Genomic DNA, 57,671 nt, shown 5'->3' on the forward strand with positions numbered 1-57,671 from the left:
CTTGAATCCATCATTCATACCGGCGGCGTAAAATTGCACGTCGCGGTTTCCTGCGGAATCCCGATCTGTTCCGGCAAGATTTTCGAACGAGCTGATCTCAATGTCGTCCGGCAGTTTGCGGGAAGCGTCGGGGCTGGCGCTATTGGTTCCGCACACCAGAGTCAGCCGGTTTGTTTCAAAACGGAACGTGCAGGTTTCCTGCTTCAGAATCGACAGGCTCCGCGCGTAGCGTGCCATTCGAACCGTTGAACGGGTTGCATCGGTCATTTGCGCGGACTTAAAAGTTCCCTTGAACTTCGGAACCACCACTCCGGCAGCGATCAGAATAATCACCACCACCAGCATCACTTCAATCAACGTGAAACCATTGCCGATTGATGATTGCCGATTGATGATTGTCGAATTGCGCATCATGGTTTTCAGGCGATCTCCAATCTGAAATCATCAATCGAAAATCTAAAATTCTTCACTCCCAGTTATTGAACTCTTTGCCTTCCGGCGATTTGCAGGAGAGATCGAAACCGGTGCCGTGCGAGCCGGGTTTGGCGTAAACGAACGGTTGCTTCCAAGGGTCGTTGAGCTCGCTGGGTTTGATGTACGGGCCGTTGCCGTCTTTTTGGACGGTCAGGTCGGTCAGACTGTCCGGCAGGCGCAGGTTATCCATTTCATAACTCTGCACCGCGGCTTCGATGGCTTTCAGGTTTGCTCTGGCGGCAACGTCGTTAGCCTTACCGACTTTGCCGGTAATTTTCGGAACGGCGATACCAACAATGATGCCGATAATGACGATCACGAGCATGATTTCGATCAGGGTGAACCCGCTCTTTGATTTCCGATTGGCGATTGCTGATTTTAGATTTCTCATTCTGCCTCCTTCTGAATTCAACATTCCTTGTTCGATATTCGATATTTTTTAAACACCTAAGCCGCTGGTCAAATTGAACACCGCCATCAGCATACTGATGGCAACAAATCCGATAATGATGGCGATGCCGAGAATCAGCAACGGTTCCATCACCGTGGTCAGAACCTTAATACTGAAATCAAGTTCACTGTCGTAACGCCGCGCGATGTTTTTGAGCGCGCCGGGCAGGTCGCCGGTTTCTTCGCCGACGGCCAGCATGTCGGTGAGCAGTTCCGGGAAAATTTTTCCGGCGGCCAGCGGACCGGCAATGCTGGAACCATCGGTGACGCGGGTGCGGGCGGCGGCAATTTCTTTGGCGATCACATCGTTGCCGACGGTTTCTTCGGCAATCGTCAGCGCTTTCAGAATCGGTACGCCGTTGCGAATGAGCGTTTCCAGTGTCCGGGCAAAATGGGCGAACGCATTGGCGTTGATGATCTGGCGGATGACCGGCCATTTGAGCTGGCGCGTATGCCACCAGAACCGGCCTGCCGGAGTGATGATCCATTTGCGCAGCGAAATTATTCCGGCGGCCGACAGGATCAAAATCAGCCAGCCGTATTTAATGAGCCCGTTACTGAACGCCATTAAGATACGGGTGGGCAGGGGCAGGGTGCCGCCCAGTTCGTCAAAGATCGGTGCAAAGCGCGGGACAATGAAAACCATCAGACCAACCACTGAGATAAGGCCGATGGTCAGCACGATGGCCGGATAGATCATCGCGGTGATGACTTTGCCCCGCGCTTCCTGTACCCGCTCATAGTGATGACAAAGTCCTTCAAGCGCTTCGGCCAGTGCACCGGAAGCTTCGCCGGCGCGCACCATGCTGATGTAAAGTTGCGGAAAGGTTTCGGGATAGATGCGGAGCGCATCGGAGAGGGCACTGCCCTGAACCACTTCGTCGCGCAGGCGGCGGATAATCTGCGCTTTGCCGTCTTCACCTTTGCGTTGCGCCAGCGTATGGAGCGCCCGGCCGAGGGTCATGCCGGACGAGAGCAGATCGGCCATTTCGCGCGAGAAAAGCAGCATATCGCGGGCGCCCATTTTGGTTTTTTTGCTGAGACCGGTTTCAAACGTAAACCGCTTTTTGATCGGGCTGGAGGCAGATTTTGAGGCCGTCTGGTCGAGTGAAAGCGGGGTGTGGCCTGCCTGTTGAAGCATCATCAGGGCGGCACGGCGGTCTGCGGCCTCCAAGGTACCGTCCACCCGTTTACCGTCGGCGCTGCGTGCGATATATTTGAAAGCAGGCATAAAACAATTTGTAATTTGCAGTTAGAAAACGGCAGGATACTAACCGCAATTCAGGGATAAAAGGAGTTTTTTCATGCGTGTTGTCACACTTTTAACAATCGGTCTGTTTCTGTTTACCGCTGGATGCTCCAAAGCGCCGCAGGAAAAGGCGATTACACTCGTAAATGCCGCCGCAATTGATGCGCCGCTGCTGGAGCGGATTCGGACGTTTGCTGAACAGGAACTGCACGTTCCTGTCCGGACTTTGGAAAAACCGAAACTGGCTGGAAAAAAAAGTTTTCAGGCTTTGGAGAGCAAGATGAAGCGTCTAAAGACAGATGCCGATGTTGTTCTGATTGTACTAACCGGCTTTAATGCGGAGCCGCAACATCTGGCCGTTTATCCCGCCAGCGGAATTGCCGTCATTAACACCCAGCCGCTTTATACGAATGATACCGAAAAATTTGCCCGCCGACTGGAACGTCAGGTGATGCGTGCGGTCGCTTTCAGCTTCGGCCTGACCCCGACGCCGGATCCGTTTTGCGTCACCCGCGACTACGGATCGCTCGAAGACCTCGATACCATGGGGCGAAATTTTTCTCCGCCATGGCAGGGCCGCTTTGCCGAAGAAGCGGTAGAGCGCGGACTTGTCCTGAAAGACACCGCCGCTTCGGTGAATTTCCAACGGCTGGAAAAACCGGCCGGACAATGAACATTCAAATGGTTTCGACTTGACCGGTTTTGTTTAAACAGGCAATCATGAAGCACTTATTGAGATTTTAGAGTTTTTGAATCAAAACAGGAATTAACCCTATGTTAAACCGTCTGATGGGTCTTTTCTCCAGCGACATCGGCATCGACCTTGGAACTGCCAACACCCTCGTATATGTCCGCGACCGCGGCATTGTGTTGCGTGAGCCGTCTGTGGTAGCCGTGCAGGCCGGCACCAACCGTGTTCTTGCTGTTGGAGATGAAGCCAAGCGCATGCTGGGCCGCACACCGGGCAGCATTGTCGCTATCCGTCCGATGAAGGGCGGTGTCATTGCCGATTTTGAAATTACCGAAGCGATGCTGCGGTATTTCATCCAGAAGGTACATAATCGCCGCCGTATGGTGCGTCCACGTGTGGTCGTGGCCGTTCCGAGCGGCATCACAGAAGTTGAAAAACGCGCTGTCAAGGACTCCGCAGTCCATGCCGGCGCACGGGATGTGTTTTTAATTGAAGAACCGATGGCTGCTGCGATCGGTGTGGGACTGCCGGTTCAGGAACCGGCCGGCAATATGATTGTCGATATCGGCGGTGGAACAACCGAAGTGGCGTTGATTTCACTGGCCGGCATTGTCTTCAGTCGCAGCGTGCGTATCGGGGGGGACGACATGGATGAGGCGATCATCCAGTATCTGAAACGGGAATATAATCTGCTCATTGGTGAACGAACCGCAGAAGACATCAAGATTTCAATCGGTTCGGCTATGCTGATTGGCGAAGAGACAACAATGGAAGTAAAAGGCCGCGATCAAGTTGCCGGTCTGCCGAAAACGCTGATCATCAGCTCTGAAGAAGTCCGTAGCGCACTCAAGGATCCGGTTTCCGGTATCGTTGAGGCAGTGCGCGTGACGCTGGATCGCTGCCCGCCGGAACTGTCCGCCGATCTGGTGGATCGCGGTATGGTGCTGGCTGGCGGGGGCGCATTGTTGCGCGGGCTGGATAAACTCATTGCCGATAACACCGGTCTGCCGGTGCATATCGCTGATGATCCGCTCAGTGCAGTCGCTGAGGGTACCGGCGTGGTTCTTCACGAAATCAACTTCCTGCGGAAGCTCTCTGAAGCCCGTGCGCGGTAAGCGTTTGGGTTCCGTTTCTTTTCGTCCCTCCGGGTTCTGAATGAATGACCGGAACGGGTCTATGTTTGTAACGAGAAGTTTTTATAAGTGGGCGGCGGCAGTGATTGCACTGGTGCTGCTCTTAAATTTACCCGGCGGCTGTACCGCCCGGTTCAAAGGCGTTTTTAAAGACGCGACTTCACCCTTTCAGCATTTTTTCATCAAGACCGCGCAAAGTCTGAAAGAGGGTGCTGATGCTGTTCGCGGTTTCGGCGGTATGCTAGAACAGAACAGCCGTCTGTCTGAAGAAGTAGTCTATTTGCAGGCCAGACTGGTTGAACTGGAAAATCTGGAGCAGGCCAACCGTCACTTGCAAGACCAGCTGGATTTCTACAACCGCCAGAAGCGCGCACTCATTCCCTGCCGGGTAACTGCCCGCACAATCAGCGGCTGGTGGCAAAGTATACGGCTGGATAAAGGTAGGGCGCAGGGCGTTGAAGCCAATCGGGCTGTAATTTCACCGGACGGACTCGTTGGCAGAACGGCTGAAGTTTCCGGCTATACGGCCGACGTACTGCTGCTTTCAGATCCGGCCTGCAAAGTTTCCGCCCGCGTGAGTCGAACCGGTTCGTTCGGATTAGTAACCGGTCACGGCGTAAACGCACAAGGCTATCCGGTTGCCCGCATGCAATTCATTCATAAGGACGCACCGGTACAGGCGGGCGATGCGGTGGTGACATCGGGCCTTGGTGGCGTTTTCCCGAAAGACATCCTGATCGGCTACATCGAAAGTGTCAGCATGGAAGAAACCGGACTTTACCAATACGCGGATATTATTCCTAAAGCGGTGACCGAACTGATGGACGTGGTATTCGTCGCTTCCAAGGAAGAAAATACGGAGTCTGAAGAATGAGCCGGCGCTTTATCACACTGGTGCTTGCAATCGGCGCACTGATTCAGACCGTTCTGCCGCAGTGGGGTGCGTTTGGATCGTTGGAACTGCCGGTTCTGACCGGCATGATGATCTGCATTGCCTTGCACGCTGACCGTGCACAAATGCTGTACGCCGCCGTAGTGGCCGGATTGCTACACGATTCGTTTTGCCCGGCACCGCTGGGGCTGTCGATTCCTTATTTCATCGGGCTGGCGGCCGGAATCAACTGGATCCGCGACGAAATATTCGGCGACGAGCCAGCCACCTACGCAATACTTGGTGCGATCGCCGCAATTTTTGAAACCGTTTATTACGCGCTGGTTTTCTCGCTGAGCGGACTTCGTCCGGTTTCCGGCGGCTGGCTGGCGTTGCGGCTGGCTGGCGGGCTGATAACCGGCATCGTGGTTGTTCCGCTGATTGCTTTGTCTGTTGTTCAAATGCGGTCGTTAACTTCCCGTAACCGGAGACGCTTTATCTGATGCGCATTCGCCGTACAGACCGTTTTTTTGCGCCGCGCATCTATCTGCTGCTGGGCGGCATGCTCATCGCGTTTCTGGTGCTTTGGGTTTCACTTTGGCGTCTGCAGGTGGCAAAGGTTACACAGTTTGAAAGCCGTCAGAAAATTCAAAGCCTGCGGCGTGTACGACTGCCGGGCATCCGCGGAAAAATTTATGATCGCAACGGCCTCTGTTTGGCCGACAACCGTCCGGTCTATTCCATCGCGCTGTTTCTTGAAGATGTCCGCCGCGCCGGGTCGTGGTCCAATACCATCGATGGCGCCATGGAAGTGATTGGCACTGTGGCTCAGGTTACCGGCCTGACGCCGGCAATCGACCGGAACAGTATTTGGAAGCACATCCGCCTGCGCCTGCCGCTTCCGCTTGTGCTCTGGAGTGATATCGGCCCGAAGACAATCTCCCGTCTGGCAGAAATGGGGCATGACATTCCGGGCGTTGATATTTACACACAGGCCACCCGCGTTTATCCATACAGTCCGTACACTTCGCATCTGCTCGGTTATGTCGGCCGCGCCGATCCGGACACGATGAATGAAGAAGAGAGCTATTCTTATTATCTGCCCGACATGAGCGGTCGTTCCGGCCTTGAAAAACTTTTTGATCCCTTCCTGCGCGGCGAAGCAGGCGGCATGCTGGTGCAAATTGACGTGTCCGGTTACCGGCACGGTGAGCTGGCACATCGAGCACCGACTCCCGGCGGCGATTTGCGTCTGACGCTGGATGTGGAAGTGCAAATGCTGGCGCACAAGGCGCTCGGCGAACATCGCGGTGCCGTGGTGGTGCTGGATCCGAACAACGGCGATGTTCTGGCTATGCTCAGCGCACCGGGGTTTGATGCCAACCGGTTTGTGCCGTACATCAGCGCAGCGGACTGGCAGACGCTGAATGGCGATAAAGCCAAACCGTTACTGAACCGCGCAGTCGCCGGTGTTTATCCGCCGGGCAGCACCTTTAAACCGCTGGTCGCACTGACGGCCGCCACACTTAATCCGGCAACCGTGCATACGGTTTATGACAGCCCGGCAATTTTCCGTATTGGAAGCCGTGTGGTACACACCACCGGTCACGGCGAAGTTGACATGCGCGAGGCACTTAAATTTTCCGCCAACGTTTACTTTTTCAAGACCGCTCTGGCCTGCGGCCCGGATCCGATTATTCAGCAGGCGCTGGCGGTTGGACTCGGAAAAAAAACCGGAGTCGAAGTAGATTTTGAATCCAGCGGTGTCATACCGGATGAGAAATGGCAGAAAGACAACCGGGTCGGCTGGTCGGACGGCGACACCTGCAACCTTGCCATCGGGCAGGGATATGTGGCTGTCACGCCGATCCAAATGGCGATGGTTACAGCGACGATTGCGAACGGCGGTTATCTCTACCGTCCACGGCTGGTACAAGCTTATCGCGAGCCCGCTTCGGACTCCTATATTTCCAATCCCGGTCACCGCATTGGGAAAATGGACTGGTCGGAAACTGCCTTGCGTACAGTTCGGATCGGTATGCGCGATGTGATTATGGAACCGGATGGAACCGGTCGGCGCGCCGCAGTTGAAGGATTTGAATTTGCCGGGAAAACCGGAACCGCGGAATACGGTGTCAAAGGGGAGGGTGCAAAACACACCTGGATGATTGCTTTCGCACCGTACGATAATCCGCAGTACGCCGTGGCAATGCTCGTCGAAGACGGCGACTCCGGCGGTGCTACCGTCGGGCCGTGTATGAAAGTGCTCATGGAAGGTCTTTTCCTGAAAATGAAGCGGGAAGGGCGGGTGTCGTCATGACCGGACGTCTTTACCGCTTCGACTGGTTTATATTCAGTGCCATCACAGTACTGCTCGTACTCAGTTGTGTTTTTATCTATAGCGCGGATTATCGCAATGATCATGCCGTCGGCGGTTTGATGGGGCGCCAGATCGTCTGGGTTCTGGTCGGCTTGGGCTGTTACGCCGCCGCGGCCGCCTTTGACTACCGGAAACTGAACAGTCTGCACTGGTGGATTTATCTGGCGGGCGTTCTTTCACTGGTACTGGTTCTGTTTCTCGGAATGTCAGTCTATGGGGCGCATCGATGGTTCAGCTTCGGCAGTATGACGGTTCAACCTTCGGAATTTGCCAAGCTGGCCGTCATTTTTACATTGGCGGCCTGGCTCGGTGATCCGGCAACCGACGCAGAACGGTTTAAAACATTCCTGATGGCGTTTTTGCTGGCAGGCATCCCGTTTCTGCTGATCGCGGTGGAGCCGGATCTCGGCAGTGCAATGGTTATATTGCCGATTGTCCTATTGCTTCTTTTCTGTGCCGGGGTTCCTTTGCGTCCGCTGTTGACTCTGATTGGAGCGGGGGGCGTCGCACTGCTTATACTTGTTATCTGGCTGCTGTTCTTTCCGGACAGCTGTCCATTGCTCACGGACTATCAGAAAAGCCGCATTCTGGTTTACTTGAATGTAAATCAGGATCCGCTGGGCACCGGCTGGAACAAATTGCAGTCGCAAATTGCAGTCGGTTCCGGCGGGCTGTTTGGAAAAGGTTATTTAAAAGGAACTCAGAACATTCTCGGCTTTCTGCCGAGAACCGTTGCCCCGACCGATTTCATTTACTCGGTGGTGGCGGAAGAAACAGGATTTGCCGGCAGTTCATTGCTGCTGGTTTTGTATACGACGGTGGTGGTGCGCTGCATGCACACCGCGGTAATTGCCCGGGACACATTCGGGCGGTTGCTGTCGGCGGGAATCGGCGTACTTATTTTTTCACATGTTTTTGTAAATATCGCGATGACCATAGGCCTCATGCCGATTACCGGCGTGCCGCTTCCGCTAATGAGTTATGGCGGAACGTTCATGGTAAGTATCATGACGGCACTCGGATTGGTGCAGAGTGTTTACCTGCGGCGTCGCATTTAATTAAAGAAAGGAGCATTCATGCTCAGTATCAATGCAATTAAGGAAAAGCTGATGATCGGAGGACGTAAGAAAAAAGAAATCCTGATCAACATCGAGCCGCTCGAAACCCGTGTGGTTGTGCTGGACGAAGGCCGTCTCGACAACTTTCATATCGAACGGGCTGAAGAAAACCGGCTGGTCGGCAGCATTTTCAAAGGAAAAATTCAAAATCTGGAAGACGGGCTTCAAGCCGCCTTCGTGGATATCGGCATGCAAAAAAATGCCTTTATCCACTACTGGGATATGATTCCGGAAGATGCCGCACGGCTGGAAGAGCAGGAAGGAAACCGCAACAGCACCCGCCGCCGCCGGAAATTTTCTCCCGGCGAAATGTCCAAAAAATTTCCGATTGGATCGGAAATTGTCGTACAGGTCACCAAAGATGCGATCGGCACCAAAGGTCCGCGCGTTACCGCCAACCTTAGTGTTCCAGGCCGTTATCTGGTAATGATGCCTGGTACCGGTCTTAAGGGCATCTCTAAAAAAATCGGCGATGCCAAAGAACGCGTTCGGCTTAAGAAAATACTGGCGCGGCTCCCGATTCCAGAAACGATCGGCATCATTGTCCGTACAGCCGGTTCAGGCACACGGAAAACAAGCTTTGTTCGTGATGCCCGCACGCTGATTGAAATTTGGAAAGAGATCGACTTTGGCGTACGCGAAACACCGGCACCGTGCATCCTTTATCAGGAGCCCAATCTTGCTGAGCGTGTCGTGCGCGATTACCTCACCGAAGATATCGACCGCGTTTTTGTGGACGATCGCGACGCGTACGAAATGATCCGGAAAATGATCGCCAAATATTCCCGCCGGTCACGTAACTGGGTGCAACTCTACGGCGGCGAAGAACCCATCTTTGATTATTTTGATGTCGAAAAACAAATCGAGTCGGTATTCCGCCGAAAGGTTTGGCTTAAGTCCGGCGCATATCTGGTTTTTGACGAAACAGAAGCTCTTGTTGCCATTGACGTCAACACCGGGCGCCATAAAGGTGGAAAGAGCGCCGAAGAGTCCATTCTGTCCGTCAACACCGAAGCCGCCGAAGAAGTAGCTCGTCAGCTTCGTTTACGCAACGTCGGAGGACTGGTTGTCATCGACTTAATCGACATGAAGAGCAAACGTGATCAAAATTCAGTTTACAAGACTCTTAAGGATGCATTGCGTGAAGACCGCGCCCGCACCAACGTACTGCCAATCTCTCAACTCGGTCTGCTTGAAATGACCCGCCAGCGCGTTGAGGAAAGCGTTTACACTTCCACCTATGTTGAGTGTGATTATTGTGCAGGCCGCGGACGTGTCAAATCGGCTCTCACCATGAGCGTTGCACTCCAGCGCCGCCTGTCGGCTGCATTGCGCAAAGACCGGAAGGGGACGCATTCGATGAAGATCACCGTCAACCCGGCTGTGCTGGATCGTCTGCGCCGCGAGGACGAACAGACTCTCATCGAAATGGAAAAAAAGTTTCAGGGACACCTGACGTTTGTCTCCGATCCGCACCTGCACATGGAGGCGTTTACCATTACCAACGAGCAGACTCATCAAGTGGTCTATTCCAGCAGCGAAAGCGATAAATAGGAATCATCACAGCTCATAAAACAAGAAGACGAAAGGGCGCCCTGCGGGGCGCTCTTTTTTATCGCGTTCAATCTCACCCCATCCCATCTACGACAATCGCAACCAATATTGCAGGGTGTGCTAATTTACAGCTTCATTATCGATGATCGTTGGGGTGAGGCTTGATCATTAAGTTTCCTACCAAATACGTGTGATGCTTCAGCTCCGCTGCACCCGCAGTGAACTGGTGCCGCTGTTGATAACTGCGCACTAGGAGTCACTTATCGACAGGAAACCCGCAAAACACAACATCTTGTGCACCCCTACATTATACATGAGACATAACATATATTATGCGACGTTATGCAAATTAAATAAAGATGGTGGATTTGGTTGGAAATTCACGGATCAATGATGGGCCCATGGTTTCCCGCTCCGGTTTTTTAATCGAGAACTCACTGCGGGTTAATTGTTGGGCAGGCAGACAATCTCTGACACCAAGGCCGTATTATTCACAACTTGGTTTCATGATACGCTTAAACATATACGGATCAGTGGTTGGCGTCAGCGAATCCGGCGCGGTCAAATGGCCAGCAGACAAAGAATGCGGGACCAAGAATCTGTCTGCGATTTACCGCTCCAAAATAACGACCATCGAGACTGTTGAGCGTGTTGTCACCGAAGAACAGGTATTCGTCGTTTCCCAGTTTCATAGAATCGCCGAGCTTCCTTATCTTTGCATCACCGCCACCAAACTGATAGCCGTTGTACTTGGGGTTATTAAACAGTTTATCGAAACGCGGATCCGTTGGCTTTTCACCATTGATGAGCAGATATTTCGGCGCGATGGAAATGGTTTCGCCAGGCAGTCCAACCATGCGCTTGATGTAATACGCATCCTTACGAACCTGCGGGTGGGTCAGTTCACGGGTATCAAAAACCGCGATATCCCCCCTCTTCGGCCGAACAAAATTATATTTGATTCGATTGACCAGAATGTAGTCGCCACTTTTGATGATTCCGTCAAACAGGATTTCCCCTTCTTTGATATATCTGTTGGCGACCGACTGGAGGAAGTGTTTTTCTTGTTCGTGCCACAAATTTATCGGTACTTTATGCGGGAGATTATTAATGAAAAAAATGGCTTCCGACTGACTTTTAGTAGCCTGAAGATCGAATTTGGTTCCATTATTAATTGTGCGCACGAAACCACTTGTTTTTGCTGGCACAACAGAGTGCTTTTCTCCAAAGAGCACCATGTTCGCAATGGTTGCTAGCGGATTATTCGCCTTAATTGCCGGTTCAGCTTGCACAGTAATTCCGTAAAGCGTCGGTTGCATGGAGCCGGTCGGGATTTTAAACGGCTGAAGGAAGTAGGCGCGGATCGCCATGGCGGCGGCGATAGCAACAAAGAGAACTTCAACGTTCTCGCGTACCTTGGGGTGCTTTTTCGGCGGGGCCACATTTTCGCAGGCTTTGATGACTGCCGTTCCAGCAACTTCCATCAACTCCCCTTCCCCGCTTTTGCGGGCGGCGCGGGCGACCTGTTCGCCGGTACGCAACTGTTTCAGCAGTTTAGGGTCGGCAATGTCCTCATGCATATGCCGGACATGCTTAGCATAGTGCAGAACATCCTTGAGTTCTTTGCGCGCTTGGCGGGTTTTGAAAAAATTCATTTTATTCCTGCTTGGTTTTGAGTACGGCGATGAACGCTTCCTGCGGAATATTCACCTTACCAATGCTCTTCATTTTTTTCTTACCCTCTTTTTGGCGATCAAGCAGTTTGCGTTTACGGGAAATGTCGCCGCCGTAACATTTGGCCGTCACATCTTTGCGGTAAGCCTGAATGGTTTCGCGAGCGATAATCTTTCCGCCGAGCGCCGCCTGAATGGCAACAGAGAAAGCCTGTTTTGGAATCACATCTTTAAGCGATGCACACATTTGCCGTCCGCGAGGAACCGCCTTGGAACGATGAACGATGGACGAAAAAGCATCGACCGGTTCGCTGTGAATAAGGATATCCATTTTGACAAGGTCGGACAGACGGTAGTCGGCGTACTCATAATCCATGGATGCGTAACCTCGGCTGATGCTCTTGAGACGGTCGTAAAAATCAATCAGCACTTCATTAAGCGGCAGGTCGCAGGTGAGCATAACACGCGTCGCATCAATTGAGTCAGTATGCGTAATCTCGCCGCGTTTTTCCATCACCAGTTGCATCATGTCGCCAAGGCAGACTGTCGGCGTAATGATGGTGGCTTTAATAAACGGCTCTTCCATGGTTTCAATCACAGTCGGATCCGGCAGGTAAGTCGGGTTGTCGATTTCGATCACCTCGCCATTTTTCTTTTTGATGCGGTAAACGACATTCGGATAAGACGCAATGATGTCGAGGTCAAACTCACGGCGCAGGCGCTCCTGCACAATCTCCATGTGGAGCAGACCAAGAAACCCGCAGCGAAAGCCGAAGCCGAGCGCCACCGATGATTCAGACTGATAAGAAAATGCGGCGTCGTTTAAGCGCAGTTTATCCAGACCTTTACCAAGCTTTTCGTAGTCGCTGGTTTCGATCGGATAAATACCGGCGAACACCATCGGATGAATTTCCTTAAACCCCGGCAAGGCATCCGGGGCCGGATTGCGAGCGGTGGTCATGGTGTCGCCAATCTGAATTTCAGACGAGTCCTTGATATTGGCAATCACGTAACCGACGGTGCCTTCAGTCAGTTCCTTGCGGACTTCCGGATCCGGCGTGAAGACGCCGACCTCTTTAATTTCGTATTCGCGGCCGGTACTCATCATGCGCACTTTTTCGCCAGCTTTAAGGTGTCCGCTGAACAGACGCATATAAACAACCACACCGCGAAAAGCGTCATACTTGGAATCGAAAACCAGACCGCGTACCGCGCTGTCTTTTGACGGTCTGGGTGACGGGATGCGCTCCACCACGGCTTCAAGCAGTTCTGCGACGCCCTTCCCCGACTTTGCACTCACCTGCAGACAGTTCGTCGCATCAATAGCGAGAAGCTCCTCGATTTGACGCGCCACCAGTTCCGGTTGGGCATTGGGCAGTTCAACTTTATTCAGAACCGGCACAACGGTCAGATTGTGTTCAGCGGCCAGAAAAGCGTTCGAGACCGTTTGTGCTTCAACACCCTGTGCCGCATCAACGACCAGAATTGCGCCTTCACAGGCTTGCAGACTGCGAGAAACCTCGTAGGAAAAATCGACATGTCCGGGCGTGTCGATCAGGTTGAAGAGGTATTCTTTACCGTCTTTTGCGACGTATTTCATCGAAACCGGATGCGCCTTAATGGTGATGCCGCGTTCGCGCTCCAGATCCATCGCGTCAAGAACCTGCTCCTTCATCTTACGGGCTTCAATCGCTCCCGTCAGCTGCAGGATGCGATCGGCCAGTGTGGATTTTCCGTGGTCAATATGGGCGATGATGGAAAAATTTCGGATGCGGGAAAGATCAGTCATTTTAGATTTTCTATTGGAGATTTCAGATTTTTGAACAATAGGCCGCTTCGGCATTTGCGCGCATTTGCGCGACAGCTGTTTTCAGATCGGGTGCTTTAAAAAGTGATGTACCGGCCACAAACAGATTGGCACCGTGTGCCGCCGCCGGTTTTACGGTTTCAAGATCGATGCCGCCGTCGATGGAAATCAGCATGTCTGGGAAACGGCGGCGGATTTCAGCCACTTTACTTTCAGCCGCCGCGATATATTTCTGTCCGCCGAATCCGGGATTAACCGACATAATGAGTACTTCATCCACCAGTCCCTTTTCCAAGCAGTGGAAAATAGAATCTACCGCTGTCGGCGGATTTACCGTGATGCCGCTTTTGCAGCCGAGGCCGCGAATTTTATTGAGCGTATCGTCGATATCGCAGTCGGCTTCAATATGAATCAGAATGGTATCCGCTCCGGCTCCGGCAAACGCCTTGATATGGTTTTGCGGCTGAATCAGCATCAGATGCACATCCATGGGTAAATCCGTCACACGATCTGCCATGGTAACGACAGCTGGTCCCATACTGATATTGGGCACAAAAACGCCGTCCATGATATCCATGTGAATCTGGTCAGCCCCTGCCCTTTCGCACTGACGAATGGCAGTCTCCAGATTCCCCATATCGGCGGCCAGAATCGACGGCATAATTTCAATCTTCGGCATATTTTCCCCTGAAAAAATGTGAGGAGGGAAGCTACCGAACCCATTCCAAAAAAGCAAGAAGAGCGGGCTTTATTTGCCGATGCCGGATTGCGCTTGTCCGACTCGATACTTTCTGTCCCAATAATGCCACTGTGAACGATCAACTGATTAAAGGATATTTCAAGGGGCTTGACGTTGCTTTTACCTATGCGGTGACAACGAATGCGGTGAACGGAATTGTACTTCGGCACAATTGCGATCCCGCAGCCGCCCACATTCTGGGTCGGGCGGTCACCGGCGCGCTGCTGAGCGCGGCAATTCTGCCCGAAGGTCAGCGCATCAATGTCTGCTGGAAATATCGCGGTGTTCTGCGCACGATTATTGTCGATGCCGGGCAGGACGGTACGGTACGCGGATTCATTGCACCGCCGCAGTTGGATCTGGAAGAAGACAACATGGACAAATTGTACGGCGATCTTGGCGATTTGCAGGTGGTCACATCGCAAACCGGAAAGATTCTGAATTCAGGCACTGCGCCGGTTCCACTGCACGATGTCGCCAAAGATCTCGCCTATTATCACTGCATCAGCGATCAAGTCGAAACCGGACTCAACGTGATGATCGGGTTTAACGCTGATCCGGAAAATCCCGTTCGGTTTTGTCAGGGCTGGATGATTCAGGCGTTGCCGGAAACCGATGTAGAACGGTTCGACCGGCTTCGCCGCCGAATGGAGAGTCCGGCATTTCGCGAATTGCTTTCACGCGAGGCCGATTGTGAAGTACTGGCCTGCCTGCTTACCGCTGAAGAAGCCGATTTTTCCGGTCTGCACAGGAATGTCGGCCCGGCCCCGAAGTTTATCTGTCCGTGCAACCGCGATAAAATGGAGGCCGTTGTCCGCACCTTGCCAATTCCGGAACGGATGGAACTGGTACAGAAAAAAGAAGACGTAGTAATCCTCTGCCAGTTCTGCAACAAGCGCTATGAATTGACGATTGACGACTGCATCACCGCCTGGAATTTAAAATCGGACGCCGGCACACCATGAAACAGGAACACGCACCGCATGAATTCACAGAACTGCAGGTTCGCGCCGGTCTGCGAACTAACATTTTGGCCGCCAGCTTTGGCATGGTCTGGTTCATCATCATACAGGGGCTGCCGCTGATCATGCTGCTGGAAGCGCTCGGCGCGAGCGGTGTGATGATCGGTATGATTTCGATGCTAAATCAGATTGCCATGCTGATTCAGATACCGGCTTCGCTGCTGGCCGACAAATTAATTCACCGTAAGCGGTTCTGGTTTGTCACGGTCACACTGGCACGGCTGATCTGGCTGCTGCCCGCCGCCATGCTCCTGCTTTGGAAAGGCAGTTATCATGTGATTATTGTCTGCACATTGGCGATTGTCGGATTAAGCGCCATGCTCATTCAGAGTAGCGCGTCGTCATGGTGGAGCTGGATGGCCGACCTGATTCCCGGTCATCTGCGCAGCCGGTTCTGGAACGTCCGCCAAGGAGTATGCACAACCATCATGCTGACTGTGCTTGGTCTGGCTGGCTGGTTTCTTGACTTGTTTCCGAAAGGAAACTTCACCGGCTTTGGTATTTTGCTTCTGCTGGGAACCGTCTTTGGTGTGCTGGAGGGCATTATCCACCTCCGCGTACCGGAACCGTCCGCCACTCCGGCACCCGCCGGAATCAGCTTGATGGAACGGCTGATCCGCCCGCTGCGTGACAGAAATTTCCGCTACTTTACCTTCGTCATGTGTATTTGGTTTTTCGGGCTGGGTTTGATCGGTCCGTTTACCATGGTCTATCTGAAGCAGGACTTCGGAGCACTTTACAGCCACCTTTCCACACTCCAAATGGCCGGACTGCTCGGTTCTATCGGCGCCAGTTTTTTTGCCGGGCGGCTGATTCAGCGCGCCGGTATCCGCACGTTCGGTATCGTCATGATGCTGCTGGCACCGCTCTTCAGCACAGTTTGGTTCTTCATGGATCATTCATCTTTCACGATGACCGTTCCGTTTATTGGAACCCTCACCTGCCCGCGCTTTGTTTTTCTGATGATCTGGACTTCACTGGGCGCCGGCAGCGTCTTTGCCGGTGTCGGCATTTACCAGCTCAACATGCTCACATCAATCGTTCCGCGTGACGGACGAACCATTGCCATGGCAATGCACTGGGTTTTAATTGGAGCCGTATCCGCCGTTGCTCCGCTGCTTGCCGGTCAGATTAAGGACATATTGGAATTGCATCCTGTGCACGTATCCCTTTACCACAGCACAGCATTTTCTTATGTGCATCTTCTGCTTATCCTGCATGCGGCTTTGATCTGGCTGCTGGCGCTGCCGCTGGCAAAAAAACTGAAGAGTGTGCCGACCGATATGACGGTGGTAAAAACGCTTTCACATATTTTTATTTCCAACCCGCTGCGCATGGCCCGCGAAATCTACGGCTTTAACGGTGTCATTATTTCCTCGGTTGAAAAAACAAAAGACATGGTCGTTCAGTCCGCCGGTCTGGCGATGGATGCCGTGGTTCAATCGGCCGAATCGGCCAAAGATGCCGTACAAAAACTCCTGCGCAACGACAAAGACAACGGCACCGGGAAACCGGCTAAATAGGAATCCCGCTCCTGCGGCGCAAAGTGTCCAATACGGACAGCGGAACGCATTGATCACCAAAACCGCGCCCGAGCGTAATATCCGGAGTGAGCGTTCCGTGAAAATCAGAACCGCCGGTGGCCACCAGATCATATTCTTCGCAAATGCGTTGGAATAATGTGATCTGGTGCGGCCTGTGAGTTGGATGCCAGACTTCCAATCCGCCAAGGCCTTGCTCTTTCAGCTTTTTAACGAGGCGTCGCAAACCCCGTGATGCAAGTTTCATCTGTCCGGGATGGGCAATCACCGCTACGCCGCCCGCCTTACAGATTAATTCCACACATGCTTCCGGAGTCAGACGGCGGCGTTCCGCGTAGGCGGCCTTGCCCTTGCCGAGCAGCTGCTGAAAAATTTTATCCTTGTGTTTAAAATGTCCCTTTTCGATCAGCGCGGCGGCGAAATGCGGCCGACCGACCACGTCATCACCGGCGTGTTTACGCACATCGTCATGAGTAAGGTCGTAGCCAAGGCGATTTAGTTTTTCCAAAATCTGAGAGTTTCGTTCCGAGCGCCCTTCCCGTACCCATTGGAGCGCGGCCTGCAATTCTTCATGGGATGGATCAAACAGATAGCCGAGAATGTGAAGGGTGATTTCTCCGAACTCCGCGCTCAATTCAATGCCTGGAACAGTTTGAACGGATGAGTTTCTGCCAGCCGCCATAAAGCGCGGCAAGCCGTCGGTGGTGTCATGATCCGTTAACGACAGTGCGGACAGGCCACCTTTTTCGGCGAGCGCCACCAGCTCTTCGGGAGAGTTTGTTCCGTCGGAAAAAATCGAATGGCTATGAAGGTCGATCATTATTCTTAATTTCTAATTAGTCAGATGCGCCAGTTTTCGGTACGTTCGGGCGGATTTTAACTGAATCAAAACGAATTGAACGACCAAAAGGAGTAAAAGATGGATGTGAAACTGATTGCCAACACGATTCGCGGACTTTCAATGGACGGCGTACAGGCCGCTAATTCGGGGCACCCCGGTATGCCGATGGGCATGGCCGATGTCGCCGCCGTGCTCTGGACGCAGTTCCTCAAGCACAACCCGCACAACCCGCAATGGGCCGACCGCGACCGCTTTGTTCTTTCCGCCGGCCACGGCTCGATGCTGATCTATAGCCTGCTCCACCTTTCCGGTTACAACCTGCCGCTCGAAGAGCTGAAAAAATTCCGTCAATGGGGAAGCAAAACGCCGGGGCATCCGGAATACGGTCACACCGTCGGCGTTGAAACGACTACCGGCCCGCTCGGCCAGGGTTGCGGCAACGCGGTTGGGATGGCGATCGCCGAGCAGATGCTCGCCAAAAAGTTTAACAGCAAAGACCATAAGCTGGTCGACCATTACACTTACGTAATCGCCAGCGAAGGCGAGTTCATGGAAGGCATCTCGCACGAAGTGTTCTCGATGGCCGGTAATCTCGGTCTTGGCAAATTGATTTTGTTTTACGATCAGAACTTTATCAGCATCGAAGGCGACACGCATATCACCTATACCGACGATGTGAAGAAACGCATGCAGGCTTATGGCTGGCACGTTCAGGAAATCAACGGTCATAACACCGACGAAATCGTCGCCGCCACCAAGGCCGCTCAGGCACAGACGAAAAAGCCGTCGGTTATCATCTGCAATACAACCATCGGTTTCGGTTCACCGAACAAGGCTGGTTCGCACGACTGCCACGGAGCGCCGCTCGGCGAAGAAGAAGTAAAACTCGCCAAAACTAATCTTGGCATCTCCGCTGAAAAATTCTTCGTACCGGAAGAAGTGCGCGCCGCCTTCGCTGCCGTTGCAAAGAAAAACGCTGCGATCGAAGCCGAATGGAGCGCAACCTATTCCGCCTTCGAACAGGCCAAGCCGAAAAAGGCCAGAGAATGGGCCGCCTGCCTCAGCGGTGAACTGCCGGCCAACCTCGCTAAAAAAATTGCCGACTTTGAAGCCGGAACATCCATCGCCACCCGCGCGGCTTCCGGCAAAGTACTGCAGGATCTCGCCAAAGCAATTCCGTATCTCGTCGGCGGTTCGGCCGACCTTGCACCGAGCAATAACACCTACTTGAAAGATCTCGGCGACATCAGCAAGAAAAACTTCAAAGGCCGCAATTTCCATTTTGGTGTCCGCGAACTGGGCATGGGTGCCGTCATGAACGGCATTCAAGTGCACGGCGGTTTTCGTATCTACGGTGCCACCTTCCTGGTATTTGCCGACTATGTCCGCCCGACCACCCGCGTCGCCGCGCTGATGAATCTGCCGGTCATTTATGTCTATACGCATGACAGTTTCTACGTCGGCGAAGACGGGCCGACTCATCAGCCGATTGAAACGCTGATGAGTCTGCGTATCACGCCGAATATGACGGTTCTCCGTCCGTCTGACGCGACCGAAACCAAATGTGCGTGGATTGCGGCACTCGAGAATAAAACCGGCCCGACCGCTCTGCTGTTGACCCGTCAAAATCTGCCGATCTTCGACCGTAAAGAACTTGCGCCGGCCTGCAACCTGAAAAAAGGCGCATACGTGATTTGGGAAAGCGCTAAGAGCAATCACGATATTCTGATCATGGCGAGTGGTTCGGAAGTTTCTATCGCAATCGACGCTGGAAAGAAAATCGCCGCTGAAGGTAAAGCGGTGCGCGTAGTCAGCTTCCCAAGTTGGGAACTGTTTGAAAAACAGGATGCCACCTATAAGGCCTCCGTTCTTCCCGCTGAATGCGCCTGCCGTCTTTCCGTCGAAGCCGGAGCGACGCATGGCTGGGAAAAATATGTCGGCGCAACTGGCCGCATGATCGGCATCAATCATTTCGGCGCTTCCGCTCCGGCGGGAACACTGGCGAAAGAGTTCGGAATCACTGCCGACAACATCTACAAAACCGCCAAAGAAATGCTGGCGTAGTGCCTGCCCTTACAGGATCAAAAAGCTCACCCGGCGGGTGAGCTTTTTTGTTTTTGAACTGGGGAAAAAACAACCTTGCCGTTAAAGTCACCCTCGTGAGGAGGGTAATTGTATGGAACGGGCTGTTGCAGATTTTTCAGAACACGCGAAAGAAATTCCCGAAGAGCTTCGGCACGTACTTGTTTCGCTGGGTCGAGGATTGGGAACCGTAGCGGTTTATGGAGACGGACATCCCTCAGTGGAACAAATCATCGATAAAACATTTGAGGATCTGCAAGACGCTCTGACAAACCGGAGATTGATTACAATCGGTACTTTCAACGGCACTCTGACGGTTGATGAGGAGCCGGTTCTTACCCGGGACGTACCGGTACGCACTCTCGAAAAACGACTGGTCGCCATGCGAGTCTCCCATCTAGTGCTCACAAAGGGACTCACCCGGAATGAACTGAAAAAACTTTTGACGGTACTTTGCTCGCCCAACGACAAACAGTTGAAAGAAACTTTTTCGGGATCCGGGTTTGATCATGTCAGAATGGAAGATGTGAAATATGTCGCGTTGCGTGACGGCGAACAGAAAGCGGGCAAGGGAAGCGGCGGGGAAAACAGCCGGGGATCCGATGCAGGCGATGGCAATGCAGCCCAGGTGAAAGTCAGTCAGATTGTCGCCTTTCTTAAAGGTGAAGCCTCCGGCGACGCTGCCGGTGAAGTAAAAAAAATACTCTCCGATCCAGAACGGCTCGGACAAATGATTATGGAAGCAGCGGCGGTTCGGCAGGTAATGGATTCCGCCTGTGATGGAGAATCTCTGGCGGACATTGTAATCGGCTGCTTACGACGCACCTACAGTGGATTGCGTAAGGAAGCGGAGTTTCAAACTACACACGGGAAAGCCAATCTGACCAAGGCCATGATGCTGCTTGAGAAAAATGTGCTGGATAAAATCCATGCGGCACTCGGCGCGCAGCATCCGGAAATCGATCGGCGCATATTTGATGCAATTCGTGAGATGGAAGAGGAACAGCAGTTCGAAATGCTCACTGCCCATTATTTCGATCAGCGCCGCAAGCTGGAAAAAGTTGAAGAAAATCTCATACAAAACATTCAGCGGCAGGGCGCTGAAAAAGCCCGAAAGCAAATAGGCGATTTGGATATTCCTCTTAAAGACTGGCAGCGGCTGATGGTCAAGGCGGGTGTTGAAACTGCACCGAACAACGGCAGCATGAATGGCGCAGGCAGCGGGATTGATATAAGCGCATTGGCAGTTGTACTTGAAATGATCGAGGGGCTGATGCAGCTCGACGGCGCGGATATGACGCAAATCAAAACCGCTGTGACAGCGACGCGCAACGGACTTAATACCTACGCCGACCGAATTGAGCTCCGTATCCATGAACTTGAAGGGCAGATTGAACCGGGTGCCCGATCCGCCCAGACAGTGGAAGATCATGCCGGCCACCTGAGCCGTGAAAAACTGATGGAAGAAGTTTCTAAACTGACCCTTTCCCTGCTTCAGCCGTTGACGGTAGTGAACGCATCGATTGAAGCCTCAATGCGCCACGCCGAAAAAGAAGTTCAGATCGACCTTCTGGATCTGGCATATGAAAGCGGGAAACGGATGCAATCGCTCACCAGACGTCTGATGACACTGGTTGGATACCCGGTTCTTGGAAAATAAATCCGTTATCGTTTCAAACGACGGCGAATAAATATTGTCCCTGCGGCCACGACAAACAGAGCAGCCAGCACCGGAAAAATAAATCCGTGTTTCTTTTCCACCACAGGTTCGATCACAACAACTTCCGGAACAGGTTCAATAACGACCGGTGGCGGAGGAGGAATTCGCGCGAAGCCTTTTTCAATCAGCTCAGCGGCCTTGGCATCGCGCACTTTTTTATCCTCACTGCCTAAAACCACGGCAATCACGCGCTGGCCGTTGCGCAAAGCGGTGGCGGCGATGGAAAAACCGGCGTTAGAAAAGTAGCCGGTCTTGAGACCGTCACAGCCCGGAACCACACCAAGAAGTTTGTTTGAGCTCGTCAGTTGCACCGGATTATTTTCACGGAAACTACGGGTGGAGATTGAAGTATATTTCAGCGTCTCGGGGTGCACGATCAGCAGGGCTTTGGACAGTAAAGCCATGTCCAGCGCAGAGCTCATATCCTCCTGCCCCGGTCCGGGCGGAAGACCGTGTACGCTATGGAAAGTTGTATTGCGCAAACCAAGTTCGCTAGCCTTCGTATTCATCCGTGCGATATGGGCCTCACGGCTGCCGGAAGCGCGAATCGCCAGTGCTGCCGCCGCATCATTTGCCGAATGAATTACCATGGCATAAATCAATTCTTCGAGCGGGAAAACTTCACCTTCTTTTAGCCAGACCTGACGCGCGCCAACCTGTGCCACTTCGCGGGCAACAGTCACCGGCTCATCCATTCGCAACTTACCGGACTTCACATCATCCAGAATCAGGAACAGATTCATCAGCTTCACCATGCTGGCAGGATAAGCTATGGCCGAAGCGTGGTCTTCGTGCAGGATCATACCGGTGGATGCATCAATCACTACGGCACCGTAGTACGGATCACGGGAAATCGTGTTCGGGTTCTTTTTTACCGGAGTTGCCGCCGCGGGAGCAACCGTGTGTTTTTTCGCCGGGCCTGCCTTTGCAGGAGTGGCGGCCTGTACACAGAACGCCGCAACAATCAGTGCAAGACTCGCCAGTAAAAATTTTCGGGCATTGGAAGAAATCATAAAAAGCTCCTTGGTTTACAGCGGAAGGAAAGTAGCAGAAGCATAACGGCGCGCGAAGAAATTTCGTTAATCAACCGCTAACCTTTTGAAACTTGGAACTTGAAACCAACCCCCATCCCCACTTAACTGCTCACCTATGCATAAGAACCATTCCATAACAGAAGCTGCCGACGCGCTGACCGGCCTGTATTCGACCGGGCACGAGGATCGTCCAGAGAATGTACTGTGGAATTATCCCGCCGCCGGCCATGTCGTCGAGGCACTTAAAATTCTCATTCATGTGATGTTTCCCGGTATGTACCCTTCGGAAGAAGAAGCCCTCGGAACGTATTTTAATAAACAGCTCACCGAAGTTTCGCGGCTGCTTCTGCCGGAGATTGAGCGTGCCGTTCCGTTCCGCTGGCAGTCCGAATCGGCTCGCCGGGCCGGAGTCCAAGCGCTGCCGGATGTTCCCGCAGAAGCTCGCCGTGTTTTGGATGACTTTCTGAAGCAATTGCCATCCATTCGATCCATGCTGATTGATGATGTAAAAGCCGCCTATGACGGCGACCCCGCCGCACTGAGCTATGCTGAAGTAAAGCTCGCCTATCCCGGCCTGCTGGCCATTACCTCTCATCGGCTCGCCCACGAACTCTACCGCCTTGATGTCCCGATTATCCCGCGCATCATGAATGAATGGACACATGCCAGAGCCGGAATTGATATTCATCCCGGCGCAACGATTGATCGCGGATTTTTTATCGACCACGGAACCGGTGTGGTCATCGGCGAAACCGCGAAAATCGGTCGCGGCGTTAAAATTTATCAGGGTGTTACGCTCGGCGCGAAAAGTTTTCCGCTGGATGAACACGGCAACCCGATTAAACACATCCAGCGTCATCCGACCGTGGAAGACCATGTCATCATTTATGCCAACACGACCGTGCTGGGAGGCAAAACCGTCATCGGACACCACTCGGTCATCGGGGGAAACGTATTCCTGCTCGACAGCGTTGCTCCGCACAGTTTTGTGACCAAAACCGGAGCCGGAGTTGCTGTGCGGACGAAAGATTCTGACGGCCTACTGGGGGGGCTTGGAATCTAATATTAAAAAGTAATTTAAAAGCTGGACTCACCCCAACCCCTTACCTATATTTCTGCGCTTTTACGTACCACTTTGAGGAGCAAACTATGCCGAAACAGAAAACCAAAAAGACTGCGGCCAAACGTTTTAAGAAAACGGGAACCGGCAAACTGAAATATGCCCATATGGGCGGCAGCCACATCCTGACCGGCAAGAGCCGCAAGCAGAAACGCCGTCTGGGCGGAACGAATCTCGTCGCAGCCACGGACGAAAAACGCATCTCACGAACCATCCCTTACGCTTAATTTAAGGAGTATATAACATGCCAAGAGCCACAAATGCCCCGGCCTCGCGCCGCCGTAGAAAAAACCGTCTAGATCTCGCTAAAGGATTCTACGGTAACCGCAGCAAACTTTTCCGTATGGCTACCGAAGCGGTAGACCGCGCTCAGGCGATGGCCTTCGTTCATCGCAAACAGAAAAAGCGCAACTTCCGCCGCCTCTGGACCGTGCGTATCAACGCCGCCTGCAAAGCCAACGACATCAGCTATAGCCGCTTCATTGAAGGCCTGATTAAGGCGAACATCACCTTGAATCGCAAAATGCTTTCCGAAATCGCCATCTACGACGAAGCTGGATTCATCAAGCTGATTCAGTCTGCTAAAGCCGCTTTGGTTTAAGCCAGACCGCTTGGAACGAAAAATCCCGACTGCATTTGCAGGCGGGATTTTTGCTTTTCTGAAACCGCTGGCTCACGGTTTTATCGTGCTGAAATATTCCCGAGGACCGCAATGGAAGCGTCGCTGAAAAACGCGGTGGAACTGAATGTAACTTCCAAAACCAGCCTCCAGTGCCGATTCCATCAGATTTCGTTTTGTCCCGGCTCCGTAAAGAAATAGAAAACGCTCAAGTTGCATGCTCTGCCGATACTCGACCAGTGTTAATCCGGTCTGCTTTTTAAAAACCCGGCTCAGTTGTGAACGGCTCATTCCTGCCTGACGGGAAACATGATTCACGCTGGGCGCAGACACCATGTGCTTCATGAAGCGCGTGGCGCGCGTAACGGCAGGGTGTAATGCTGCATCATCACACTCAAATCGCTCGATCATCTCCTCAGCGCGCATAAAAAGAAAACGAATGCCGGCATTGAACTGCTCCCTCTGCTTCGTCGCGGCCAGCTGGCGGCAGAGTTCCGCCAAAAATACAACTTCATCCGGCGTGGGTTGAACACAAAACCGGCGATCCGATTTTTCTTTTTTGATTCCTCTGGCCCGAATCACAGCAACCCACATTCTGAAATCCTGCGACTCGTCGACCAGAAGATGCGCCTGTTCCGGGGAAAGCCAGAGAAGTGTTCCATAGCCGATATCAAATGATCTGCCGTCTATAAGATAACGGCCCTTCCCCGACACGCCGATGTTCAATTCCAGCTCATCATGCGTGTGAATCCATCGTTCCGGCCTTTCTTCTCCGCGTTGCGGCGCTTTATGCAACCGGCACCAGCCGTCCCACCCCGGATTCAGAAGGAGCTTTGTTTTCATGAAAGCACAATACGATAACTTAAAAGTACAAACGGAGAAGAATTTGTGATGAATTTGCGATACAAGTTTGCAAATCGAACATGCCGGAGGAAGCCAAATGTATTTCAAGGAAGACTGGAAGGAATGTCAGCAGATTTTAAGAGGCTGGTGGAATCACAAGGTTGACGGACGGTGGGCACTTGGCGTCGGCGCTCCGCGCAATCAGCCGTTACCTCATGATGCTCCCCCGCCGTTCTCCGATAACTTTAAGGATCGCTGGCTTGACTACAAAACCGCCGCATTACAAAAGGAATCTCAGTTTGCCACGAACTGTTATCTCGGCGCCGTCTTTCCAGAAAACACTGCCTATCTCGGCCCCGGCAGTTTAAATGCATTTCTAGGTTCTTCTATCGACTTCCAAAAAGAAACCGTATGGTATCGTCCGGCTTACAGCGATCCTGAGAAAACCGCGAACCTATTCCTCAATAAGGACGGGTTCTACTGGAAATGGACGGTTGAGGCCCTCCTCCATCTCAAACAAAGATCCGAAGGCCGGTATTTGTTGACGATGCCGGATCTGGTTGAAGGAATGGATGTTCTTTCCGAGCTTTTCGGTACACAAGATTTTCTTATGCACTTGATTGACTGTCCGGAAGCCATCCACCGCTTGATGGATGAACTCGACGACCTTTACTTTGAAGCCTACGACGAGTTGGCAAAAATTATTCAATCGCCGGAAGGATATACCCCGTTCATGGCTTTTAATGCATGGGGTCCCGGCCGTACGGCAAAAGTTCAGTGCGACTTCTCAACCATGATCTCCCGCGATATGTTCGATGAGTTTGTGCTGCCGCACCTGCGCCGCCAATGTCAGCGGCTGGACTTTGTCATCTATCATCTCGACGGACCGGGAGCCATTCACCACCTTGATTCGATTCTCACCATTCCGGAAATTCAAGCCATTCAGTGGGAGCCGGGTGCCGGGAATCCGCATGTCGGCGATAAATTCTGGTGGGACAAGGTCTGGAAAAAAGTCTATTCCGCCGGAAAATCATCGTGGCTCTACGGTGTTCCGGCCAATGACATCGAACCCTTTGTCAAAGAGTTCGGACAGGCCGGGACGCTCATCATCACGAATGTGCCGGATGAGGACAAAGCCCGCCGATTGATGGATGAGTCACTGAACTGGTAATTGAAGTACCGCGCGATTCATCGTAAGGAAGTTTTCCGGCGGCACATAAGCTGTTTGATTTTCACCCACTACAATGAGATACTAGCTCGTTAACTTAGACAAAGAGGTTTCATGAAGAACGTAATAAAATGGGTGTTGCCTGTCTGTTCATGCGTGATTCCTGCGCTGAAGTGCGTGAGGCTTCAGAAATCAATTTGCCGACGCTCTATCACCTTCGGTTGCCTGCTTTTGCTGCAAGCCACCCCGTTGCTCGCGGCGACCATCCAAAACCCCTATTACACCAACCAACAATGGCGCGTGTGGATGGATGACGAGTCGCCCATGACGGAATCCATCAACGGCACAATTCAGCCGCCGCCGGTCGCAAACCGCCTCTACCCCGACGATGTCACCTCCGCCGAAGCCTCCGCCGGTCTCTTCGTGAAGATGCGCACCAACGACTGGCCCGCGCGCAAGTATGCCGGCTTCTTCGATGACCACTTCTCCTCGCGCGACGGCTACCATACGCGCGTCGAGTCGGCATGGGTCGGCGACAACAGCAACAGCATCTCCTTCAAATATGGAGATGCCACCACCGCATATCGTCTCATTCAATCCGAGGGTGTTTACGGCTCCGGCCTCAATGTGCAGACCTATGGCGTGATGTGGGAGAACCAGTCCACCACCGGCCAGGGTGACGACCAGACCGACTCCGCCATTAACGCTTATTATTTGGAAAAAGACCATTTCGCCAACGTCTTCCGCTCCGGCCCATCCTACTCCTCCTACAATGAATCCGCCGGCGTCGAGCGTGACGACTTCCAAGCCTATCTGCCGAGTTACCTCAACACCCACGGCGCTTCGTTTGGCGTATCGCCGCTTTACACCCGCATCCTTGGCGCGGGTGGTTATCTGCCCGTCGAGACCAAACGCAAGCTCCTGCAAAACGGACTTTACGCCAGCGCCATGCACTACCTGTTCAAGGCGTCATTGCCATTTCAGGTTGAATACGGCCATCACTTCCGCCACCGCATTCACTACTGGGGTTACGGAATCAACAGCGAAACCATTGATATCGCGCCCGATCACTACTTCGACTACGCTCTCGATATCGCCGAGCATTACAACCCCAGCCTGCACATGAAAAATATGATCGCGCTGGCCAAGCGAATGACCGTCGCCCCGCCCATCGCGCTGCTCAGCACCGTGACGATTCTGTCCGGCACAAACGGCTACACCGGCGCTCCAACCGCACCCCGCACGGCGGCGCTCATCAAGCAAGGTGCCGGTCAAACCGTTCAAGTCCGCGTCAGCACTTCCGCCTGTTACGACATCAACGGCCTGCCTGTGGATGTCCGCCTCGAACTCGCCAACGGCAACCCCAACACCACCATCGCCAAGGAATCCGGCAGCAACTGGCTCATCACCGTGCCCGACGATGCCGACAGGCCCGATGGCCGCACCACCATCCTAATGATCGCCAACAACGGCATCTTCGACAGCAACCCCGCCGCCATCACTGTCTCCCGCTTTCTCACCGACGGACTCAGCGCCACGAACGCCCGCCTGCCGCATCCCGTCGGCGCGAGAGACACGCGGGTTCTCGCCGGCACCACAAAATCCTACGACCTCTTCACCGCCGCGAACGCCCCCCGCGCCATTGATTATCTGCTCTGGGACGGCGCCACCGCCACCCTCGATGGCAACCGCATCCAACTCGCTCCTCCGCTCAACGCCACGCCCGCCACCGAAGGCGTCGTCGCCGTCGCCACCGACGGACTCACCGGCAATGGCATGAAGGGAACCAAACTCCGCTACACCATCGTCAACACCCTCGCCGACATTCAGGCCAACGTCACCCAAGGCCCGCCGCCACTCACCGTGAACTTCGACGGCAGCGCCTCCGGCGATAAAAACGGCGGGGCCGTCACGCTGGCATGGGATTTTGGTGACGGTGGCACCAGTACCTCCACATCCCCATCGCACACCTACACCAATCCCGGCATCTACGTCGCAACCCTCACCGCCACCGGCCCGCTCGGCAGCGACACCGCCAAGCGCACCATCGAAGTCTCCCCCTCCTCTACCGCGTGGCCCATCGTCATCAACAACGGCTGGACCAAAGCCGGTGGCATTGACCCCGCCGTGTGGACCACCGTCGGCTCGACCGTCGCGGCATTCTCCCCCTACCTGAAAGTCACCGCCAGCCCGACCGAAGGCTCCATCACCTCCGTCACGAATCTCACTCTGCCCGCGTATGCGGAATTCGACTTTGCCTACCCGCTCGGCTACTACAACTACATCGAGTTTTTCGGCCAGCGCTTCGGGACTTTGCGCCCCGACCCAGACGCCACCGCCGGCGACCGCTACCCGTTTGCGTTTGAAAAAATGCCCCACGTCGCCGGCACACCTAGCGTCCCTGTTGCCTTCATCACCGCCGGTGATGACCGCACACACCGGCTCCGCATGTTCGCCGAAGCCGACCCCGGCCACCCCGGGCGGATGCGCATCACGGGACGCATCACCACCGCATTCACCGACGATAGCTTCTCCTTCGACGACCTCGAAATCGTGGACAACAAACTTCGCGTCATCGGTCAGGCCAACGCCGCCGTGCCTTCCTTTGAACTTTGGCGCGCACAGGTCTGGTCGCCCACCGGCACGCCCGTAACCACACCTTCGCTCGCCATCTACGATTCCACCAGTACGCTCATCTCCGACGACGCCGTCGCCGACGCCTCAACATCCTTCACCGACGACCGCTCGTTCGGCATCGCGGCGGCGCCCGGAGCCACCCTGAATAAAACCTTCACCATCCGCAATACCGGCAACGACAACCTCTACCTCACCGGCTCGCCGCTAGTCAAAATCATCACCGCCGGTCAAGGATTCGCCATTTCATCCCTACCGCCGAGCACCAACCTCGCCCCCGGCGCGGCCACCACCTTCACCGTCACCTACACCGACACCGGCGCACTCTGGTCCGGCACGTTGCTCGAAATCAAAACCAGCGACACCAACCGCACTGCCTACCGTTTCCCCGTGCAAGCCTATGGCTATACCCCGCCCGAGCTCGAAGTGCGCGGTCACGGACTCGCCATCACCAACGGCCGCGCACTCACCTACCGCGCCGACCACACCCTCTTCACCAACACCGAAGTCGGCCAATCGCAGACCAACACCTTCAACCTCTTCAATATCGGAACTGGTGAACTGACCTTGAGCAACGCCACCCTCAGCGGCGGCGGCGCGGCACAATTCAGCATCGTCAAACAACCGCGCGCCAGCGTCGGGGCGTTCGGCTCGACCGCGTTGCAGATTAGCTACCACCCCGCCGCGGCCGGAACTCACACCGCAACACTCACCGTCACGAACAACGACGCCGATGAAGGCGTGATGACCTGGATCATCTCCGGCACCGCCACCGCCACCGCTGCCCGCGATCTGCGCGTGAGCTATAACGGCAACATCCTCACGCCCGGCGACCTCACCCCTGCGCTCACCGACGGCACCGACTTTGGCCCCACCGCCATCGGCGCTTCGGCCAATCACAGTTTCGACCTCACCGCGCTCGTCGGCAACGTCCGCATCACCAGTGCCACGATCTCCGGCAGCACCAACTTCGCCATCCAGCAAGACCCCGCATGGCTCGTCACCGGCAGCCGGCCCACAACCCTCCGCATTTTTTACCTGCCGGTCGCCGTCGCCACAAACACCGCCACGCTCACCCTTGTCACCGATGACGTCTCCACTCCGACCATGACGTTCGCACTCTCCGGCGAAGGCCAGATATCGCCCGTGATGTCTGTCACCGGCAACGGCGTCGCCATTGCCAGCGGCGATGCCGTCGCGCAGGCGGGAGACTTTACCGACTTCGGCAACATCGCCAAAGGCATCGCCACCTCGCGCAGCTTCGTCGTAAAAAACACCACGGCGAACAGCACCCTCGTCATCAGCGGCGTCACCTTCAGCGGCGCCAATGGCGGCGACCTCACGGCGACCGCGAACTTTCCACTCACCCTCGCCTTCAATCAGACCGCGACCATCACGCTGAACTGGACTCCGCAGGGCCTCGGCACGCGCACCGCCACCGTCGGCATCAACGACAACAGCCTCACCGACAATCCGTACACCTTTGCCCTCGCCGCCTTGGCGACCCCCTACGTCGTCAGCACGCCCGTTTTCCCCGGCGTGCCCGGCGGCTTGCTGCGTCCCAATGCAGCCTTCGCCGACTTCGACAAGGACGGCGATCTCGACCTTGCGCTCATGGGCAATGACCCGAACAACATCTATTACAACACCGTCGGCGGCCCTGCCGTGCAGAGTCCCTCAGGCGTCTTCCGCAACGACGGCGCAAACTGGACCCGCGTCGCTGTTAGCACCCTGCTCAACCTCTCCGACGGCGACATTGCGTGGAGCGACATTGACAACGATGGCAAGCTTGACGTGCTCGCCGTCGGCCAGACCGACAACGCCAACAGCGCCATCTACAACACCACCAACGGCAATGCGAAGTTCCGCTCGTCCGCTTACGCCGCCATTGAGCATTACAACGGCAGCACCTTTACCCAGACCTATCCCGGCACCATCGGCGGCGACAGCGGCATCGTCGCTATCGGCGATTACGACAACGACGGCAAGGACGACTTCTTCACCAGCGGCTGGGCCGGCATCCAGTACAGCGTCGCCGAGTATGTGGCGCTCTACCACAATGACGGCGGCCGCACCTACACCATGCGCACCAACGGAATTCCCGTGGAGCAATATCAGGCGGGCGAGGAATGGTTTGAGAGTTCCCGTGCCGAATGGTTCGACATGGATCGTGATGGCGATCTCGACCTCGTCGTCGCCGGTCTTTACATCAACCCTGACAACTCCTTTAGCTATGCCGCCGTCGTCTGGCTCAACAACGGCAACGGCACCTTCACCAAAGGCGCGCAACTCACCCGTAGCAATGTTGCCAACAAAATCCAGATGGCCGTGGCCGACTTCGATGGCGATGGCGACTTCGACATTCTCATCAGCAACGACAACGCCACCACTCCCGGCAGCACCCTTTTCCTCAACGATGGCACCGGAACCTTCACCACCGGCTGGACCAGTAGTACATTGCGCTTTACCTGCCGGCCGAAAGCCATTGACCTCGACAATGACGGCGACCTCGACGTGCTCGTGACGAAATACCTCGGCAGCGGAAGCGACCTCGGCATCCGCCTCCTTAACAACGGCACCGGCACGTTCACCGAAGACGCCGCCTTCACCTTCCCCGGCATCGGCGATATGGCCATTGCGCTCGGCGACATTGACAACAACGGCACGATTGATTTCTTCACCTCGGGCCGCAGTGCTAACACCGGCGCGACCGCCACCGGCCTCTACCAAACGCCAGCGGCCAGCGGCACCAATGCTCCTCCCGACTACCCCACCGCGCTCACAGCGAATGTCGTCGGCACCAACGTTACCTTCAACTGGACCGCGCCCACCGACGACACCACGCCCAGCGCCGCCTTGACCTATCGCCTCCGCATCGGCACCGCGCCCGGCACCGACAACATCGTCAGCGGCCTCGCCGACCTCGCCACCGGTCGTCGCTATGTCGTCGCCGCCGGCCAATTCCAGCAAACCTCCTGGCACTACACCCTGACCAACGGCAACTACTACGTCGCCGTGCAGGCCATTGACAACAACTTCGCTGGCGGCGCGTGGTCGCCGGAACGCATCGTCACCGTCGGCAACATCACCCCGCCCGTCAACACCGCGCCCGTCGCGGTGAATGATGCAATCAGCGTCAGCAACAAACGCAACACATTGCTGGACGTTCTCACCAACGACACCGACGCCGAAGCCCAGGCGCTTTATCTCAACATCATCACACAGCCCGCGACCGGCGGAACCGTCACACGGCAGGGCGGCTTTATTCGTTTCAATCCCACCCCTGACTTTAACGGCACGAGCACCTTCACCTACACTGTCACCGACGGCAACCTCACCTCCAGCCCCGCCACCGTCACCCTCACCGTCGGCGATGACTACCCGCCCGTCGCCAATGCCGGCCCGGATTTCACCACCGCGCCAAACACTCTTGTCACCCTCAACGGCACCGCCAGCGATGCGGATGGCGACGCCATTGCCGTCGCCTGGACCCAACAGAGCGGCCCCGCAGTCACGCTCGGCGGCACGATTTACAACGCCACCTTCACCCCCACGGTCGCCGGCGTGTATGTCTTCGTATTCACCGCCACCGCCAACGGTGCTTCCGCCACCGACACCGCGACCATCACCGTAACCGCCACAAACTCGCTCTTCTGGGCGGGCGGCATCGGCGACGCCAGCGGCAGCAGCGTGGATACCCGCAGTGCCACCGCCGCCAACCTTGCCGGCGTATGGAACGCGGCAAATCTGAATTGGAATCCGTCGAGTAGCGCCACCACCGGCTACCAGACGTGGAGCAACAACAGCATCGCCAGCATTAAATTGAGCGACGCGACCGCGAGCGTCACGCCCGACATCGAACTCGCGCAGGACATCACCGTCGCCGGATTGAATATCACCATCCCCGGCGGCGGCAGCGGAAGTCAGGCGTTCGACTGGTATTCCAGCGACAGTGCCAACCGAACCGTCACCCTCGCGCCGAACGCGCTGATCAATCTCACGTGGGGCGATGTCACTGATAATTTCCAGGTGCGCCCCGCCGAGTTCGTCGCCGGGCGCGGTGGTGTCATCCTCGCCGGTACCGGTGGTTTCACCCTCGACTGCAACACCAGCGGCGGCATCTTCCAGATCAACACCCCGATCGCCGTCAGCGGCAAAGTACAGGTCAACGGCGGTATCCTGCGCCTCAACTCCACCTCATCCTTGTTAAACGCCAGCAAGATCACCGTCCGCAGCCCCGGTGCCCGGCTCGACCCCTTCGCCGCCCCCGGCATAAACTTTTTCAGCGACACCGCCACGCTCGTGCTCGCCTGCGGCCAGTTCAGCATGCAATCCACCAACACTACCACAGCCTACAACGAGACCATTGGCAGCATCGCGCTCGAAGGCACCGGCTGGATTAACAGCGACCCGCGTGCCTCCGCCGTCGCCACCGTGCAATCCACCCTTAACCTCGCCAGCGGTTTCACGCGGGGCGGCAACGGCCACGGCGTACTTGAATTCATTGACGGCACGAACACCGATGGCGGCCCCGGCTGCGCCAACGGCGTGCTCGTCACCGGCCACGGCTTTGGCAACAACGCCTTCATCCCATACGGCATCGCGCAGGGTCGAGGTTACAACATCACCACCGCCACCGACCAAGGCACCGCTGCCAGCGTGCGTTTCCTCGCCACTGATGCCTCCGGAAAACTCGGCGTGGTGAACAGCACCGCCAGCAGTGCCGACCTCACCAATGCCGCGTGGCAGGGCTTCACCGCTACCAGCGACGTGCACCTCGAAGACCCCACCTTCGTCAACTCCCTCGCCGCCAACGCCACGATGCGCAGCCTCGCCATCGGGCGAAACACCACCGGCGCGCAGACCTTCGGGATGAATAGCAAACAACTCACTGTCGGCTCCCTTGCCTGGTCGCCCAACGCCGCCGTCAACCTCACCCTCGGCGTCAACGACGCCACCCGCGGCACCCTCACCTCCACCGGCAGCGAGTTGTATCTCATCCATCACCGCGCTAACATCGCCGCCAATTCGAGCCTCATCATCAACAGCGTCATCTTTGGAAACATGGATGTCATCTGCGCCGGTTCCACCGCGCAGATTCAGCTCAACACCGCCAGCACCTACACCGGACGCACCTTCGTTAACGGAAATATTCTCCAACTCAACAGCACCGCCAGCCTCCCCAACACCAGCGAAATCAATCTCGCCAGCGGCTGCCAGCTCATCACCACCGCCACCAACCTCACCCTCGGCGGCGGCACCATCCAGAAACTTTCCGGCAGCGGCACCGTCCGGGCCGACACCCGCACCGTCAGCCTCGGCAGCAAAGCCACGCTCGCTCCCGGCAATCCGAACGCCAACGACACGCTCACGTTCAACCTCACGTCCGGCAAACTTGACTTCGCCGCCGGCTCGAAACTCGCCCTCGATCTCGGCAGCGTGGCCGACAGCGACAAGATTGTTTTTACCACCAGCGGCAACTGGCTCACGCAAAGCGGCCAGCCAACGCTCACGCTCGCGCTCGGCGCGGGATTTGATTACACGCAGACCTATCCGATATTCCAGGGCGTCACCACCGCCGGCTTCACCTTCGCCGCCATCACCGGCTACGACACCGCGCATTACGTCGCCACCATCACGCAGTCCGGCGACAGCTACCTGCTGAACTTCGCGCCCGTCCCGGCCCTCATCGTCAACCTCCCCACCGGCTACGCGGCGTGGAGCGCCGGCATCGCGTGGAACGGCGCGGACAGCTCGCTCCTCGGCGCGCCCGCCGGCGATGGCATCGCCAACCTGATGAAATACGCGCTCGGCCTCAACCCTCTGACCAGCGGCTACCAAGGCCGCTTCCTCACCGGCTTTGCCAACATGGCCAGTCAGACCTATCTCCAGCTCACCTACACCCGGCCCGAACCCGCACCTGCAAACGTCAGCTACCTCATCGAAGCCGCCAATGAACTGGCCCCACCCGACTGGACCGAGAATGCCACGGTGGTAATTAGCAACACGGTGACCAACAACACCCGAACCATCACCGTCCGCGACCAATTTTCCACTGCCGAAAAAACCAAACACTTCATGCGACTGAAAGTTACTGAAACACCATAATTTTGTCCCGGTAGTTTGAACTAATGTTCATTAGTTACGTTCTCTGAAGATTACCTGCTTAATCGCTCTGATGTGTTCCGGTGTTGTGCCGCAGCATCCGCCGATGATGTTTGCGCCCGCCTCGATCAATCCGGAAACCTGCGCCGCCATCATTTCCGGAGTTTCCGGGAACGTATCGACACCGTTAATATTTCTGGGCAGACCGGCATTGGCGTGAACCAGAATCGGGGTTTCAGGTGCCGCGCCGCGCATCACTTTAACAATGTCGATCATGCGTTCGATCCCGTTGCCGCAATTAGTGCCGATAATATCCGCGCCGGCATCCAGCATGGCCTCTGCCGCCTGTTCGGGAGAAACACCCATCATGGTGCGGTAATCACCGTTCACCGTCTGAGTAAATGTGAACGTGATGATTGCTTCACAGACGGAATTTTCTTTAACCGCCCTGACCGCGATTGCCGCCTCTTCGATGTCACTCATGGTTTCAATACAAATGGCATCCGCCCCGCCCTTTGCCAATGCAATCACCTGCTCCTTGAAGGAACTGTAGAGTTCGTCTTCGGTTACTTCTTCCATCACCAGCATCTTGCCCGTCGGGCCGATCGAAGCGATCACCCAATGGTCGGCACCGGCCGCTTCGCGCGAAAGCCGCGCCCCCGCCTCGTTAATTTCCACCGTGCGCTCTGCCAGACCGTAATGCGCCAGTTTAAAACGGCTTCCTCCGAATGTGTTGCTTTCCACCATATCTGCGCCGGAATCGATGTAGCTCTGTGCGATGGCTCGCACATCATCGGGTCGCGTGATATTCCAAAGTTCGGGACACTCCCCCGGTTTGAGTCCTTTCTTCTGCAGGAACGTTCCCCACGCACCGTCTGATATCAGTACCTGTCCGTTTTTTACTGCATCAACAATTTTCATAACTGCTCCATGGTTTTAGGGAATTCATCCGGATCAAGATTCGGAAGTGCCAGCGCATCAATAAATCGGTTTTCAAATTCATTGGTTTCCGCCAGATGGCAGGCGCCGGGCAGTTTCGCAATCCGGTGCAGTTCTTCCCAGACGCCGCCCGCACCGAGTGCGGCATAGGCACCGGCCAGCGAGCCGTTGCCGATTACATCATATTTTTCGAGCGGAATTTCCGGAAGCAGGCCGATGGTTATGGCATTTTGAATCCGCAGGTGCGCAGCAAAACCGCCCGCCAGCACCAGCCGCTCTACGTCGCTCATTCGGTGCCCGCTGCGCTCGATCAATGTTCGGATTCCGGCATACACTGCGGCTTTGGCTTTCAAAATCTGTGAGACATCAAACTCCGTAATCAGAATATCCGGCGCGTCTGTAATCCGGCAGGCGTTGACGTTCATTCCATGGCAATCCAGTTGCACTAGGCGTCCGGCGGCGCGCAGACGGTCCAGATCGAACCGGCCCATACTGTTCAGCAATCCCGTTTGCAGCGCCGATGCGATAAAATCAACCGCCGCGCTGCCGCATAGACCGGTCGCCGGGGTTCCGCCAATTGTTTCGACTTCAATCGAATCGTCCGGCTGGCAGACAATTTTTTCAATCACACCGGTATCGGCGCGACAGCCGTGCAGCAGACCCGCACCTTCGAAGGCCGGGCCGGCGGCGGTCGCTGTGGCTATCAGCTTTCCGTGATCGTTTAAAACAATTTCGCCGTTGGTGCCGATGTCCACGATCAGTTCCAGCCGGTCATTGGATAGTTCTGCGATGTAGAGATCGGAAACAATATCGCCGCCGACATATCCGGCGATGGCGGGCACGGTGCGAACGCGGGCGTTCTGACAATTGGTCAGGCCGATTTCCGGTGCGGCGTGCTCGCTGAAAACTTTAGTCAACGGCTCAAATGGAATTGTACCGATACTCAGCGCCGAAAGACCGAGCGCCAAATGACTCATCACCGTGTTGCCGGAAAAAACGATTTTGGTCACCCGGTTTAATGATTGGGAACTTTGGGCGGCCAGTTTTCCAAACATCGGAATAAGCGTCTCGCTGACGATCAGTCGCTGAAGTTTTTTCAGATTCGTATCTTCACAGCAAAGAGCGATGCGCGAGGCGATATTGTCGGCCAGTTCGATCTGCCGGTTATAGGCCGACTCGCGCGCCAGAATCCTGCCGGTTGAAAGTTCAACGAGAATCGCGGCAACCGTGGTCGTGCCGATGTCCACTGCAATGCCCAGTTCTCCGGCGCGGGTTTCTGAACCATGAAACAGGTTTTTTCGTGTGGCGTAAAAATCAGCGGAAGAGCACGCGCCGATTTTAAGCAGCGAGCGCTTGGGTATCTTGATTCGTGCCGAGTCACAGAGAACAGTTGTTTTGCAGGCCCGCGCTTCAAGAGTCTGCCCGTGTGCCACGGTTATCTCTTTTTCGCTAATGCGATAGCGCCCCGCCCCAAGCTCTACAAAGCATCCTTTGCAGGCTCCCTGCCCGCCGCACTGCATGTTGAGAGGAAACCCGGCTTCTGCCGCCAGTTCAGACAAAAAAACTCCGCTGCGGTTTTTCACCGCAGCACTGCATTCGTTTGAACTAAAGCGGACTGACATGGCAACAGATTATACACCGCATGACATCATAGCGTCCACCTTGCGCTTAATGATCTCTTCATGACCGGGCACACTCAGCACATCACATTCGGTGCCCATAATGAAGGGATGCCCGGCTTTTTTCATATTCGTGATCAATTCGCGGGTCATGCGCTCAATGTCGGCAACGCTGACGGCTTCGTCGGAATAAAACTTCTTAGACGGCAGGTTGCCATAGAGCACGATGTCTTTTGAAACCAGCGTGGCGTCTTCCCAGAGTGTGCGGGAACAGCCCAGGCTGAGCATGACCGGCTTCAGCCGGTTGAACGATTTGACCATGCCGTCGGTCAGTTCGCCGCAGTCGTGGAAGATTAAATCCACGCCCAACTCATCGAGCCGCGCTTTGATTTTTAGATTCGGCTCCATCACAAAACGCTCAAACACATCGGACCCTTCGGCCAGCTGGTTGGGAGAAAAAAAGACCAGATTGGCTGCTGGCTCACAGACGATAATGGCTTTTGCACCAGCCTTGGCCTGCTCCGTCAGGTAGCGGAGAATGATCTGCGTCGAAAGCTCCATCACACATTCCAGCATCGCCACATCATCTTCTTCTTCAGCGGTCAGGCCGGTGCCTGCCATGAAAACCGGCGTGATCGGGTCGCTCAGCATTTTGGTCATCAGCGAAAACGGACCAATTCCCATGCCCAGCGCAATGATTCCATCCTGTTTTTCACGCTCCGCCACGTAGCGCACCGCGTCGCAGGTGGCCTTCATGCGCGGAATCATAAATGGCGCGGTGCAGACTTTTTCAACGGCGTCGCTTTCCGGCAGATTTTCAAAGTGAAATTTTTCACGCTCTTCGGCCGGTACGCCGAGAATCGCCAGGATCGCATCCTTTTCCAACGTCAGATCCATCAGCGGAATCGCCAGCGGACTTTTATAGTAGTGCGCGGCTTCAACCATCACGGCACCGAGCTGGTCACCATGATGAATAATGGTTCCATGATCTGCCTTCGTGTGAAGAACCAAATGGGTTCCGATCGGGAGTCGAAGGCCGCATTCTGCCAGATTGAGATAAAATTGTCTTTGCATGGAGTTCCTTTCTGTATGATCGAAACCTAATACAAAGCAGAAGTGACAGATAGGAAGTGCCGGTAATTTATATGACGATATTGCCGACAACTCACACAAATAGCGCTATTAACGGTTATTAATGTAACTATTTTGCTTAACGAACCAGACAGGAATTAATCCGTCGGGAAAACCGGTCATCCGCGCCAATCCATTCGGCGGCGGAACGTGCAGTAGCGGCAGTCGGAACCGCATTGACGTGTCCGCCGGCAATCTCCAGACGCTGCCAGCCCTGATCGGTCTGAAACACTCCTTTAAAGCGATCCAGCTGATGTGCTGTCGCTTCAAGCAGCACGAGAAGTTCAGCGAGCTGAAACGTGCCGTCTGCGCAAAATGTTCCGGCCAGCGGGATATTTGCATGATGATGAGAATGTTCCGGCGGAGAAATTATATGTCCACGCAGTTCAAAAAGTTCCGGCGGCAGTTCGCCGTGTGACGTTTTAATCACTTTAAGTTTCGCCGGCTTCCACTGTTCCATACATTGGAAAAATTGTTCGACCGCTTCCGGCGGCGCAAGGTCGCAGCGGTTGGCGACAATAATATCGGCGCAGTCAGCCAGCCGGTTCCAGTACGGAATCAGTTTCAGGCTGGCCGGTCGGGCCTTCGCCGGGTCAAACAGCACAATGACCGGCGCAACTTCGAAGCCACACTTCGGCGCGGCATCGTGAAGCATTTCCAGAAGCGGATCAATCAGCGCGATCCCGCTCGGTTCGATGATAATCCGTTCAACCTCAGGCCGAGCGCAAAGAATTTTAAGCGCAGGCAGCAGTTGTGCGACCGATGTACAGCAGAGACAACCGCCAGGTACATTTTCCACGCTCAATTTGGCCGAACCGCCTGCTTCAGCAATGAAGGAAGCGTCGTAGCCGGTTTTACCGAAATCATTGACGATGACCGCTGTGAATTGCGATGACTGCGCAACAAACCGTCGGATCGCTGTAGTTTTTCCGACTCCCAGCGATCCGGCAATCAAGTGACATGGAAGCGCCTGTGCTTTACGCGTCGATTCCATATTCGATCAGACTGCATTTTGTTGCATCAACCAGCGGAGCCATCTTCGCGATCATGGCCTCTTCGGTTTCCGGAATATCATCTTCAATCGCCATTTCCATCATATCGAGCCAGCTCTCTTCGCGTTTATCCAGACGATATGATTTGTCATCGGCTCCCTTGCGGAGTTCTTCGAGCGCGGCCTGCACGGCGATGCGGGTTCGGTCGTAGGCCGTATTGCCCTGTACAATCTTTTTGGAGATGCGCAGTACAACTTCCGGATGAAGGACATAAGCCTGCGGATCAAGCGGCGCATCGGATTCAACCAGCCAGTCGCGCAGACGCAGTGCGTCTTCAGGTGAGCGGCGCGATGCAACATTCATCAAGCGGCAGTCGTAGGCGAGCTGTTCGGCGGAAACCATCGGAGCTTTGCCGCTGAGCAGCTGAACGTTCTGTACCGACTCGTTCGACCAGCAGTCGCAAACGGCGGCGGCAATGTTGCCGATTGGACTCAAATGAGCGCAAGCCGCCGATTTACCTTCGAGTGCAATCGGAGTTCCGGTGATGGCTTTGATATAGACACCTTCATAGGCGCAGTCTTTGCACGGACCGACCGCTCCCTGCTCGACTGCAATCAACGTACGCGGAACGGTGGCGACGCGTACCACGGCGGCAAAAATCTTCGGAATCATTTTTTTGTCCGCCAGCACCATGGCGGTATTTCCGAACCCGCAGGCGCTGTCGCCCGCCGGAATGACGCCGTTCTTTTTGCAGGCGGCCACCATGTGTTTCCACAAAAATTCCATATCGCGGCAACCCAGCACGCCCAGCGCGAAAACCACGCCGGGAAGATCGGCATTAATCAATGCTTCGTCATTCAGTTCTTTTCCGCCGGTCGATTCGATGGAGAGGAAGTCGGCTCCGGCTTCGCCGGCTTTATCGAATACTTCGAGCATGTGTTCCCAATGAATTCCACTGCGCATGATTGGCGGACGTGAAAATTCCCGAATGTCGTTCGGCGTAAACCGGAGAGCGGTTTTTATTCCATACTTTTCCTGCGCCGCGATCAGCTTATCGGCCAGCAGGCGATTAATCTCCAATCCCCATGCCGGATTGAGAGTCATGTCCGGAAGCGTTTCAAATTCGATCTGCAACTGCGGAACTTCCAGTTCAACGGAACGATGAATCACATCGTCGACCATTTCCGTGTAATGAGCAACAACCTGCGGCCAGGTATCATTATTAATGTTCATGGCAGGCAGTGTGAAATTGACCTCCGGAAATACAATTCCGGTCCCGATTTCTACCCCTCGCTTCGTTTTGACCGGCTTTGGGCAGCGCCCGTAAACAAAACTATTTAAGGAATCTATGGCTATGGCTTTACTCATAATTTCACCTCATATAAAAGCACCCCGTGATAGCGGGGTGCTTAACATTAATTTTTAATTACTTGGCCAGTGCTTTTTCCACCGAAGCAACAGCCTGATTCGCATCGCTTGAGTAGCCGTCCGCACCGATTTCATCGGCATATTCCTGAGTTACCGGAGCGCCGCCGATGAGAATTTTCACTTTCGAACCTTTGGCTTTAAAGTGAGAGACGACTTCCTTCATGTAGGGCATCGTCGTTGTCAGCAGGGCGCTGAGCATGATGACCTGAACGCCATTGCCAACCGCCTCTTCATACTTGGCCACATCGCAATCCACGCCAATATCCATCACTTCATATCCGGCACCCTTCACCATCATGGCTACCAGATTTTTACCAATGTCATGCAGGTCGCCTTTGACTGTACCGATAGCAACCCGGCCTAGCGGTTCATGTCCGCTCTTCGAGAGAAGCGGATCAACAATATCCAGACCGGCCTGCATGGCGCGGGCGGCAATCAGCATTTCCGGAACATAAACTTCATTACGACTGAACCGTGCGCCGATTTCCCGCATCGCCGGAATCATTGAATCCATCAGAATCGAACCGACATTCGCACCGGCGTTTACTTCAGCCTGAACCAGTACCGCTACGTCCTTGCGTTTGCCCTTCATAATCGAATTAAACAGTTCTTCATTTCTGGCCATGGGTCTCTCCTTTGGTTTTAAGAATGCCTCCAGAGTAACTGAAATGCCTGAATAAAATAGGGTGATCACAAAAAATACATAATGATATTGCTGGAGCGGTTTTGTTTTTTTATAAAGACGGCCTAGACAGCTGTAATTTGAGGATTTTTTATATGCCGATCTTGTCCGCAACCACTTTGAAACGCATCCGGAAAAGCTACCACAGCTCTTACCCGCTCGATGTTCTGGAAGTATCCCCTTCGGGAGTGTGCGATGACTGTAAGGATGCGATCACCAATCTGCCCGCACTGGTCAATGCGCGCAGCTATGGACTTGCAGAAGCTGTCCGCTGGGGTGAGCCATATATTTTCTTCCTGCTCCCCAACGTCATCAGCTGGATTATTCCTGTCGTCAGAGAAACCGAAATCCTCGGCGGACTGCTTGGCGGAGCAGTCATGATCGAAGCTGACCCGCATGACCAGCTGGAAACAGTCAACCACCTGACCACCTCAGGCTGCAACCGCAAAGCTGCCGAACAATATGTTAAAAATCTGCCGGTCTGGACTGACCGGGAACAACCGCAAAAAGCCGCCGGGTTTCTTTTCGCACTCACCTGCTGTGAGCTGGACTGGGACATGCTTCTGCTCAGTGAAAACCGGAAAAAAGCCTTAAGACAGCGGCAGATTGCCGAAGAAATCCACCGCCGCAAACTGGGCCCTAAAGATCGCACGTTGATCGACGAAGAGCGCACTTTGCTGTCACTAATGAAGGCCGGCGATCAGAAAGGAGCGCGGAGGGAACTGAATAAAACGCTCGGCGCCCTCTTTTCGCACACCGCCGACATCCGGCTGATCAAAGCTCATGTCATCGAAATGATGGGCTATCTGGTGCGCAGCGCGCTCGAAGACAGCCCGCACATGAGCTCGTTGATCGAGAAAAACCATGTCTGGATGACCGAGATCATTGACGCACCGGATTTTGAAAAACTGTCCAATGTCGTTGCGGATGCACTCGATGACTTTATGCGTAACATTTATCTGCAAGGTCACAGCAAAGCGAATGAAACCGTCGCGCGAATTCTCAACTACCTGGGTGATAACTTTCACGAAACGGTCACGCTTGAGAATCTCTCAAAAGAAATCGGTCTCAGCACATTCCGCGTTGCCCATCTGGTCAAGGAAGTGACCGGAAAAACGGTGCTGCAACATGTTCACCAGTTGCGCGTTCAGGAAGCGCAGCGGCTTCTCGAGCAGAGCGACCTGAACTGTACCGATATCGCCTATGAAACCGGGTTCGGCGACCAGAGCTACTTCATCAAGCAGTTCCGTAAATGGATGGGCATAACACCCGCCCGCTACCGCCGACTTTACCTAACCGGAAAATCCGGCGAACAAAATTCGTGAACCACAGGCTTGACCGCAAATGCACTTCCGCCTACCTTGCGCCCCTGATGCAGGAAGCGCAGGGAAAGTGCCGTGAGAACCGGCCGCTGTCGCGCAACCGTTAAAGCCGGAACACCGCCTTTCTGCCGTAACCTGAACCCGCCTTCGCGTAAGAGGCAGAAATGGGAATGATGAAAAAACGGATACTTACCGCCGCGTTGAGCGGCGCACTATTCACCGGCACCTTTGCCGAAACCACCAATACCGTCACAGACGCAGAACGTATTGTCATCACAGCAACCCGTAGCGCCAGCGACGTACGCAATGTGCCAGGTAATCCGTCGGTCGTCACAGCGCAGGATATTGCCGACGGGCATTACACTTCCGTTCCCGAAGCCTTAGAGAAAAAGGCCGGAATCTTTTTCCGTAACTATGCCGACAATCCGTCGCAGGCCGCTGTCGATATTCGCGGATTCGGCGGGGACAATCCGCACGGCAAAGTACTGGTGCTTGTCAACGGGCGCAAACTGAATCGTCCGGACATGGCGGTTATTAACTGGGCTCAAATTCCAATGCAGGCGGTTGAGCGCATCGAAGTGGTTCGCGGTCCAAACTCAGTTCTTTATGGCGACCACGCCGTCGGCGGTGTCATTAATATTATCACCCGCGACGGCGCAGATATTCCGGAAACTTCGCTTCAAGCGTCGGCAGGAAGTTACGGAGCGTTTGATCAAAATGTGGTCACCTCCGGAAAACTGGACGGACTCGGATATGTTGCAACCGCCGGACACCAGTCCGGCGACGGCTACCGTAACCGCTCAGCCTACGACACATCCTCCGGCAGTCTACGGCTGAGCGGCGCCATCAACGAACAGGTCTCGGCTTACGCCGAAGGTTCCGTCGTAAAAGAGCGGCATGAACTGCCGGGCGCACTTTCGTTGGCACAAGTTCAGCAAAACCGGCGGCAGGCCGCGAATTTGGCCGATGAAGCCGACGAAACCTACTACACTTTCAACACCGGCGTTAAAGTCGTGCCGACAGATGAGTTGATTTTTGATTTAGACGGCGGCATGTCCAGAAAAGACCTGCAGGCAGATATGCCTTCCTATTGGCCGGCTTCCTACTACGATTACAAAATCAACAGCTATACCCTCTCGCCAAAAGTCACTCTGCTGACGCCGGTTGCCAACATGGATAATGAGTTTATCCTCGGCAGTGATCTTGCACGGGAAACACTTGTCACAAAAAAATATAACGATCTTAGCCGTACAGTGCTGGCCACCGATACGAAGGTCACCAAAGATCTGATCGGCGGATATATTGCCGACACCCTCAGCTTAACCGACAAGCTTCTTTTGAGCGGCGGCGCACGTCTCGAACAGAACAAAGTCAATGCCCACCACGAAAACGGCGCTGGTGTTACGCAATACGATGACTCAATAACCCACACCAAAAAAGCCTGGCAGACGGCGCTTAATTGGATGCCGACCGATACGTTGAAACTGTTTACTGGTGTCAAAAGCACCTACCGCTATCCCTTTATCGACGAACAGGCGATTTATTCAGGCTGGGGCGATGCCTTCAATAAAGACCTCAGACCGGAAACCGGCATCAACTATGAAACTGGCGTCGAAGTAACACCGGTCTCGAACGTTGTGTTGCAGGCAACCGCATTTCAAACTGATATGAAGGACGAAATCGCCTGGGGCGCAGGCAAGAATGAAAACCTCGACAAAACCACCCACCGTGGCGTCGAGCTGCACGCCGGTTATAAGAACGAAGCCTTTGCCATCGACGGATATTACACCTGGCTTCAGTCCGAATTCACCGCCGGCGTGAACAACGGAAACGAAATTCCGTGGGTTCCGCAGAACAAACTCGACGTTAACCTCGCGCTGTTCCTGACCGGCGCACTGACCCTCAACACGCACATGAGCTATGTCAGCAGCATGTATCCATCCGGCGATAATTCTAACTCAGCCGGAACGCTGTCGGACTACACCATCTTCGACTCACTGCTTGAATACAAACTGCCGATCAAAAAATTCGAGACCAAAGTTTTCGCCGGAGTGGACAATATCTTCGCAACCAAATACAACTTCCTTGCATATAGCTGGGGCTATTATCCTGCGCCGGAGCGAACCTATAAAGCCGGGCTTAATGTGAAATTCTAATGGCCATGAAATGCATAGCGTTGCTCGCTGCCGCCCTGCTCCTTGCGGGGTGCGGAGAGCGGCGTGTACAAAGTTCTCATCAGGGGTTGCGCATTGTGGCGATGGCTCCTAACACCACCGAGATTCTCTACGCGCTCGGTTTGAGCAACTCGGTGGTCGGTGTCAGTCACTACGCGGTTTACCCGCCGGAAGCCAAACAGAAACCGTCCGTCGGCGGAACGTACGATCCGAACTTTGAAATGATCGTTGCTCTGCAACCCGATCTGGTGATCGGACTTGAAACACAAAAGGATATCGCCGCGCAGCTCAAAGCGCTCGACATCCCGTTTTTCGGCGTGGCGCACGAACACATCAGCGAAATCATGCAGTCCATCCTCACCATCGGCAAAGCCTGCGGCGCGGAAGCCGAAGCGCAGCAGCTATTCCAATCTCTGGAAGCAACTGCGTTGCGGCTTACGGTTTCTTCTGGCGACCGGAAACCCCGGGTTCTCGTTTGCGTCGGACACGATGAAAGCCTCAGCCGGATGTATGTCGCCGGTAAGGGAACTTTCTACGACGAGCTGATCGAACGCGCCGGCGGCATCAACGCCTGCGGAGAATCCGCCGCCAAATATCCGGAGATTTCACCGGAAGGTTTGGCGACACTGCGCCCCGATGTCGTCATCGATATTCTTCCTAACCCCGGACATTTCACCGCCAGTGACTGGAAGCCTTATCGCGCCGTCGTGATTACCAACGATTACGCCTCGATTCCGGGGCCGCGTTTTGTTCTGCTCCTTCAGGATTTTATCAAAGCCATTCATGAATAACGCCATCCAGATTGAAAACCTTGCGCTGGAACTGAATGGCGCGCCGATTCTGAAAGCCGTTTCGTTCGGCATCGGCGCAGGCGAATACGTTTCAGTCATCGGCCCGAACGGCGCGGGCAAAACCACACTGCTGCGCTGTCTGCTCGGCATGTATTCATACAAAGGCTCGGCAAAAGTCGGCGGAATCGAGTGCCGCAGTTATGACAGCCGTGCGCTGGCCCGGCAGGTCAGCTATGTGCCGCAAACGCACGATCTGGAATTTCCGCTGACGGTTTACGACTTCGTCATGATGGGCCGCTACCCATACCTTTCCGCACTTTCTCCGGCACGGAAGCCGGACGAAGACGCGGTCGAACGGGCACTGGATATTACCGGCACGGCGCAGTTCAGAAGCCGGACGCTCCGCACACTCTCCGGCGGCGAACGACAAAAAGTGTACATCGCCGCCGCGCTGGCGCAGGAAACGCCGGTCATGCTGCTCGACGAACCGGCCACCTTTCTCGACTGGCGGCATCAATCCGAAGTGATGACGCTGCTCAAAAAAATAAACGTTGAGTGCGGCGCCACCATTCTGGCCGTCAACCACGACCTCAATAGCGCCGCGCACTGGAGTGACCGCATTGTCGCTCTGAAAGACGGTCGGACGCTTTTCACCGGTACGCCGCAGGAACTGATTCAGCCCGCGCCGCTTGAAACGCTTTTCGAAACCGCCTTCGTCCGCAAAGAAACTCTTGCTCCTGCTTCGGAATCTATCGTAGACGCGACGCCCCCGTCGCGTCCTCAAGAACGGCAAAAACGCGACGAGGGCGTCGCGTCTACGTTATGAAAATAAAATTTACTATTTTGACTCTGCTGGCATTGGTGTCACTCCTGGTGTTTCCACTGATTGGAAGCACTGATGTTCTGCACGATCCAATGGGCCGCGAAATTCTGATGAAGCTTCGAATTCCGCGCGTCCTGACAGCGTTTCTGGCCGGTATCGCGCTGGCATCCAGCGGTATGATTTTTCAGGCGCTCTTCCGTAATCCGCTGGCGACACCGGATACGCTCGGCGTTTCCGGCGGCGCGGCACTCGGTGCCACCGTCTGGATGCGTTTCGGCGCGCCGCTGCTTTTTGCCGGCGTTGCCGGAGCTTCTATCGCCGGATTTTTTGGCGCGCTGGGAACGGTACTGCTGGTTTACGGACTGGCGCGGATCAAAAGCGGATTTTCCTCCGCTACGCTATTGCTGGCCGGTGTGGCGGTAAATCTTTTCTTCTCCAGCCTGATTCTGCTGATGCAATATTTCAGCGACCCCGGCGAAACTTTCCGCATGATCCGCTGGCTGATGGGCGGCTTTTCTGTCGTCGGCTTCACCACGCCAATCAATCTGGCAGTCTTTACTGCCATCGGACTGATCATTGCCGGTTTGTTAACCCGCGAGATGAATCTGCTGCTGATCGGCGAGGAACTGGCCGGTGCGCGCGGCGTAAATGTGGATCGCACCAAAAAACTGCTGTTCTTCTCCGCGTCGCTGATGACCGGTGCCGCCGTTGCTTTTTGCGGGCCGATCGCCTTTGTCGGACTGATGGTTCCGCACATCGGACGCCAGCTGATCGGCTCCGACCACCGGAAACTTTTTCCGGCGGTCATTCTGCTCGGCGGCGCGTTTCTGGTTATCTGCGACGGACTGGCGCGCACCCTGCTCGCTCCGGTCGAAATGCCCGCCGGACTCATCACCTCGCTGCTCGGCGGCCCGTTCTTCCTCTGGCTGCTCCTGCGGAAGGCATAATCGCACATTGGTAATTGAACATCCTCCGCCGACTGTGGGATGCTGGCGCGCATGAATCGGCTTCCGAATAAGAAACTATTTTTGACTGTCGCGTGTCTGCTGTTCATGGTTCCAGTGTCACAAGCAGCAGAGGTGAATCTCACCACGGCATACGAACTGGCGCTGGCAAAAAGTGAGTCGCTTCAGATCAATGCAGCGGAATGGCGCGCGGCAGAAGCCCGCTACCGGCAGGCGATCGGCGCGATGTGGCCGGAAGTCAGCGCCAAGGGCGACGCCAAGTGGAATCCTGATAGTGATACCCGCCGGGCCGGTGTCGGCGCAACTTGGACGGTATTCGACGGTTTCCGCAATGCGCGCACCGCCGACGCCAGACTGGCGGACAGTCTGGCCCGCTCCCATGATTCGGAACGGGCGCGTCTGCTGCTCTATGAAGATGTCGCCGATGTTTTCTACCAGATCCGGTCGTTTCAAAATCAGCGGGAAGCCGCGCAGGAACAGCTCAAAGCTTTGGAAAGCCGATCCGAAGAACTGGAACGCCGGATTAAGCTCGGGCGATCCAAACAGTCCGACCTGCTGACGACATCCAGTCAGATGGCCGAAGTACGGATTACAATGGAACAACTGAATCAGTCGTGCGCCGCGTCGCTGGAACTGCTGGCGTTTATGACCGGTCAGCCGTCGTCCAGTCTTCAGGTGGTTGACGAAACGCCCCTGCCCGCCATCGGCGAGGTGGATAAGTATCTTGTGGCGGCGGCAGACCGGGCCGACATCAAGTCGGGCGCAGCCACGGTGGAAGCGTCGCGACTCGATATGGACGCGGCCAAGGCCGACCGCAAACCCAAGGTGACGCTCGACGGTAACGGTTATCTCTACCGCGATCCGGATTCTCAAAGCGAATGGGACATTGTTCTGAGTCTCGAAATTCCACTGTTCGACAAAGGCAGACGTGTTGCGCGTATTGCCGAAGCCGGACAGCAGCTCCGGATCAGCGAACTGAGACTGGCGGAACTTCAGCGCTCTTCGGAACGAGACGTCCGACAGGCTTATCAATCGCTTTTCTACGAACTGAAACAGTGGTCGGAGTTGCAGGCGGCAATCAGCGTATCATCCGACACGCTGGCGCTCCTTCAGAAAGATTATGAACTGGGCCGCGTGAGCAATCTCGACGTTCTCACCGCTACAGTTCAGTACTGGGCATTGCGCCGCCGTGAAGCGGCGTTGGCGAATCAACTGCGCGCCGACATGATTCATCTCCATGTTGCCGCCGGAAAGGTGTCGCCATGACGCTTTCCGATCTTTCCATACGCCGCCCGGTTTTTGCCTGGATGCTGATGTTCGGACTGATTGTTTTCGGCGCCATCAGCGTAAACCGGATGGGCGTCAGCCAGATGCCGGACATTGATTTTCCGATTCTTGGAATCCGCGTTTCTTGGGAAGGCGCCGCGCCGGAGATCATGGAATCCGAACTGGTGGATAAGATCGAGGAACTCGTAATCTCTGTGGACGGACTGAAAGAAATTCGCTCAACCATCCGGCAGGGATCGGCCACGGTCGAGCTGGAATTTGAGCTCAGCCGTGACATTGACGCCGCCCTGCAGGAAGTTCAGGGCGCGCTGGCGGAACTGCGCCTGCCGCTGAATGTGAACCCGCCGATCGTTCAAAAAAATTCGACCGAGGGAGAACCGATTCTCCGGCTTGGAGTGTCGGGAACGCAATCGCCGCGCGAACTGGTGGATTACGTCGAAACGTTTTTGCTCGATCAGCTTCAGGTCATTCCCGGTGTCGGCGAAGTCGCCCTTTCCGGATTCGGCGAACGCAACCTGCGCCTTTGGGTGGATACCGAAAAATTAAAACAGTACGAGCTGACTATTCTTGATCTCAAGCAGGCGATTGAGCAGGAGCACACCGAACTGGCGGCCGGATACATTGAAAACTCCAAGACCGAAATGAATCTCCGGATGATGGGAGAAGGCCTGACGGTTGAGCAGGTTGCCAATATTCCCATCACGCACCGCGGCGGACAGGTCATTCAAGATGCCGTCATCGTATTGAAGGATGTCGCCCGGATCGAAGACGGACTGAGCGACGTGCGCCGTCTGGTACGGATTTCCGGCGAGCCGGGTCTGTCCATCGGAATCAGCAAACAGCGCGGCGCGAACGAAGTTGAAGTCGGCCGGCTGGTGAAAGTGCGGATGGCTGAGCTCCAGCAGTCGCTGCCAGCCGGTATGAAACTTCAGGTCAATGTCGATCTGACCCGTCCGGTTGAGCAGGCGGTCAAAGCCACCGAACACGAGTTGATCACCGCCGCCATTTTGACGGCGCTGATCTGTTTCCTATTTCTCGGAACGCTAAGTTCAGGATTCAATATTATCCTCTCCATTCCGACGTCCATCATCGGCACGTTTACCGTTCTCTATTTTTCCGGGTTCACGCTTAATACATTCACCCTACTGGGCCTGGCGTTGGCTATCGGTATCGTGGTGGACGATTCGATCATGGTGCTGGAAAACATTGTCCGCCATTTTGAAATGGGCAAAGACAAAGTCACGGCGGCACAGGACGGATCGCGTGAAATTATCTTTGCGGCCATCGCCACGACCGCCGCCGTCGTCGCCATCTTTCTGCCGGTGGCATTTATGTCCGGCGTGATCGGACGGTTCTTCTTCCAGTTCGGCGTAACGATGACAGCGGCCGTTCTGCTGTCACTGCTGGAGGCGATCACACTCACGCCGATGCGCCTCTCGATGATGATGTCGCACCGCAAAAAAACCGGCTGGCTGGAACGGAGTTCCGGTGCGGTGTTCGGCTGGCTTAACCGCATCTATGGCCGGATGCTTCCCGTCGTGCTGAAATTACGCTGGCTTGTATTGATCGGCGCGCTGGCGGTTTTTGCTTATTCGCTGCAACTCGGGAAAACTCTTCGCCGTGAATTTGTACCGGCGCAGGATCAGTCCTATATCGCGGTCACACTCCGGGCTCCGGTCGGGTCATCGCTGGCTTTGACCGACACACGGGTACAGGACGTGGAAGCTTACTTTAAAAAACGTCCTGAAATTCTGCGTTCATACACATCGATCGGCAACAGTACGCCGAATCAGGCGAGCATGGGGCTCACGCTGGTCGAGAAAGATCAGCGGAAAAAATCTCAAGCCGAACTGATGAATGAATTCCGCAAAGATCTTTCCGGTATCAAAGGACTGAAAATTTCATTCCAGGACATGTCGGCGCGCGGGCTTACCGCACGGCGCAGTCAGGCCGTCGAATTCAACATCAACGGCCCCGACTATGCTGTACTCGAATCTTCCGTCAAAAAAATCATGGACCGGCTGGATAAAACCGGCCTCGTCGTCGATTTGGACAACACGTTTCGCACCGGCATGCCGGAAGTTAGAATTTTTCCTGACCGGCAGGCCGCCGCCGCGCGAGGCGTTACGATGGAAGATATCGGAAAAACCGTCAACGCCGCCATGGGCGGAATCCGGCAGGGAAAATTCACCCGCGACGGACGCCGGTATGACATCCGTCTGCGGCTAACACCTGAAGACCGGCTGAGCGCAGAAGACATCAAGGCGCTGACCGTTCGTAATTCATACGGCGAACTGATTCCGCTGGGCGACGTGGTGCGGCTGGAAAACGCGACGACCCTGCAAAGCATCAGCCGGGTCAACCGCCAGCGAGCCATTTCGGTGACCGCCAATCTGGCACCCGGCGCTTCACAAGCCACCGCGCTGGAGCAGGCAGAAAAAATCTCAAAGGAAATTCTGCCGCCCGGCTATACATTTAATCTGGAGGGCGGCGCCAAAACATTCAGCGAGTCCGGCAGCGGACTCTGGATCGCCTTCCTGCTGGGTATTGTCGTCGCCTACATGGTGCTGGCGGCACAGTTCAACAGCTTTATCCATCCGTTCACCGTCCTGCTGGCTCTGCCGTTCAGTATCACCGGCGCGCTGGTCACGCTGTGGTACACCAACCAGTCGCTGAACCTCTACAGTGCCATCGGCATCATTCTTTTGATGGGCGTGGTGAAGAAAAATTCAATTCTGCTGGTCGAGTTCATGAACCGGAAACGCGCGGAAGATATGCCGCTCAAAGAAGCTATTGTGAAAGCGGCGCCGATCCGCCTGCGACCGATTCTGATGACATCCGCCGCGACGATCGCTGCGGCCTTTCCGATTGCGCTCGGTATTGGAGTCGGCTCGGAAACCCGCCAGCCGATGGCGCTGGCGATTATCGGCGGCGTTTTCGTTTCGACCCTATTCACCCTGCTCGTCGTCCCGTGCGCCTACTTCATCATGGCTCGGTTCGAGAAAACCAAACACTATCCCGATATCAGTTGAGCATTGCGATGCGGGCAAGACCCTTGAGCGTCAGTTGCGGATCGACCGGCACCGGATGATCCCAGCCTTCAAAGACCCATCTAGCGAAGCCGCCGGTGGCGCAGACTTTTGTGCCGCGTCCCAGTTCTTTCCGGAGTTGCGCTAAAATTTCTTTCACCATGCCGAGATAGCCTAGATGTGCGCCGATCCGCATCGCTTCTTCGGTACTTTTGCCGATGACATGCGTGGTTTTGACCGGCTTGATGTGCGGAAGCAGTGCCGTTTTTTCGGCAAGATAGTCAAACATCAGCGGCAGTCCGGGACAGATAATGCCGCCAACGTAGCCCTCTTTCTTTTTGATGATGTCGAAAGTCAGCGCCGTGCCGAAGTCGCAGACAACAACCGGCGTACCGTAATCAGCAACGGCTTCACAGGCATTGGCCAGCCGGTCGGCGCCGATCGTTTCAGGCTTCGGGTATGAAACCGGCACACCGAGATTGACGGTATGATTCACCCAAAGGATTTCAGCGACGCCCTGTTGTTTTAAAAACTTTTCCCAGCGTTTATTGACGCCGGGTTTTACGGAAGCAATCACGGCCCGCTTCGGAACTGCGCGCAGGTTTAGCGCTGGCGTTGACGACGGCGTACGCTGAACCAATGAGAGTTTTAGGCCGTGTGCCACCGCCAGCGACGTGCTGGTGTTGCCGATATCAATAACGAGTACTGCTGGTTTGGCTGTCATCAGACGAAGTCCAATGCGAGATCGGCGGACGGCGCCGAATGAGTCAGTGCGCCGACCGATATGGCGTCGACGCCGGTCTGGGCGATGGCGCGGATCGTTTTCAGATTCACACCGCCAGAGGCTTCCGTTTTACAAATACCGGCGCACAGTTTAACGCATTTTCGCAGTACCGTCGGCGGCATGTTATCGAGAAGCACCCAGTCCGGCTTGGCAGTCAGAACTTCTTTCAACTGCTCAACAGTATCCACTTCCACTTCGACCAGCAGTTCTGGATGTTTTTTCCGTGCCTCCGTGACGGCTTCAGCGAGAGTACCACCTACGCGTGTCCAGTGAGCGAGGTGATTATCTTTAATCAGCACACGATCAAAAAGTCCGTAGCGGTGGTTGGTGCCGCCGCCGCAGACGACGGCATATTTTTCAAACGTCCGCAGAGTCGGCGTGGTTTTGCGCGTATCGAGAATCAGCACATCCGGATTACCGGCTTCTTCGACATAGCGACGGGTTATCGTCGCGATGCCGGTCATGCGCTGGATAAAATTGAGCGCCGTCCGTTCGGCCACCAGCATGGCGCGGGCGGAACCGCAAATCGTCAGCACAATATCGCCCGGCTTAATTTCCGCGCCGTCCTTCTTTTTCTGGACGACTTTGACGGATGAATCCAACTGACGAAAAACCTCAGCGGCGACGGAGCCGCCGGCCAGAATCCCTTTTTCGCGGGCGACGAGATGGGCTTTAGCTTTTTCACCTTTCGGCACCAGCGCGAACGTGGTGGCATCGAGTTTGCCAGAGCCGAGATCTTCAGCCAGCGCTTCACGAATCCGCTGTTTAACGTCAGAGAACGAGAGAATATCAGGGATCTTCATATTCTTCTCCAATCACACCGGTTTCAGTGCCGCGCTTCGTACGCCGTAATATCGGCGGCATACTGGAGTGTCTGAGCGATGTCGTCCAGACCATTTAGGAGCTTGTTCCGGAGCACCGGATCGGCATTGAACGGATAAACCATATCGTCACCCGCCGCATGGATGGTCACGGTCTGTGCATCCAGATCGACCGTGGCTTTTACGCCCGGCTCCTTTTCCAAGGTTTGGAAAATTTCTTCCACCTGCGCGGAAGTCATCTCAATGGTCAGCAGTCCGTTCTTTCCACAGTTGCCGCGGAAAATGTCGGCGAAAGCCGGCGTGTCACCTTCACTCGGTGCGATCACCACTTTGAAGCCGTATTGCTGAACCGCCCAGACGGCGTGTTCGCGGCTCGATCCGCAACCGAAGTTGTTGCGCGCAATCAATACCTGTGCACCTGCGGTTTCTGGCTTGTTCAGCACAAACGACGGATTATCCGAACCGTCGTTGTTGTAGCGCCAGTCGGAGAAAAGCGCCGCGCCGAAGCCGGTCCGTTTGATGGACTTCAGATATTCCTTGGGAATGATCGCGTCCGTATCAATGTTCGCGCGGTCCACACCGGCGACCACACCCGTAAATGTCTTAAATTTTTCCATGATTAAAACTCCCGAATATCTACAAAGTGACCTGCCACAGCGGCCGCGGCTGCCATCGCCGGACTGACCAGATGAGTCCGTCCGCCTTTGCCCTGACGGCCTTCAAAATTACGGTTGGAGGTCGAAGCACAACGCTCCTTGTCCTTCAGCTTATCGGGATTCATCGCCAGACACATACTGCAACCGGCATAGCGCCATTCGGCACCGGCCTCGACAAAGACGCGGTCGAGCCGCTCTTTCTCGGCGGCATAGCGCACTGCTTCGGAACCGGGAACCACCAATACGCGTAAGCCCTTGGCAACTTTTTTGCCTTTGATCACGGCGGCGGCTTCGCGCAGGTCTTCCAGACGACCGTTGGTACAACTGCCGATAAAAACGGTGTCGATTTGGATGTCGGTCATTTTCATACCGGACTCAAGCCCCATGTAATTCAGCGCGGCTTTTACGTCGGCCGGACTATATTCCGAAACGGCATCCAGCGCCGGAACTTTTCCGGTCACGTCGGTCACCATGCCGGGGCTGGTTCCCCAGGTTACCTGCGGAGCCAGATCGCTCACGTCAATCGTCAGCACATGATCAAATTTTGCACCGTCGTCGGTAGTCAGCTTCTTCCACTCGGCGATGGCCTTCGTCAGCGCTTCGCCTTTCGGAGCGTAATGGCGGTTTCCGGCAGCGATGTAATCAAACGTCACCTGATCCGGCGCAACCAAACCGGCGCGTGCGCCGCCTTCAATCGCCATGTTGCAGATCGTCAGGCGGCCTTCCATCGACAGCGCGCGGATGGCTTCGCCGCAAAATTCAAACGCGCAGCCGGTGCCGCCCGCCGTGCCGATAATACCGATGAGTTTCAGCACCATGTCTTTGGCCGTTACGCCCTTTTGCAGTTTGCCGGTAAATTCGACTTTATAATTTTTCGGCTTTTTCTGCCGCAGCGTCTGAGTCGCCAGCACATGCTCCACTTCGGAAGTGCCGATGCCGAACGCGATCGAGCCGAACGCGCCGTGCGTCGCCGTATGCGAGTCGCCGCAAACTACCGTCATGCCGGGGAGAACAATGCCCTGCTCCGGGCCGATAATATGAATGACGCCCTGCCGGTCATCGCCGAGCGGGAAAAGAGTTACGCCGGTCGTTGCCGCGTTTTCCGTCAGCGCATCAACCTGCGCCTTGGCGATCGGATCGGTAATGTTCATCCGGTTTTCGTCCGTCGGCACGTTGTGGTCCATCGTGGCGAACGTCCGTTCCGGACAGCGTACCTTGCGGCCGGCCAGACGGAGACCTTCAAAGGCCTGCGGACTGGTCACTTCGTGCACCAGATGGCGGTCGATGTACAGCAGCACTTCGCCGTTACCCAGCTCCTTGACGACGTGCGCATCCCAAATCTTGTCAAACAGTGTTTTACTCATAGCGGTGCAGGGTAACTTCCCCACCCCGTCCCTTCAAGCAAAAGACATCAGTTGTTCGTCATTTCAGCCACAAAAAACACAAAAACTATTCTGCGGGCAACTCTTTCTATTTTGAGCCCTTTTGTGCTTTTTGCGGCCGGATTCTCCATCTATCCTGCGCGGCATTATGAACGCATATCTGATCTTTATCTTAGCCCTGCTGATTTTTAACTGGCTCCTCGACCTGATCGTCGAAACGCTCAACGTCCGGAACGTCTCCACGGAAATACCGGCAGAATTTCAGGGAATTTACGACGCGGAGAAATACGCCAAGTCCCAGCGCTACCTCCGCGAAAACACCCGCTTCGGCCAGATTCAGGCCGCTATCATGCTTCCACTGACCATTGCCTTCATTCTGCTCGGCGGCTTCGGCTGGATTAACGGCATCGCCCAGACCGCTTCCGCTAACATGATCGTCCAGGGACTCGTCTTCGGTGGAATCCTTGTACTGCTTGGCCAGCTGATCGGCATTCCGTTCAGCATCTACGACACCTTCGTCATCGAGGAAAAATACGGCTTCAACAAAACCACCCCGAAAACCTTCGTCGTCGATATACTCAAAGGGCTGATGCTCACCGTCCTGCTCGGCGCGCCGGTCTTTGCGCTCATCCTCTGGATTTTCAGTGCCATCGCCAACGCCTGGCTCTGGGCTTGGGGCGCGCTGGCGGTTATCCAGCTTTTCATCATGTTCATCGCGCCGGTCGTCATCCTGCCGCTCTTCAATAAATTCACCCCGCTGGAAGACAGCGAACTGCGCACAAAAATCGAAGAGTTCGCCGCCGCCCAAAAATATAAACTCAGCGGCATCTTCAAAATCGACGGCTCGAAGCGCTCCACCAAATCCAACGCCTATTTCACCGGCTTCGGCAAAACCAAACGGATCGCTCTCTTCGACACGCTGATCGAAAAACATACCGTCGGCGAACTGGTCGGCGTGCTGGCGCACGAAATCGGACACTGCAAACTCGGCCACATCAAAAAAGGAATCGTCATCTCGCTGGCGTCGTCACTGCTGATGCTCTTCATCCTCTCGCTCTTCATCACCAAACAGGGACTCTACGCCGCGTTCGGCATCGAAGGGACGCCGCTCTACGCCGGCTTCATCTTCTTCGGCTTCCTCTATGCGCCGATCAGCATGATCCTCGGACTGCTCGGCAACATTCTCTCGCGCAAACACGAATACGAAGCCGACGCCTTCGCCGCTGAAACCACCGGCGAACCGTCCGCGCTGATCGCCGCGCTCAAAAAACTCTCCGTCGACAACCTCTCCAACCTCACGCCCCACCCGCTCAAGGTCTTCCTCGAATACTCCCACCCGCCCGTCCTCGAACGGATTAAAGCTTTAAGGGTATTTTGCACAAACCAAAGGAACGGCAATGACTAAGAGAAATAAATGCGTGACGTCAAGATGGCAGAAATTTATTGCGGTAAGCATTATTGCGTTGCTGTCAACCGGCTTGGATTTTCTCATGCATTTTCTCTCAGGCCTGATGCGTGAGAAAGTGATAGAAGAAAAGAACCTTCGAGGGATTATCGATGAGATTCAAAGGTCGAATGTTGATATTCGCACTTTGAGTAATGTGCTTCGCGATCCACCACCACCTTTTACTATATATATTGTAATTCTTATAGGCACAGCTATTACCGTGTGGCTTTATCATCGACTCCTGAGCCTCATTTGCAAAAGAAATGATCAAAACGATCTGTAAGTGGTCAGCAACTGCTGCATATCGTCAGGAAGATCAAGATCAACCGTGACAGGCCATCCGAACTTTGGATGGCGAAAGATGGTATCCCTTCAGTACGTTCATTTTCGGGCAGATTGGCAGAATTGTTCAACCCAGCGGTTGGCGAGCTGACAGCTTTCGCGGGTGGCGTCCGGCTGATCGTCGGGAAATGCGGATAGCCAGAGCGCGCGGTTTTCGAGAAAGGCATTTGTCCAGTCCACAGGAATCTG

General features: G+C 55.0%; 45 protein-coding genes (2 of these 45 cut by a window edge). 25 read left to right on the forward strand and 20 right to left on the reverse strand.

All coding sequences use genetic code 11. The features are described from left to right. The 3 genes in view from HOO88_04540 to HOO88_04550 are tightly spaced (at most 52 nt apart) and all read right to left on the reverse strand, a layout consistent with a single transcriptional unit that may run on beyond the window. Positions 1 to 414, reverse strand: partial view of a type II secretion system protein gene (locus HOO88_04540; protein NOU36016.1) — the 5' portion only. 90 nt of this gene lie to the left of the window's left edge; the window shows 414 of its 504 coding nt (coding positions 1–414); the start codon lies at positions 412 to 414; its stop codon lies beyond the left edge, outside the window. Between the two features lie 52 nt (positions 415 to 466). Continuing rightward, positions 467 to 865: a prepilin-type N-terminal cleavage/methylation domain-containing protein gene (locus HOO88_04545; protein NOU36017.1), complete on the reverse strand. Its 399-nt coding sequence runs from the start codon at positions 863 to 865 to the stop codon at positions 467 to 469. 48 nt (positions 866 to 913) lie between these two features. Continuing rightward, complete coding sequence (locus HOO88_04550; GenBank protein ID NOU36018.1) at positions 914 to 2,155, reverse strand: type II secretion system F family protein; 1,242 nt, start codon at positions 2,153 to 2,155, stop codon at positions 914 to 916. A 73-nt stretch (positions 2,156 to 2,228) separates the two neighbouring features. Here HOO88_04550 and HOO88_04555 point away from each other — a divergent pair, with 73 nt between their 5' ends. The 7 genes from HOO88_04555 (at position 2,229) to HOO88_04585 (ending at position 9,920) form a co-directional block, all read left to right on the forward strand. Continuing rightward, complete coding sequence (locus HOO88_04555; protein NOU36019.1) at positions 2,229 to 2,846, forward strand: hypothetical protein; 618 nt, start codon at positions 2,229 to 2,231, stop codon at positions 2,844 to 2,846. 101 nt (positions 2,847 to 2,947) lie between these two features. Beyond that, positions 2,948 to 3,979 (forward strand): rod shape-determining protein, encoded by a 1,032-nt coding sequence (locus HOO88_04560; GenBank protein NOU36020.1) that lies wholly within the window; start codon positions 2,948 to 2,950, stop codon positions 3,977 to 3,979. A 61-nt stretch (positions 3,980 to 4,040) separates the two neighbouring features. Next, positions 4,041 to 4,871, forward strand: a complete 831-nt coding sequence (mreC, locus tag HOO88_04565; GenBank protein ID NOU36021.1) for a rod shape-determining protein MreC — start codon at positions 4,041 to 4,043, stop codon at positions 4,869 to 4,871. Further along, complete coding sequence (locus HOO88_04570) at positions 4,868 to 5,371, forward strand: hypothetical protein (GenBank protein NOU36022.1); 504 nt, start codon at positions 4,868 to 4,870, stop codon at positions 5,369 to 5,371. Before mreC ends, HOO88_04570 begins: the two co-directional genes overlap by 4 nt. Then, the gene (gene mrdA, locus HOO88_04575; GenBank protein NOU36023.1) at positions 5,371 to 7,188 is read left to right on the forward strand and encodes a penicillin-binding protein 2; all 1,818 of its coding nucleotides are present in this window, start codon (positions 5,371 to 5,373) and stop codon (positions 7,186 to 7,188) included. The genes HOO88_04570 and mrdA overlap by 1 nt, the downstream gene beginning before the upstream one ends. Next, a complete protein-coding gene (gene rodA, locus HOO88_04580; protein ID NOU36024.1) occupies positions 7,185 to 8,306 on the forward strand; it encodes a rod shape-determining protein RodA in 1,122 nt (373 codons plus the stop codon). Before mrdA ends, rodA begins: the two co-directional genes overlap by 4 nt. 51 nt (positions 8,307 to 8,357) lie before the next feature. Further along, positions 8,358 to 9,920: an Rne/Rng family ribonuclease gene (locus HOO88_04585; protein ID NOU36025.1), complete on the forward strand. Its 1,563-nt coding sequence runs from the start codon at positions 8,358 to 8,360 to the stop codon at positions 9,918 to 9,920. A gap of 530 nt (positions 9,921 to 10,450) precedes the next feature. On the opposite strand, the gene lepB is transcribed toward HOO88_04585, so the two are convergent. The 3 genes from lepB to rpe form a co-directional block, all read right to left on the reverse strand. Continuing rightward, complete coding sequence (gene lepB / locus HOO88_04590; GenBank protein ID NOU36026.1) at positions 10,451 to 11,461, reverse strand: signal peptidase I; 1,011 nt, start codon at positions 11,459 to 11,461, stop codon at positions 10,451 to 10,453. Positions 11,462 to 11,576: 115 nt separating this feature from the next. Continuing rightward, positions 11,577 to 13,382 (reverse strand): elongation factor 4, encoded by a 1,806-nt coding sequence (gene lepA, locus HOO88_04595; protein NOU36027.1) that lies wholly within the window; start codon positions 13,380 to 13,382, stop codon positions 11,577 to 11,579. A gap of 22 nt (positions 13,383 to 13,404) precedes the next feature. Beyond that, positions 13,405 to 14,079, reverse strand: coding sequence for a ribulose-phosphate 3-epimerase (gene rpe / locus HOO88_04600; GenBank protein NOU36028.1), 675 nt, complete (start codon positions 14,077 to 14,079; stop codon positions 13,405 to 13,407). A gap of 131 nt (positions 14,080 to 14,210) precedes the next feature. On the opposite strand from rpe, the gene HOO88_04605 reads away from it, so the two are divergent. Next, a complete protein-coding gene (locus HOO88_04605) occupies positions 14,211 to 15,104 on the forward strand; it encodes an Hsp33 family molecular chaperone HslO (protein ID NOU36029.1) in 894 nt (297 codons plus the stop codon). Continuing rightward, positions 15,101 to 16,684: a hypothetical protein gene (locus HOO88_04610; protein NOU36030.1), complete on the forward strand. Its 1,584-nt coding sequence runs from the start codon at positions 15,101 to 15,103 to the stop codon at positions 16,682 to 16,684. The genes HOO88_04605 and HOO88_04610 overlap by 4 nt, the downstream gene beginning before the upstream one ends. Here HOO88_04610 and HOO88_04615 read toward each other — a convergent pair. Continuing rightward, positions 16,677 to 17,522: a PHP domain-containing protein gene (locus HOO88_04615; GenBank protein NOU36031.1), complete on the reverse strand. Its 846-nt coding sequence runs from the start codon at positions 17,520 to 17,522 to the stop codon at positions 16,677 to 16,679. The genes HOO88_04610 and HOO88_04615 overlap by 8 nt on opposite strands. Before the next feature lie 99 nt (positions 17,523 to 17,621). Between HOO88_04615 and tkt the strand changes: the two genes are divergently transcribed. Together tkt and HOO88_04625 are read left to right on the forward strand one after the other, a co-directional pair. Beyond that, positions 17,622 to 19,607: a transketolase gene (gene tkt, locus HOO88_04620; protein ID NOU36032.1), complete on the forward strand. Its 1,986-nt coding sequence runs from the start codon at positions 17,622 to 17,624 to the stop codon at positions 19,605 to 19,607. A 112-nt stretch (positions 19,608 to 19,719) separates the two neighbouring features. Then, on the forward strand, positions 19,720 to 21,285 hold the full coding sequence (locus HOO88_04625) for a hypothetical protein (protein NOU36033.1): 1,566 nt from the start codon (positions 19,720 to 19,722) through the stop codon (positions 21,283 to 21,285). A gap of 5 nt (positions 21,286 to 21,290) precedes the next feature. Here HOO88_04625 and HOO88_04630 read toward each other — a convergent pair whose 3' ends face one another. After that, positions 21,291 to 22,358 carry a D-alanyl-D-alanine carboxypeptidase gene (locus HOO88_04630; GenBank protein ID NOU36034.1) on the reverse strand — a complete coding sequence of 356 codons (1,068 nt, stop codon included), beginning with the start codon at positions 22,356 to 22,358 and terminating at the stop codon, positions 21,291 to 21,293. Between the two features lie 136 nt (positions 22,359 to 22,494). On the opposite strand from HOO88_04630, the gene HOO88_04635 reads away from it, so the two are divergent. The 3 genes from HOO88_04635 to rplT all read left to right on the forward strand — a co-directional run bounded on the left by HOO88_04635 (position 22,495) and on the right by rplT (position 24,100). Next, positions 22,495 to 23,442, forward strand: a complete 948-nt coding sequence (locus HOO88_04635; protein ID NOU36035.1) for a serine acetyltransferase — start codon at positions 22,495 to 22,497, stop codon at positions 23,440 to 23,442. Between the two features lie 86 nt (positions 23,443 to 23,528). Further along, the gene (gene rpmI / locus HOO88_04640; protein ID NOU36036.1) at positions 23,529 to 23,726 is read left to right on the forward strand and encodes a 50S ribosomal protein L35; all 198 of its coding nucleotides are present in this window, start codon (positions 23,529 to 23,531) and stop codon (positions 23,724 to 23,726) included. A 17-nt stretch (positions 23,727 to 23,743) separates the two neighbouring features. After that, positions 23,744 to 24,100: a 50S ribosomal protein L20 gene (rplT, locus tag HOO88_04645; GenBank protein ID NOU36037.1), complete on the forward strand. Its 357-nt coding sequence runs from the start codon at positions 23,744 to 23,746 to the stop codon at positions 24,098 to 24,100. Between the two features lie 72 nt (positions 24,101 to 24,172). On the opposite strand, the gene HOO88_04650 is transcribed toward rplT, so the two are convergent. Continuing rightward, positions 24,173 to 24,961: a helix-turn-helix transcriptional regulator gene (locus HOO88_04650; protein NOU36038.1), complete on the reverse strand. Its 789-nt coding sequence runs from the start codon at positions 24,959 to 24,961 to the stop codon at positions 24,173 to 24,175. A 97-nt stretch (positions 24,962 to 25,058) separates the two neighbouring features. Here HOO88_04650 and HOO88_04655 point away from each other — a divergent pair, with 97 nt between their 5' ends. Next, the gene (locus tag HOO88_04655; protein ID NOU36039.1) at positions 25,059 to 26,132 is read left to right on the forward strand and encodes a hypothetical protein; all 1,074 of its coding nucleotides are present in this window, start codon (positions 25,059 to 25,061) and stop codon (positions 26,130 to 26,132) included. Between the two features lie 111 nt (positions 26,133 to 26,243). Continuing rightward, positions 26,244 to 34,871 (forward strand): choice-of-anchor D domain-containing protein, encoded by an 8,628-nt coding sequence (locus HOO88_04660; protein NOU36040.1) that lies wholly within the window; start codon positions 26,244 to 26,246, stop codon positions 34,869 to 34,871. 30 nt (positions 34,872 to 34,901) lie between these two features. On the opposite strand, the gene HOO88_04665 is transcribed toward HOO88_04660, so the two are convergent. From HOO88_04665 to HOO88_04690, 6 genes are all read right to left on the reverse strand, one after another. Then, on the reverse strand, positions 34,902 to 35,789 hold the full coding sequence (locus HOO88_04665; GenBank protein NOU36041.1) for a methionine synthase: 888 nt from the start codon (positions 35,787 to 35,789) through the stop codon (positions 34,902 to 34,904). Next, positions 35,786 to 37,390, reverse strand: a complete 1,605-nt coding sequence (locus HOO88_04670) for a DUF4445 domain-containing protein (GenBank protein NOU36042.1) — start codon at positions 37,388 to 37,390, stop codon at positions 35,786 to 35,788. Before HOO88_04670 ends, HOO88_04665 begins: the two co-directional genes overlap by 4 nt. Before the next feature lie 48 nt (positions 37,391 to 37,438). Then, positions 37,439 to 38,500 carry a hypothetical protein gene (locus HOO88_04675; protein NOU36043.1) on the reverse strand — a complete coding sequence of 354 codons (1,062 nt, stop codon included), beginning with the start codon at positions 38,498 to 38,500 and terminating at the stop codon, positions 37,439 to 37,441. 136 nt (positions 38,501 to 38,636) lie between these two features. Beyond that, positions 38,637 to 39,551 (reverse strand): hypothetical protein, encoded by a 915-nt coding sequence (locus HOO88_04680; protein ID NOU36044.1) that lies wholly within the window; start codon positions 39,549 to 39,551, stop codon positions 38,637 to 38,639. Then, positions 39,535 to 40,917 carry a methanol--corrinoid methyltransferase gene (locus HOO88_04685; protein NOU36045.1) on the reverse strand — a complete coding sequence of 461 codons (1,383 nt, stop codon included), beginning with the start codon at positions 40,915 to 40,917 and terminating at the stop codon, positions 39,535 to 39,537. The genes HOO88_04680 and HOO88_04685 overlap by 17 nt, the downstream gene beginning before the upstream one ends. A 58-nt stretch (positions 40,918 to 40,975) precedes the next feature. After that, positions 40,976 to 41,602 carry a cobalamin-binding protein gene (locus tag HOO88_04690; protein NOU36046.1) on the reverse strand — a complete coding sequence of 209 codons (627 nt, stop codon included), beginning with the start codon at positions 41,600 to 41,602 and terminating at the stop codon, positions 40,976 to 40,978. A 152-nt stretch (positions 41,603 to 41,754) separates the two neighbouring features. On the opposite strand from HOO88_04690, the gene HOO88_04695 reads away from it, so the two are divergent. From HOO88_04695 to HOO88_04725, 7 genes are all read left to right on the forward strand, one after another. Continuing rightward, the gene (locus tag HOO88_04695) at positions 41,755 to 42,984 is read left to right on the forward strand and encodes a helix-turn-helix domain-containing protein (protein NOU36047.1); all 1,230 of its coding nucleotides are present in this window, start codon (positions 41,755 to 41,757) and stop codon (positions 42,982 to 42,984) included. Between the two features lie 161 nt (positions 42,985 to 43,145). Beyond that, positions 43,146 to 45,137 (forward strand): TonB-dependent receptor, encoded by a 1,992-nt coding sequence (locus HOO88_04700; protein NOU36048.1) that lies wholly within the window; start codon positions 43,146 to 43,148, stop codon positions 45,135 to 45,137. Between the two features lie 5 nt (positions 45,138 to 45,142). Beyond that, positions 45,143 to 45,946: an ABC transporter substrate-binding protein gene (locus HOO88_04705; GenBank protein NOU36049.1), complete on the forward strand. Its 804-nt coding sequence runs from the start codon at positions 45,143 to 45,145 to the stop codon at positions 45,944 to 45,946. Continuing rightward, on the forward strand, positions 45,939 to 46,772 hold the full coding sequence (locus HOO88_04710; GenBank protein NOU36050.1) for an ABC transporter ATP-binding protein: 834 nt from the start codon (positions 45,939 to 45,941) through the stop codon (positions 46,770 to 46,772). The genes HOO88_04705 and HOO88_04710 overlap by 8 nt, the downstream gene beginning before the upstream one ends. Next, positions 46,769 to 47,716 (forward strand): iron ABC transporter permease, encoded by a 948-nt coding sequence (locus HOO88_04715; GenBank protein ID NOU36051.1) that lies wholly within the window; start codon positions 46,769 to 46,771, stop codon positions 47,714 to 47,716. The genes HOO88_04710 and HOO88_04715 overlap by 4 nt, the downstream gene beginning before the upstream one ends. 114 nt (positions 47,717 to 47,830) lie before the next feature. After that, positions 47,831 to 49,000, forward strand: coding sequence for a TolC family protein (locus HOO88_04720; GenBank protein NOU36052.1), 1,170 nt, complete (start codon positions 47,831 to 47,833; stop codon positions 48,998 to 49,000). Next, on the forward strand, positions 48,997 to 52,053 hold the full coding sequence (locus HOO88_04725; GenBank protein ID NOU36053.1) for an efflux RND transporter permease subunit: 3,057 nt from the start codon (positions 48,997 to 48,999) through the stop codon (positions 52,051 to 52,053). Before HOO88_04720 ends, HOO88_04725 begins: the two co-directional genes overlap by 4 nt. Here HOO88_04725 and HOO88_04730 read toward each other — a convergent pair. From HOO88_04730 to leuC, 4 genes are read right to left on the reverse strand one after another with little or no spacing between them, the layout of a single operon-like run. Continuing rightward, a complete protein-coding gene (locus HOO88_04730) occupies positions 52,046 to 52,774 on the reverse strand; it encodes a type III pantothenate kinase (protein ID NOU36054.1) in 729 nt (242 codons plus the stop codon). The genes HOO88_04725 and HOO88_04730 overlap by 8 nt on opposite strands. Further along, positions 52,774 to 53,637, reverse strand: a complete 864-nt coding sequence (gene nadC / locus HOO88_04735) for a carboxylating nicotinate-nucleotide diphosphorylase (GenBank protein ID NOU36055.1) — start codon at positions 53,635 to 53,637, stop codon at positions 52,774 to 52,776. The genes HOO88_04730 and nadC overlap by 1 nt, the downstream gene beginning before the upstream one ends. Positions 53,638 to 53,660: 23 nt before the next feature. Next, positions 53,661 to 54,272: a 3-isopropylmalate dehydratase small subunit gene (leuD, locus tag HOO88_04740; GenBank protein NOU36056.1), complete on the reverse strand. Its 612-nt coding sequence runs from the start codon at positions 54,270 to 54,272 to the stop codon at positions 53,661 to 53,663. Positions 54,273 to 54,274: 2 nt separating this feature from the next. Then, a complete protein-coding gene (gene leuC, locus HOO88_04745; protein NOU36057.1) occupies positions 54,275 to 55,675 on the reverse strand; it encodes a 3-isopropylmalate dehydratase large subunit in 1,401 nt (466 codons plus the stop codon). Positions 55,676 to 55,841: 166 nt separating this feature from the next. Here leuC and HOO88_04750 point away from each other — a divergent pair, with 166 nt between their 5' ends. Both HOO88_04750 and HOO88_04755 read left to right on the forward strand, forming a co-directional pair. Beyond that, positions 55,842 to 57,098, forward strand: coding sequence for a M48 family metallopeptidase (locus HOO88_04750; protein NOU36058.1), 1,257 nt, complete (start codon positions 55,842 to 55,844; stop codon positions 57,096 to 57,098). Then, entirely contained in the window at positions 57,091 to 57,423 is a 333-nt protein-coding gene (locus tag HOO88_04755) for a hypothetical protein (protein ID NOU36059.1), read from the forward strand. Before HOO88_04750 ends, HOO88_04755 begins: the two co-directional genes overlap by 8 nt. Before the next feature lie 98 nt (positions 57,424 to 57,521). Here the strand turns inward: HOO88_04755 and HOO88_04760 are convergent, their stop codons facing one another. Further along, positions 57,522 to 57,671, reverse strand: partial view of a hypothetical protein gene (locus HOO88_04760; GenBank protein NOU36060.1) — the 3' portion only. The gene runs 738 nt beyond the window's last position; only the last 150 of its 888 coding nucleotides appear in the window; its start codon lies beyond the right edge, outside the window; it ends in the stop codon at positions 57,522 to 57,524.

This window comes from Kiritimatiellaceae bacterium, from assembly GCA_013141415.1.
In the GTDB taxonomy this organism is placed as follows: Bacteria; Verrucomicrobiota; Kiritimatiellia; order Kiritimatiellales; family Tichowtungiaceae; genus Tichowtungia.

Excerpts from the sequence above, each read along its gene's own strand:
- HOO88_04650 (NOU36038.1), bottom strand. The coding sequence starts at position 24,961 with ATGAAAACAAAGCTCCTTCTGAATCCGGGGTGGGACGGCTGGTGCCGG.
- HOO88_04660 (NOU36040.1), top strand. The coding sequence starts at position 26,244 with ATGAAGAACGTAATAAAATGGGTGTTGCCTGTCTGTTCATGCGTGATT.
- HOO88_04655 (NOU36039.1), top strand. The coding sequence starts at position 25,059 with ATGTATTTCAAGGAAGACTGGAAGGAATGTCAGCAGATTTTAAGAGGC.
- rodA (NOU36024.1), top strand. The coding sequence starts at position 7,185 with ATGACCGGACGTCTTTACCGCTTCGACTGGTTTATATTCAGTGCCATC.
- HOO88_04630 (NOU36034.1), bottom strand. The coding sequence starts at position 22,358 with ATGATTTCTTCCAATGCCCGAAAATTTTTACTGGCGAGTCTTGCACTG.
- HOO88_04625 (NOU36033.1), top strand. The coding sequence starts at position 19,720 with ATGGAACGGGCTGTTGCAGATTTTTCAGAACACGCGAAAGAAATTCCC.
- HOO88_04610 (NOU36030.1), top strand. The coding sequence starts at position 15,101 with ATGAAACAGGAACACGCACCGCATGAATTCACAGAACTGCAGGTTCGC.
- lepA (NOU36027.1), bottom strand. The coding sequence starts at position 13,382 with ATGACTGATCTTTCCCGCATCCGAAATTTTTCCATCATCGCCCATATT.
- rplT (NOU36037.1), top strand. The coding sequence starts at position 23,744 with ATGCCAAGAGCCACAAATGCCCCGGCCTCGCGCCGCCGTAGAAAAAAC.
- HOO88_04570 (NOU36022.1), top strand. The coding sequence starts at position 4,868 with ATGAGCCGGCGCTTTATCACACTGGTGCTTGCAATCGGCGCACTGATT.
- HOO88_04615 (NOU36031.1), bottom strand. The coding sequence starts at position 17,522 with ATGATCGACCTTCATAGCCATTCGATTTTTTCCGACGGAACAAACTCT.
- HOO88_04685 (NOU36045.1), bottom strand. The coding sequence starts at position 40,917 with ATGAGTAAAGCCATAGCCATAGATTCCTTAAATAGTTTTGTTTACGGG.
- mreC (NOU36021.1), top strand. The coding sequence starts at position 4,041 with ATGTTTGTAACGAGAAGTTTTTATAAGTGGGCGGCGGCAGTGATTGCA.
- HOO88_04705 (NOU36049.1), top strand. The coding sequence starts at position 45,143 with ATGAAATGCATAGCGTTGCTCGCTGCCGCCCTGCTCCTTGCGGGGTGC.
- leuD (NOU36056.1), bottom strand. The coding sequence starts at position 54,272 with ATGGAAAAATTTAAGACATTTACGGGTGTGGTCGCCGGTGTGGACCGC.
- HOO88_04715 (NOU36051.1), top strand. The coding sequence starts at position 46,769 with ATGAAAATAAAATTTACTATTTTGACTCTGCTGGCATTGGTGTCACTC.
- rpe (NOU36028.1), bottom strand. The coding sequence starts at position 14,079 with ATGCCGAAGATTGAAATTATGCCGTCGATTCTGGCCGCCGATATGGGG.
- HOO88_04545 (NOU36017.1), bottom strand. The coding sequence starts at position 865 with ATGAGAAATCTAAAATCAGCAATCGCCAATCGGAAATCAAAGAGCGGG.
- HOO88_04695 (NOU36047.1), top strand. The coding sequence starts at position 41,755 with ATGCCGATCTTGTCCGCAACCACTTTGAAACGCATCCGGAAAAGCTAC.
- HOO88_04730 (NOU36054.1), bottom strand. The coding sequence starts at position 52,774 with ATGACAGCCAAACCAGCAGTACTCGTTATTGATATCGGCAACACCAGC.
- mrdA (NOU36023.1), top strand. The coding sequence starts at position 5,371 with ATGCGCATTCGCCGTACAGACCGTTTTTTTGCGCCGCGCATCTATCTG.
- HOO88_04675 (NOU36043.1), bottom strand. The coding sequence starts at position 38,500 with ATGCAAAGACAATTTTATCTCAATCTGGCAGAATGCGGCCTTCGACTC.
- HOO88_04555 (NOU36019.1), top strand. The coding sequence starts at position 2,229 with ATGCGTGTTGTCACACTTTTAACAATCGGTCTGTTTCTGTTTACCGCT.
- HOO88_04550 (NOU36018.1), bottom strand. The coding sequence starts at position 2,155 with ATGCCTGCTTTCAAATATATCGCACGCAGCGCCGACGGTAAACGGGTG.
- HOO88_04635 (NOU36035.1), top strand. The coding sequence starts at position 22,495 with ATGCATAAGAACCATTCCATAACAGAAGCTGCCGACGCGCTGACCGGC.
- HOO88_04690 (NOU36046.1), bottom strand. The coding sequence starts at position 41,602 with ATGGCCAGAAATGAAGAACTGTTTAATTCGATTATGAAGGGCAAACGC.
- HOO88_04755 (NOU36059.1), top strand. The coding sequence starts at position 57,091 with ATGACTAAGAGAAATAAATGCGTGACGTCAAGATGGCAGAAATTTATT.
- HOO88_04680 (NOU36044.1), bottom strand. The coding sequence starts at position 39,551 with ATGGAATCGACGCGTAAAGCACAGGCGCTTCCATGTCACTTGATTGCC.
- HOO88_04585 (NOU36025.1), top strand. The coding sequence starts at position 8,358 with ATGATCGGAGGACGTAAGAAAAAAGAAATCCTGATCAACATCGAGCCG.
- leuC (NOU36057.1), bottom strand. The coding sequence starts at position 55,675 with ATGAGTAAAACACTGTTTGACAAGATTTGGGATGCGCACGTCGTCAAG.
- HOO88_04700 (NOU36048.1), top strand. The coding sequence starts at position 43,146 with ATGGGAATGATGAAAAAACGGATACTTACCGCCGCGTTGAGCGGCGCA.
- HOO88_04710 (NOU36050.1), top strand. The coding sequence starts at position 45,939 with ATGAATAACGCCATCCAGATTGAAAACCTTGCGCTGGAACTGAATGGC.
- rpmI (NOU36036.1), top strand. The coding sequence starts at position 23,529 with ATGCCGAAACAGAAAACCAAAAAGACTGCGGCCAAACGTTTTAAGAAA.
- HOO88_04725 (NOU36053.1), top strand. The coding sequence starts at position 48,997 with ATGACGCTTTCCGATCTTTCCATACGCCGCCCGGTTTTTGCCTGGATG.
- HOO88_04750 (NOU36058.1), top strand. The coding sequence starts at position 55,842 with ATGAACGCATATCTGATCTTTATCTTAGCCCTGCTGATTTTTAACTGG.
- HOO88_04560 (NOU36020.1), top strand. The coding sequence starts at position 2,948 with ATGTTAAACCGTCTGATGGGTCTTTTCTCCAGCGACATCGGCATCGAC.
- nadC (NOU36055.1), bottom strand. The coding sequence starts at position 53,637 with ATGAAGATCCCTGATATTCTCTCGTTCTCTGACGTTAAACAGCGGATT.
- HOO88_04665 (NOU36041.1), bottom strand. The coding sequence starts at position 35,789 with ATGAAAATTGTTGATGCAGTAAAAAACGGACAGGTACTGATATCAGAC.
- tkt (NOU36032.1), top strand. The coding sequence starts at position 17,622 with ATGGATGTGAAACTGATTGCCAACACGATTCGCGGACTTTCAATGGAC.